This is a genomic window from uncultured Allobosea sp. (assembly GCF_945957345.1).
In the GTDB taxonomy this organism is placed as follows: domain Bacteria; phylum Pseudomonadota; class Alphaproteobacteria; order Rhizobiales; family Beijerinckiaceae; genus Allobosea.
Genome location: NZ_CAMFKW010000023.1, coordinates 1 through 53,906 on the forward strand (window position 1 = coordinate 1; position 53,906 = coordinate 53,906).

Below are 53,906 nucleotides of genomic sequence, written 5' to 3' on the forward strand. Positions count from 1 at the left end.
TCATCAACGCGATGAAGAAGGGCACGAACCTGAACGTCAGCGTCCAGAACCAGGGCGGCCGCGAGCTGACCTTCACCATTCCGCTGGCCGAGTTCGCCAAGGGCTTCGACGGCGCTGCGATCGATCCGAAGGTGCTCGAGGACCAGCAGAAGCAGCTCCAGGACGAACTCGCCAAGCGTCAGGAAGAGCTGCGCCAGCGCCTTGGCGCCGGCGGCGCTGCTGCCCCGGCCCCCGGCGCCGCGCCGGCCGCACCTGCCGCGCCGGCGACACCGCCGAAGCCCTGAGCGGCGACGCGATAGCCTGAAACGAAAAAGCCGGTCCCTCGCGGGGCCGGCTTTTTCGTGGCTGTTGCTTCGTTGCCGAGGGAGCGTCCGCTGGGAAGGGCAGATCGTTGCCCGGCAGGCGTCAGTTCAGGTCGGCGCGGTCCAGCTTGTAGCGGCCCTTGCGGTCGCGCCGGAAGAATTCCTTGGCGCGCGGATGGCGCACGGGCTCGCCGGAATCGTCGTCGACGAGGTTCTGCTCGGAGACATAGGCGACGTATTCCGCCTCCTCGTTCTCGGCGAAGAGATGGTAGAAGGGCTGGTCCTTCGACGGGCGCATCGCTTCCGGAATCGCCATCCACCACTCCTCGGTATTCGAGAAGACCGGGTCGACGTCGAAGATCACGCCACGGAACGGGTAGATGCGGTGCTTGACCACCTGCCCGATCCTGAACTTGGCCGAACGCGCTTCCATGACAGATCCATCTCGCGCCGGCCAATGCGCCGCCGGCTTAGGTCTTGCCGCCTTGCGCAAGCAATGCGTCGTAAATGCGTCGAAATCAATCGATCGGGACCGGCCGTCCCATCACATTCCGTAGCGCTCCGCCAGGGCGGGGTCGCGCGCCGCGACCTGCACAGCGAGATCGACGATGACCTTCGCCTGTTTCCAGGTGGCGTCGTCCTGCATCTTGCCGTCGATCATCACGGCGCCGGAGCCGTCCGGCATCGCCTCCAGGATGCGCTTGGCGAAAGCGACCTCCGCCGGATCGGGACTGAAGACGCGCTTGGCGATGGCGATCTGCGAGGGGTGCAGCGTCCAGGCGCCGGCGCAGCCGAGCAGGAAGGCGTTGCGGAACTGCGCTTCGCAGGCCGCTTCGTCGGCGAAATCGCCGAAGGGGCCGTAGAACGGCTTGATCCCGGCCGAGGCGCAGGCATCGACCATCTTGGCGAGCGTGTAATGCCAGAGATCCTGCTGTGCCACGGCGCGCGATCCGCCATCGGGGGAGAGGTCGGCGATCACCTTGTATTCGGGATGCCCGCCGCCCACGCGAGTGGTCTTCATCGCGCGCGAGGCGGCAAGGTCGGCCGGGCCGAGGCTCATGCCATGCATGCGCGGCGAGGCGGTGGCGATCGCCTCGACATTCTTGACGCCTTCCGCCGTCTCCAGGATGGCGTGGATCAGGATCGGCTTGCGTAGCTGATGCCGCGCCTCGAACTGCGCCAGCAACTGGTCGACATAATGGATGTCCCAGGGGCCTTCGACCTTCGGCACCATCACGACGTCGAGCTTGCCGCCGATCTCGCCCATGATCGCGGTGATGTCGTCGAGGAACCACGGCGAGTTCAGCGCATTGACGCGTGTCCACAGGCCGGTCTTGCCGAAATCGACAGCCTTGCCCATGGTGATGAAGCCGTCGCGCGCCGCCTGCTTGGCCTCGACCGGGATCGCATCCTCAAGATTGCCGAGGACGATATCGACCTGACCGGCGAGCTCGCCGACCTTGGCCCGGACCTTCTCCAGATGCGGCGGCACGAAATGGATCATCCGCTCGAGCCGCAGCGGCAATTCGCGGAAGGGCTCCGGCGCGCCGATCGCAAGCGGGCGGAAGAACTGGCGCGGCGTCCTGGTCGTCATCGGCGGCTCCATGCTGCAATGCAGCGACTGTGGCGGAGACGCCGGGCGCCGTCCATGGTTCTTTCGGCGGCGGATGGGGCAATAAGCCTAGGTTGTTAATCCTATGGTGAAGCATGGGTAATTTATCACATTTATATACTTGACAAAGCAGCCCTTAGGCCTATGATCCTAAGCCATAGGAGCAAGGCAATGTCTGGCGCACTCGACAACCCGATTTTCACCGACGCCGACAAGGCTCGCGAGCATCTGGAAGCCCAGCGTTGGCCGAACGGCGCGGTCTGTCCGCATTGCGGCAATGCCGATCCTTCCCGCATCGCGGCGTTGAAGGGCAAGGCTCATCGTCCAGGCCTCTATCAGTGCGCCGAATGCCGCGAGCAGTTCACCGTGACGGTCGGCACCGTCTTCGAGCGCTCCAAGATCCCGCTCAACAAGTGGCTCCTGGCCGTGCATCTGATGTGCGCCAGCAAGAAGGGCATGAGCGCACACCAGCTCCACCGCATGCTTGGCGTCACCTACAAGACCGCTTGGTTCATGGCTCACCGCATCCGCGAGGCCATGCGTGACGAGAACCCGGAACCGATGGGCGGCGAGGGCCAGATCATCGAAGCCGACGAAACCTATTTCGGTGACAAGGAAACCATCACCAAGCGCACGAAGCGCGGCAAGTCTGGCCTCGCCAGCAAGCGCGCAGTTGTCGCCCTAGTTGAGCGCGGCGGCTCGGTTCGTTCCTTCCACGTCGATAGGGCCGATGTGACCTCGATCCGCGAGATCGTCGTCACCAACGTTCGCCGCTCGTCATCGCTCCATACCGACGAAAGCAAGCTCTATACGAAGACCGGCACGGAGTTCGCCGCCCATGAGACGGTGAAGCATTCGGCTGGCGAGTACGTTCGCGGCGCGATCCATACCAATACGATAGAAGGCTTCTTCTCTGTCTTCAAGCGCGGCATGAAGGGCGTCTATCAGCACTGCGCCGAGAAGCACCTGTTCCGTTATCTCGCGGAATTCGATTTCCGCTACAACAACCGCACCAAGCTCGGTGTCAGCGACGTTGAGCGCCGCGACAATGCCTTGAAGGGCATTGACGGCAAGCGCCTGACCTATCGGCGGATTAACGGCACCGCGTTCGCTTAAGCAGAAAGCGAGGCGTCTCTTACGGAAGAGACGCGCGAAATCAAAATAGGTGCGGACAACCCGCCGTGGTCAACTTGCGCGAGCAGACCGAATCGCTCCAGCCTCCCCAGTTGATCGCCGGAAATGGAAACGCCACCGGGGTTAGGAGCCCGGTGGCGCGGAAATTTCTGGACCGCTTAACCCCTAGCCGGGCTGCGGGACAGGCTGTGAAGCGGTTCGGAGTTGACTCCCGAATCGTGCCTTTGGTCAAGCCCGGCTTGAGCACCAAAGGTATGCAAAATGGCCGAACAATTTCAGGTGACTTGCCACAAGCCCGATGACGGAGACCGTGATCGCCGCATCGAAGGCCTTGGGGGCCCCAGCGGCGGCGGTTGGTATCGCGATATCGACCAGCTTATCGCTTGGATCGAAAACGGGACCTACCAGTTCTGGACCGTCGACACCGCCGGCAATTCCGTGTGGATCGAGGTCAAGGAACGTAACCGCCGGAAGTACCTCAAGACGACTTCGGACGGGGTTGAGCCGAATAACCTCCTGGCACTCCCTCACTGTCCTTAAGCCCGTTTGGGGCTACTGGCTGGCCGGCTTTCTGTCGGCCAGCTTCATGCGGCTTCGGCGGCGTCGACAGCATCCGCTTTAGCACCTCGTCTCGGCGCTTATCGCCCTCTGTCTTTGAGGCCCCCATGTCTGACGATCCTTCACAAATAAACTTGCCGCCCGAGCCGGCGGAGCTTGGTCGCTTTTGGTGGCCTTCGTTAGAGCATCACGCAACGGCGCTTGGCTATCTGTGTATGTGTCACGCCAATCTGGAATATGACGTAAATAGCCTGCTAGAGGTGCTTCTGGGCTGCTCCTTTGACGAGCGCCGCGCAATAATCGATGCGACCGGCGCTTCTCTACAGACCCGCTGCGACCTCGCCCTCAAATTGGCCATCATCAAACAGCCGTACGATAGGTGGTTAGCCGCTTTGGAAGACACTCTAAAGTACATAAAAGCCGAGCTGTGCCCGAAGCGTAATCGCCTAGTTCATGACAGCTGGGCTCAAACGCAATCAACCCCTGTTCAATTTGACGTTCGCGCGAATATTCAACAATCGCAATCCAGGATGCCGAAGCAAATCTCCCCCATGAAAATGGCGGAAAGAGATCTGCAATCGATATGGAACTTGAATAACGATTTTAACCGAGCGGCAGGCGCCCTCATGAACTTGCGGTTTTGCTATTTGGAATGGCGTGACAAAGGGCTTGAACTAGACATTCACGGGCTATCAATTCCGGCGAGTAAGCCGCCTCGTCAAGCGCCTCCCCAAGGTGGGCGCGCAAAGCGCAAACAGCCGCCTCGATCATCTGAGGCGTGATATCGATATCGCGTAGCTCTGTGCCGGCCTGTCCCGGGTCACGCTGATTCGTCATGTCTGCTTTGTCAAGTATATAATTGCGTAATTTATCCTAGGTATCCTGTCTCTTTATTGCATTGGGTGAGGGCGAGCACGCTCCAAAAGCCCTTGCCGCCTTCGAGTCATGCGCTAGATGCAGATGTCCGCCGGGTTTGGTCGAAAGCGGGCGCCTTCTCCGCAGGACGAAAACGCCGCCGATGGCCGACCTCCTCAGCATCTTCAATCTGGTCGCGCCGTTCTTCGGGCTGATCCTGCTCGGCTTCGCCATCGGCCGCTACAAGCAGTTGCCGGAGGAGGGGCTGGCCTGGCTGCAGTTCTTCCTGATCTATGTCGCGCTGCCGCCCCTGTTCTACCGGCTGATCGCCGACAAGCCCTTGAGCGAGCTCGCCAACTGGAAATTCATCGCGGGCACCACGACGGCGACCTTCTGCGCCTTCAGCCTGTCGCTCGTGATCGGACTCAGAGCTGCCAAGGGCGACCTGCCGCAAGCGGTGATGCAGGGTGTGGCCGGGGCCTATTCCAATATCGGCTATATGGGCCCGCCTTTGATCCTGGCGGCGCTGGGGCCGGAGGCGAGCGCGCCGGTCGTGCTGATCTTCGTCTTCGACAGCGTCCTGCTGTTCTCGCTCGTGCCGCTGCTGATGGCCGTCGCTGGCGTCGAGAAGAAAAGCCTGCTCGCGACGGCAGGCGAGGTGGTCTGGCGCGTGCTGACCCACCCGTTCAACGTTGCGACGCTGGCGGGCGTGCTGGCGAGCTATCTCAAGTTCGAATTGCCGGTAGCGCTCGACCGGATCGTGCTGTGGCTGTCGCAGGCTGCGGCGCCCTGCGCGCTCTTCCTGCTCGGCGTCACCGTAGCACTGAGGCCGATGAAGCGGATGCCGGCCGGCGTCCCGGCTCTGGTCTTCATCAAGCTGCTGCTGCATCCGCTCCTGGTCTGGGTGCTGCTCTCGGCCATCGGCGGCATCCCGATCAACTGGATCTATGCCGCGATCATCATGGCGGCGCTGCCGCCAGCGCTGAACATCTTCGTCATCTCGACGCAGTACAAGGTCGGGATCGAGCGTGCCTCGGCCTGCATCCTCGTCGGCACCATCGTCTCGACGGTCACGCTCTCGGGCTTCCTGTGGCTGGTGAAGACAGGCAGGATAGCGGCCGATCTGTTTCACTGAAGCATTGTCGAGCGAAGTGGACGCCGGTTAGCGTGAAGAAAATGCGTTGAAGCAAAGAATCTGAGGGTGCCGATGCTGCCGCTGGACGACCTGCTGGTCCTCGATTTCTCGACGCTCCTGCCCGGGCCGCTGGCGAGCCTGTTCCTCTCGGAGGCGGGCGCACGCGTCATCAAGGTCGAGCGGCCGGGCGGCGAGGACATGCGCGGCTTCCCGCCGCGCTTCGGCGAGACTGCAGCGCCTTTCGCGGTGCTCAACCGGGGCAAGGATTCGGTCGAGCTTGATCTCAAGGCGCCGGACGCGCTGGCGCGGCTGACCCCGCTGATCGCGAAGGCCGATATCCTGATCGAGCAGTTCCGGCCAGGCGTGATGGAGCGACTCGGCTTCGGCCATGAGGCGCTGAAGGCGATCAACCCGCGCCTGATCTATTGCTCGATCAGTGGCTACGGCCAGCACGGTCCGCGCGCGCAGGAGGCCGGGCACGACATCAACTATCAGGCGCTCGGCGGCCTGCTTGGCCAGTCGTTGAAACGCGGCGAGGCGCCGCCTCTGCCACCGCCGCTCGTCGCCGACATCGCCGGTGGCACGATGCCGGCCGTGCTCAACATCCTGCTGGCCTTGCGCCAGCGCGACCGCACCGGGCAGGGCTGCCATCTCGACATCGCCATGGCCGACGCAATGCCGACCTTCGCCTGGTACGGGCTCGCGCAGGGGCAGGTGACCGGTTCCTTCCCCGATGGCGGCGAGGGCCTGCTGACCGGTGCGAGCCCGCGCTACGGGCTCTATGCCACCGCCGATGGCTGGTTTCTGGCGGTCGGCGCGATCGAGCCCAAGTTCTGGCTGGGCTTCTGCGAGGGGATCGGGCTCGACGAGAGGCTGCGCGACGACCGCCGCGACCCGCAGGCGACGCGGGCCGGAATCGCCGCCATCATCGCCAGTGAAAGTTCTGCCTATTGGCGCGCGCTCATCGAGCCGCTCGACTGCTGCTGCACGGTGGTGCGGACGCTGGAGGAGGCGGTCTCCGATCCGCAGATGAGCGCCCGCGGTCTGCTTGACGCGCAGGTCGAGGAACCCGGCGGCCGTCGCCTCGTCTCGACGCCGTTGCCGCTGGCACCAGTCTTCCGCGAGCAGGCGGCCGGGTTGCGGAAGGTCGTGGCGAGCGGGGCTGATACAGGCAAGCTTCTCGGCGAATAGCGACGCGCTCAGGCGCGCGCGCCGCCGGCCAGCCCTTGCCGCATCACGAGGCGTCGCAGCGGCCCGATCCGCGACAGCGCCAGCAGGCCGGCACCGCGCATCAGGTCGGCGGGCAGCAGATCGGTCAATAGCGTGCGGTTGAGCATATCGACCGCGCCGGTACGCAGACGGACATCTGTCCGCCGAGCCCCGTCATAATCGGCGATGACGCTCGGCGCGCCGGCATCCGTGGCGCCCGCCAGCGCCTCGCTCAGCGCCGTGACATCGCGCAGGCCAAGATTGAGCCCCTGCGCGCCGATCGGCGGGAAGACATGCGCGGCCTCGCCGATCAGCGCCACGCGCCCGGCACCGAAGCGCTCGACCGAGAGCCCCCCCATCGGCACCTTGCCGCGTGGGCCCGACACCGTCATTGCCCCGAGCAGAGACTGCACCTGCCGCTCGACTCGCAGGGCGAAGGCCGCATCATCGAGCGCGGTGAGGGCCGGAGCCTCCTCCGGATCGACGAGCCAGACCAGCGAGGAGCGCCGGCCGGGCAGGGGCACGATCGTGCACGGCCCCTTGCGCGTATGGAATTCCGTCGAGGTTTCCTGATGGTCGCGGCGGTGATCGAAGATCGCGGTTAGCGCGATCTGCGGATAGCGCCAGTCGCGGCTTTCGATGCCGGCGGCCGCGCGCACCTGCGAATTGCGCCCGTCGGCGCCGACGACGAGCCGGGCCTTCAGCGCTGCGAAGCCTTCACCGGATAGGCGCACGCCGTCCGCTTCCGGCTCGACGGACCGGACGAATCCGGGGATCATGCGTAGTCCTGACAGCGCACCGGCCTTCTCGGCGAGTATCGCCGTCAGGTCGGCATTCTCGATATTCCAGCCGAAAGCCTCCAGCCCGATCTCGGAGGCACGGAATTCGACTGGCGGCTGGCGGAACAGGCTGCCGCTGTCATCGACGAGCCGCATCACCGCGAGCGGCGCGGCCTTCTCAAGCAAGGCATCCTGCACGCCGAGCTCGGCCAGCATCCGCCAGGAGCCGTCGAGCAGCGCGACGGTGCGCCCGTCGCGCGGCGTCGCAACCGGGCCGAGCAGGGCGACGCTGCGCCCCTCGCGGCTCAGCGCCAGCGCGGCTGCCAGCCCGACGGCACCGGCGCCCACGATGGCGATATCGACCTGATCGGCAATGTCCGTGCTCATCGCTCCTGGCTAGCCGATGCGCCGCGTCTTGGCCACGGGCCGCAAAGTCGCAAGGTGCGTTCTGCGTCGGGCACGGATGCCTTTCCCGCCCGATGAATTATGGTCGGGCATCCATCCGTAGGAGATGCCTTTCATGGTCAAAGCCATTCGCGCCCATAAGACCGGCGGCCCCGAGGTCCTGCAGTTCGAGGACATCACGCTGCCGCAGCCCGGCCCCGGCGAAATCCTGATCCGCAACCGGGCAATCGGCCTGAATTTCATCGACACCTATTTCCGCTCCGGCCTCTACCCGGCGCCGCAGATGCCGTTCACGCTCGGCAACGAGAGCGCCGGTGACGTGCTCGCCGTCGGTCCGAATGTCACCGAGTTCAAGCCGGGTGACCGCGTCGCCGTGGTCGCAGGGCTCGGCGCCTATGCCGAGGAGCGCATCGTGCCGGCAGCTTCCGTCGTCGCGCTGCCGGAGGGCATCTCCTACGAGGCCGCCGCCAGCATGCTGCTGAAGGGGCTGACGGCCGAATATCTGTTGCACCGGACCTACAAGGTGAAGCCGGGCGACACGATCCTGGTCCATGCCGCGGCCGGCGCCACCGGCCTGATCCTCTGCCAATGGGGCAAGGCTTTGGGCGCGACCGTGATTGGCACCGTCGGCTCGAAGGAGAAGGCGGAGCTCGCCAAGGCGCATGGCGCCGATCACGTCATCAACTACCGCGAGGAGGATTTCGCAGCGCGGGTGAAGGAGATCACCGGCGGGGCGCTCTGCGACGTGGTCTATGACGGCGTCGGCAAGGACACCTTCATGAAGTCGCTGGACACGCTGAAGCCTTTCGGCCTGATGGCGAGCTTCGGCAATGCCTCGGGCGCGGTCGAATCCTTCAATCTCGGCATTCTTGCCGCCAAGGGCTCGCTCTATGTGACGCGCCCGACGCTCAACACCCACACGGCCAAGCGCGAAACCATGATCGCGATGGCGAAGAACCTGTTCGACGCCGTGCTGAGCGGCAAGGTCAAGGTGCCGGTCAACGCGACCTTCCCGCTGAAGGACGCAGCGGATGCGCATCGGGCGCTCGAGTCGCGTGGGACCACGGGCTCGACCGTCCTCATTCCCTGAGATTGTTTGACGTGAATGCGATGCGCCCGGTCGTCCGGGCGCATTTTTCATGGGGTTATGAACCCGGACCTGAAGTGCCGCGACGAATCGGGGTCAGCGCATGCTGGCGACCATTCAGGACCTCGACGCTCATGTCGTCCAAATTTCAGACCGCCGCTTTCCTCGTCGCCGTCATCGCCCTCTCGGGCGTCGCGCTGGCCCAGCAGGCCAAGGGAATCGGTGGAGCGCCCACCCCGACCGAAGCGATCCTGCAAGGCGCCGAGAAGGGACGCATGCGCGTGCCCGGCCCGGTGCGCCTGCGCTATGCGCAGACCGGGTGCACCAGCGGCATCTGCAGCGAGCCACCCCGAGAGGTGGAGCAGGCCGAGACCGTGGCGGCGAGCGACGCTTGCAGCAGCCTCGGCACGGCGCGTGACCGCAACGGCCGCGCCATCCGCCGGCTCTGCACCTTCAACTGAGGGTGTGACCGCTCAGACTGCGATCCCGTGGAGATCGTAGGCGTCGGCGCGCTCGATCTTCACGGTGACGATGTCGCCGGCCCGCAAGGGCCGGCGGCTCGCGACATAGACATTGCCGTCGATCTCCGGCGCGTCCCATTTCGAGCGGCCCTTGGCCACTGTCGGGCCGGCTTCGTCGATGATCACCGGGATGCGCTTGCCGACGCGGCCCTTGACAATGCGGGCGGAAATCTCGGCCTGCGCCTTCATGAAGCGATGCCAGCGGGCTTCCTTGACCTCCTCGGGAATGAGGGCGAGGCCAAGATCGTTGGCGGGTGCCCCCTTGACCGGCTCGTATTTGAAGGCGCCGACGCGCTCCAGCTTCGCTTCCTTCAGCCAGTCGACGAGGATGTCCATGTCCTCCTCGGTCTCGCCGGGGAAACCGACGATGAAGGTCGAGCGGATGGCGAGGTCCGGGCAGATGTCGCGCCACTTCCGGATGCGGTCGAGCGTGCGGTCCTGATGGGCCGGGCGTTTCATCGCCTTGAGGACATTCGGCGAGGCGTGCTGGAACGGGATGTCGAGATAGGGCAGCACGAGCCCTTCCTGCATCAGCGGGATGACCTCGTCGACATGCGGGTAGGGATAGACATAGTGCAGGCGCACCCACATCCCCATCTGGCCGAGCTCCCGGGCGAGCTCGAAGAAGCGGGTGCGGATCTCGCGATCCTTGAACATCGAGGGCGCATACTTGATGTCGAGCCCATAGGCGCTGGTGTCCTGCGAGATCACCAGCAGTTCCTTGACGCCGGCCTTGGCCAGCTTCTCGGCTTCGCGCAGCACATCGCCGATCGGCCGCGAGACGAGGTCGCCGCGCAGCTTCGGGATGATGCAGAAGGTGCAGCGATTGTTGCAGCCCTCTGAAATCTTGAGATAGGCGTAGTGCCGCGGCGTCAGCTTCACGCCCTGATCGGGTACGAGATCGACGAAGGGGTCGTGCTTCGGCGGCACGGCCTGGTGCACGGCCGAGACGACGCTCTCATAGGCCTGCGGGCCGGTGATCGCGAGCACGTTCGGGAAGACGTCGCGGATCTGCTCGGGCTCGGCGCCCATGCAGCCGGTGACGATCACCTTGCCGTTCTCGGCCATGGCCGAGCCGATCGCTTCCAGCGATTCCGCCTTGGCGGAGTCGAGGAAGCCGCAGGTGTTGACGATGACGAGGTCGGCCCCGGCATGGCTCTTCGAGAGCTCGTAGCCCTCGGAGCGCAGCGAGGTGATGATCCGTTCGGAATCGACGAGCGCCTTGGGGCAGCCCAGCGAAACGAAGGAGATTTTCGGCGCGACGGCGTTCATCGGCTGATGGCTCGATTCAGAATGTCAGGAAGCGGCGCAGCTCAAGCGCGCGCTGCTCTTTGAAGCCTTTTTCGGCTTTTTGCAAATTAAGACTGGAGGCTCTGCCGTCATGCTCGCCCTTGTGGCGAGCATCCATGTCTTGAACACCGCCCTCAATGGGCGAAGACGTGGATGGTCGGGACAAGCCCGACCATGACGGAAAGGGAGCGTCAGGCCGCCTTGCCGGTCGCGACCGGGCGGTCCGGATCCTGCGTCCAGTCGGTCATCGAGCCGTCGTAGAGCGCGACCTCGTCGCGGCCCAGAACCTCCGACAGCACGAACCAGTTCGCCGCCGCCGAATGGCCGGTATTGCAGTAGGAAATCACCGGTCCCTGCGGCACGGCCGAGAAGAGTTGCTCCAGCTCGCGGGTGGCTTTCAGCTTGCCGCTGCCAGGCTCGAAGGCACCGGCATAGTCGCGCTGGATTGCACCGGGAATATGCCCGGCCCGCGCCGCTTCCGCCGATTTCTCGCGGCCTTCGAAATAGCTGGCACCGCGCGCATCGACGAGGCTCGCCTGCTTGCTTCTGGAGGCGACGAGGGTCGAATCTGCGGTGCTACGCAGGGCCTGCTGCGCCACCACCGGGTAAGCGGCCGCGCTCTTCGGCTTGGAGGCACCAGTCTCCACCGGGCGCTTCGGATCGGCCCCCCAGGCCTTGAAGCCGCCGTCGAGGATGGCCTGCTGGCCGTGGCCGATGAATTTCAGCGTCCAGTAGACCCGCGCTGCCGCGGCGAAATCGGTCGCGGCGGTCCCGGCGGGCACGATGACGACATCATCATGCGGCTTGATGCCGAGCCGGCCCGCGAGCGCGGCGAGATGGTCGAGCGGCGGCAGCATGCCCGGCGCATTGCCGATCTTGGACCGCCAGCCATCTGCGGCGTAGTCGGAATGGACCGCGCCGGGGATATGACCGGCCTCGAAGGCCGCCTTCGCGCCGTCGGCCGCGGTGCGGATATCGATGATGACGAGGTTTTCGTCGCCAAGCCGCGCGGCGAGCGCGTCCGGCGTGATCAATCCGGCGAATTCAGCCCGGCTCATTCAGCAGCCTCCTTGTGCAATTCGTCGATCACTTCGAGGCTGTAGCTCATCTCGGCGGTCGCCCCGAGCATGATCGAAGCCGAACAGTATTTTTCCTTCGACAATGTGACGGCCCGCTCCGCCTTGGCCTGGGACAGGCCCTTGCCGGTGATGCGATAGGCGAGGTGGATCTTGGTGAAGACCTTGGGATCGGTCGTGGCGCGCTCGGCCTCCACATCGACCTCGCAGCCGGTGATGTTCTCGCGGCCCTTCTTGATCATCCCGACAACATCGAAAGCGGTGCAGCCGGCGAGCCCGATCAGCAGCATCTCCATCGGCCGGATGCCGAGATTGCGCCCGCCATATTCCGGCGCACCGTCCATGATCATGGCGTGCCCGCTGCCGGATTCGCCCATGAAGGCCATGCCATCAACCCATTTCGCGCGTGCTTTCATCGCGATCTCCCATGCAAATCACTGGCAGCAGGGATAAGCCCTCGGATCGCCCATGGCGATAGCTGCTCTCGACGCACCTTCCGTCATGGTCGGGCTTGTCCCGACCATCCACGTCTTCGCTGGTCGAATGCCGTGTTCAAGACGTGGATGCTCGCCACAAGGGCGAGCAGGACGGCTTATCTGCCCGGAGTCGTTGGGATCACGCCGCCGCAAACAGGTTGCCATGCGTGATCCGCAGCCGAATGCGCTCGCCGATCGCCGGGGCGACCTGACTGGCGAGATCGACCTCGAGGCGCTTCTTCAGCCCTTCGACCGCCACCTCCGCCCGGCGCAAGGGCCCGTTGCGGCGCAGGTGCTCGACCGTGCCGGGCAGCGCCAGCGGCGTCTCGTCGACGATGCGCAGATGCTGTGGCCGGACATAGAGCGAGGCCGGGCCGCCCTGGTTCTGCGACAATCCGCCAAGCACCGGCCGGTCGCCGAAGAAGGCCTGGCTGCCGACGACCTTGACCGGAAGCTTGTTCACCTCGCCCAGAAACTCGCAGATGAAGGGCGTCGCCGGATGGTCGTAGACATCGTCGGCCGAGCCGACCTGCTCGATGCGGCCCTCGTTGAGGATGGCGACGCGGTCGGCCAGCTCCAGCGCTTCTTCCTGATCGTGCGTGACGAAGACGGTGGTGTGGCCGGTGCGGCCATGCAGTTCGCGCAGCCATGCCCGCAGGTCCTTGCGGACCTTGGCATCAAGCGCGCCGAACGGCTCGTCGAGCAGCAGGACGCGCGGCTCGATGGCCAGTGCACGAGCGAGCGCGACGCGCTGGCGCTGGCCGCCGGAGAGCTGGCTGGGATAGCGCTTCTCCAGTCCCGGCAACTGAACGAGGTCGAGCAAATCACGGACGCGCTTGCGGATTTCGTCGTTGCTCGGGCGCTCATGCCGCGGCCGGGATTTCAGCCCGAAGGCAATGTTTTCGGCGACGTTCATGGTCTTGAACAGCGCGTATTGCTGGAAGACGAAGCCGATGCGGCGGTCGCGCAGCGAGAGTTCGCGCGTATCGGTCTCGCCGAACAGCACGCGGCCGCGATCGGCCTCTTCCAGCCCGGCGATCAGGCGCAGCAGCGTGGTCTTGCCCGAACCCGAGGGACCGAGCAGCGCGACCAGCTCTCCCGGCTGGATATCGAGCGAGACGCCCCGCAGCGCCGGGAAGTTCTCGAAGCGCTTTTCGATGGTCTCGATGGTGACGGCGACCGACATGGCGAGAAATCCTTCGTCTGTGGGTCAGTGATGGCGGCTGGCGGAGATCACATCGCCGTAATGCCATTCCAGCAGGGTCTTGAGCACGAGGGTGACGAGCGCGAGCCCTGCCAGCAGCGAGGCCACCGCGAAGGCGGCCGCGCCCATGTACTCATTGTAGAGGATCTCGATATGCAGCGGCATCGTGTTGGTCAGGCCGCGAATCTTGCCCGAGACGACCGCCACCGCGCCGAATTCGCCCATCGCACGGGCATTGCAGAGCAGCACGCCGTAGAACAGGCTCCATTTCACGTTCGGCAGCGTGACGCGGAAGAACACGCGCCAGGGCGACGCGCCGAGCGTCAGCGCAGCTTCTTCGTCGGATGATCCCAGCGACTGCATATGCGGGATCAGTTCGCGCGCCACGAAGGGGAAGGTGACGAAGACCGTGGCGAGGATCAGCCCCGGCAGCGCGAAGACGATCTTGATGTCGTTGGCTTGCAGCCACGGCCCGAAATAGCCCTGCGCGCCGAAGAGCAGCACGAAGACCAGGCCTGAGATTACCGGCGAGACCGAGAAGGGCAGGTCGATCAGGCTGATCAGCAAATCCTTGCCGCGAAATTCGAACTTGGCGATCGCCCAGGCGGCGGCGATGCCGACGATGACGTTGAAAGGCACCGCAATGGCGGCGACCAGCAATGTCAGCTGGATCGCCGCCTGCGCATCCGGCTCGGTGATCGCGGCGCGATAGGCCTCCCATCCCTTGGCGGCGGCCTCGACGAAGACCGTGACCAGCGGCAGCAGCAGGAAGAGCAGCAGGAATACGAGCGAGACCGCGATCAGGATGACCTGCACGACGGGGCTTTCTCCGCGCGCCCGGCTGGCGCTGCGACGGGGCTCCTGGGCGCTGGCGGAAGGCAGGGTCGCATCAGACATCGCCGAACCTCCGGCGGGCGCGGGCCTGGATCAGGTTGCCGGTCAGGATGAGCGCAAAGGAGATCAGCAGCATCATCGTGGCGACCACCGCCGCGCCGGCATAGTCGAACTGCTCGAGCCGGATCACGATCAGGAGCGGTGCGATCTCCGAGACCATCGGCACATTGCCCGCGATGAAGATCACCGAGCCGTATTCGCCGACCGCCCGCGCGAAGGCCAGGATCGAGCCGGTCATCAACGCCGGCAGGATCTGGGGCAGCACCACCCGGAAGATCGTCCGCGAGCGGCTGGCGCCGAGCAGCGCGGCGGCCTCCTCGACATCGCTCTGCAGCTCCTCCAGCACGGGCTGGACGGTGCGCACCACGAAGGGCAGGCCGATGAAGATCAGCGCCACCATCACGCCGAGCGGTGTATAGGCGACCTTGCCGTCGAAGCCGAGGGAGAGGCCGGTGAAGGGGATGGTCAGCTTGAAGGCGAGCGGCGCCAGCAGCGAGCCGACCCAGCCGTTGGGCGCATAGATCGCCGCGAGCGAGATGCCGGCGACCGCTGTCGGCAGGGCGAAGGGCAGGTCGACGGCCGCATCGATCAGGCGGCGGCCGGGAAAGTCATAGCGCACCAGCACCCATGCCAGGATCAGGCCGAAAACCGCGTTGACCAGCGCTGCGAACAGCGCTGCGCTGAAGGAGAGCTTCAGCGCAGCGAGCGTACGCGGGGAAGTTGCCACCGCCCAGATATCGGCGGGGCCGGCGCTGGCGGCCTTAAGGAACAGCGCCGCCAGCGGGATCAATACGATCAGCGACAACGCCGTCACGGTGATGCCGAGCGCCAGCCCGAAGCCGGGCAGGATGCTCGGCTCGCGCCAGCGGAAGGTCGTCGTCGCCGCCGTCATGCAGAAACCCTCAGCGCGCAGGCTTGTAGAGCTGGTCGAAGGTGCCGCCATCGCCGAAATGGGTCGGCTGCGCCTTCTTCCAGCCGCCGAAGACGTCGTCGATCGTCACGAGCTCGACTTTCGGGAAATTGGCGATGTCCTTGGCGTCCGCCGCTTCCGGGTTGCGCGGCCGGTAGAAGTTGCGGGCGATGATCGCCTGCCCCTTCGGCGAGTACAGGAATTCGAGATAGGCCTGCGCCTGCTCGCGGGTCTTCTTCGCGTCGACATTGGCATCCACCAGCGCGACCGGCGGCTCGGCCAGGATCGAGAGGCTCGGCACGACGATGTCGAACTTGTCGGCGCCGAACTCCTTCAGGGCGAGGAAGGCCTCGTTCTCCCAGGACAGGAAGACGTCGCCGATGCCGCGCTGGGTGAAGGTCGTGGTTGCGCCGCGCGCGCCGGTGTCGAGCACCGGGACATTGGCGAGCAGCTTGCCGATATAGTCGCGCACCTTCGCCTCGTCCTTGTTGAAGGCCTTCTCGGCATAGGCCCAGGCGGCGAGGTAGTTCCAGCGCGCGCCGCCCGAGGTCTTCGGGTTCGGCGTGATGATCTGCACGCCCGGCTTCACGAGGTCGCCCCAGTCCTTGATCGCCTTCGGATTGCCCTTGCGGACGAGGAAGACGATCGTCGAGGTATAGGGCGAGGAATTATGCGGCAGGCGCTTCTGCCAGTCGAGCGGCAGCTTCTTGGAGCGCTCGGCCACGGCATCGATGTCGCCGGCCAGCGCCAGCGTCACGACATCGGCATTGAGCCCATCGATCACGGTGCGGGCCTGCGCGCCAGAGCCGCCATGCGACTGGCGGATCGTCGAGATTTTCTTGTCAGGGTGCTTCGCGTTCCATTCAGCGAGGAAGGCGGCGTTGATGTCGCGATAGAGTTCGCGGGTCGGGTCGTAGGAAACGTTGAGGAGCTCGGTCTGGGCGCGGGCTCCGGCGACGACGCCGAAGCAGAGCGTGAAGGCTCCCAGAACAAGGCCGGCCCGGAGAAGGCGGGGAAACACGGGTCGTGTCATGTCAGGGCTCCGTTGCGTTCACGGCGAGGCTCGAAGCGTCGAGCCGTTCTGAAAAACAAACGAAACGTACTGAATTGTCGGCCTTGTCTCAAGAACCCGCAGCAATGGGCGCCTTCTAAACTTGGACGCTGGAGGAGAAAACGCATCTCCGGCGCTGTCGTTCCGGCCGGATCAGGCTCGGCGGCGATCCTCGGCCGGCTTCGCTTCGGCGAGGGCTGGGCCGAAGGCATGGCCGAGCAGGACGAGAACAGGACCATTCGCCGGCAATTCGCCGAGCCGTTCCGGCAGCTCCGCGATGGTCGCGGCAACACGCTTCTCGTCAGGGCGCGTAGCAGCGAGCACGGCGACGGCCGGCGTCTGCGGGTCGAGGCCGGCGGCAATGGCGCGCTCGCGGAAGCCGGGCAGGGTGGCGCGAGCCATGTAAATCACGGTCGAGGCGGCAGGATCCGCCATCGCGCGCCAGTCGAGATCGTCGGGCAGCTCGCCCTTGCGCGAATGGCCGGTGACGAATTGCAGGCGACGCGCATGGTCGCGATGGGTCAGCGACAGGCCGAGCGAGGCCGCCGCGCCCTGCGCCGCCGAGATGCCCGGCACGATTGCTACGGGCACGCCGGCCGCCTGGCAGGCCTCGATCTCCTCGCCGGCGCGGCCGAAGATGCCGGGATCGCCGCCCTTCAGCCGCACGACATGCTTGCCCTGCAAGGCCAGCGAAACGATCAGCGCGTTGATGTCGCCCTGCTTCACAGAGGGGCCGTAGCCGGTCTTGCCGACCAGCATGCGCCTGGCCTCGCGCCGGGCGAGTTCCAGCACGCCCGGCGAGACGAGGTCGTCATAGAGGATGATGTCGGCGCTCTGCAGGGCGCGGATCGCCTTCAGGGTCAGCAGTTCCGGGTCGCCAGGCCCGGCCCCGACCAGCGTGACGCGACCCTTGCCGTCATGGGCGGCTTCGATCCGGGAGAGCTTCGCGAAAAGCTCGGCCTCGTCATCGAGATTCGGCGTGCGCTCCGGCTCGGCCATGGCCTTGCCGGCGAATAGTTCCCAGAAGCTTCGGCGCAGCGCGAAGGGCAGTTCGCGGGCCTGGACAGCGGGGCGCCAATCGGCGGCGGCCTGTGCCCAGTTCTTCAATCCCGCTGGCAGCAGTGCTTCGATCTTGGTGCGGATCGCCTGGCCGAAGACCGGCGCCGCGCCATCGGTCGAGACCGCGACGATCAGCGGCGAACGGTTGACCAGCGCGCCGAAGGCGAAATCGCAATGCTCGGGCTTGTCGACGATATTGACCGGCACGCCTGCCTGCCGCGCCGCCGCGACAAAAGCGTGGACCGCATTGGCATCGTCCAGGTCGGCGACCGCGATCGCGGCATCGGTGAGATCGTTGGCCAGCCAGGCGCGCTCATGGATATGGACCCGGCCGCCGATTTCGCCCTGCACCAGTCCTGCGAACAGCGCCTGCTCGCCATCGGCGAAGACATGAAGCTGCGCTCCCGTCGCCGCGAGCAGCTCTGCCTTCCAAAGCGCGCCTTCGGTTCCGCCGGCGAGCACGACCTTGCGCCCGTCCAGCTTGTGGAAGAGCGGCAGCGTCGCCAGCGGCTCGATGCGGGCCGCGGTGGATTCGGGCTGTCTGTCGGTCATCGGGTCGTCGCTACGGCCTTTTCGTCAGCCGCACGGTGCCCGCCGCCTGCCGGCGGCATCAGCAGCCACAGCGCGGCCAGTGCCAGGATGATAAGGCGAAAGCCGAGATCGAACCAGCGCCCGCGAGCCTCGCTTGCAGATGGGTGCGGCGACAACGTTTCAAACGCGATGTCCGATCCGTCCCCGTCGATGGGCGTGGCGATGATGTGGACACGCTTGATGGAACCGTGGGTCGCGGTCGAGATCGTCATGCTCACTCCGCTGCGATGAGGGCCGAGGCCCGCGCCACCCGGCGCTGGTCGAGGACGTTGCGGCCGCTCTCGCCGTAGCCGCGCTGATAGGTCGCGCTGAACGAGTCTTTGGCATGCAGCCATTGCGGCACCGGCTGGCGGGCGGCGTTCGGCTCCGGCAATTCGATCGTGTCGAAGCCGCAGGACAGCGCATAGGCGAACTGGTCGGCGATCAGCGGGCCGCTGGCGCGAACCTCACCCGCGAAACCCGCGCGTCGTATTTGGCGTGCCAGGCTGAAGCCGCGCCCGTCCGAATAAGCCGGAAAGGCAATGGCGACGAGCGCCAGCCGCGGCAGGAAAGGCGCGAGTTCGGCGAAGGGCACGTTGTTGGGGATCAGCACGCCGATCACCTGTTCGGGCTCCTGCGCGTCGAGCGCCTCGACGAGCACCTCCCAGGGCACCAGCGCGGCCGGGATATTGCCGATCGCCGCGCCCTCGCTGCGGGTCCAGCGGTCCTCGGCGTTTCCGTTCCGGTCAAGCAGCGGCACGGGCGGTCTCCTAGAAGGCGGCCTTGAACGGCCCGAGGCCGATGCGGCGGATAGTGTCGATGAAGCTTTCGCCCTCGCTACGCGCCGCGAGATAGACGCCGACGATCCGTTCGATCGCGTCCGGCACCTCTTCAGCGGCGAGGCCCGGCCCGAGGATTTCGCCGATCGCGGCCTTCTCGGTGGCGTCGCCGCCGAGCGTGATCTGGTAGGATTCGATGCCACGCTTCTCCAGGCCGAGAATGCCGATATGGCCGACATGGTGGTGGCCGCAGGCATTGATGCAGCCGGAGATCTTGATGCCCAACGGCCCGATCTCGCGCTGGCGGGCTTCATCCGCGAAACGCTGCTGGATCGCCTGCGCGATCGGGATCGAGCGGGCCGTCGCCAGCGCGCAATAGTCGAGGCCGGGGCAGGAGATGATGTCGGTGACGAGTCCGACATTGGCCGTGGCGAGACCGGCCTCGCCGAGCTCCTGCCAGATCGCGTGGAGGTCGCGCTGGCGCACATGCGGCAGCACGAGGTTCTGCGCATGGGTGACGCGCAATTCGTCGAAGGAATAGCGCTCGGCCAGATCGGCGACGCGGCGCATCTGCTCGCTGGTCGCGTCGCCCGGCGCCTGGCCGACAGGCTTCAGCGAGATCGTCAGCGCCGTGTAGCCCGGCGCCTTGTGCGGGACGGTGTTGACCTCGACCCAGCGGGCAAAGGCCGGGTTCGCCGCCTTGGCCGCTTCCAGCGTGTTGCTGACGGCCGGCAGCACCTCGTAGCGCGGCGGCGCGAAATAGGCGGCGATCCGCGCGACCTCTTCCGGATCGGCATTGATCGAGGGGCCGTCGAGCTGGGCGAATTCCGCCTCGACCCGGCGAGTGAATTCCTCGGCGCCGATCTCGTGGACCAGAATCTTGACGCGCGCCTTGTACTTGTTGTCGCGCCGCCCCTCGAGATTGTAGACCCGCATGATCACCTCGAGATAGGCGAGCAGGTCCTTCTTCGGCAGGTAGTCGCGCACCACCTTGCCGATCATCGGCGTGCGGCCGAGGCCCCCGCCGACGCTGATCTCGTAGCAGGTCTCATGCGTGTCGGGATGGCGGCGCAGGCGCAGGCCGATATCGTGCGCCTTGATCACCGCCCGGTCTGCTTCGGCACCCGTCACCGCGATCTTGAACTTGCGCGGCAGGTAGCTGAATTCGGGATGGGCCGAGGACCATTGCCGGATCAGTTCGGCCGTCGGGCGCGGATCCTCGATCTCGTCCTGCGCGACGCCGGCGAAATGATCGGCCGTGACGTTGCGGATGCAGTTGCCGGAGGTCTGGATGCAATGCATCTCGACATCGGCGAGCAGGCCGAGGATTTCAGGCACGTCGCGCAGCTTCGGCCAATTGAACTGCAGGTTCTGGCGCGTGGTGAAATGGCCGTAGCCGCGGTCGTAGCGCTCGCCGATCAGCGCGAGCTGGCGCAATTGCCGCGAGTTCAGCGTGCCATAGGGCACGGCGATCCGCAGCATATAGGCGTGGAGCTGGAGATAGACGCCGTTCTTGAGCCGAAGCGGCTTGAACTCGTCCTCGGTCAGCGAGCCGTCGAGCCGGCGTGCGACCTGATCGGTGAACTGGGCCACCCGCTCCCGGACGAAACGCTCGTCGAATTCGTCGTAACGATACATGGTTAGCCCTTCGGCGCGGAGGCGATGCCGTCTCCGGCCTGCTTGCCGAGATCGGGACGATTGCTGGGGCCGAGCGTCTTGAAGCGCTCGCGGAAATGGCGCGGCACCGGGCTGCCGCTCTCGATGGCGACATCGACGAGATAGGCATCGACGACCTTGTTGTCGCGCAGCTCGGCGGCCGCGAAGGCTTCGAGCTTTTCGGCCGCTGTATCGTCAGCCGCGACCAGCGCGAGCGCGGGATCGCGCGTCCAGGCCAGCGGGCCGGCGCCGTCAATGAAGGCGAAGACGACATCGCCGTCGAGCAGGTCGTTGGCGAGGAGGATCGCCGGCAGGGGAACGCGTTTCGCTTGGGCGGCCATCACGCGGCCTCCGCGAGCGTCAGCGTCAACCCGTCGAGATCATCGGCCCAGATGATCTGGCAGGAGAGGCGCGAGGTCGCTTCGATCAAGGGCAGTTCGTCGAGCGCGTCGATCTCCTCGTCGCGCGGCTCGGGCAGCTTCCCGGCCCATTCCTGCGCGACGATGACATGGCAGGTGCCGCAATCGCAGGAGCCGCCGCAGACGCCCTCGATGCCGACCTTGTAGTCGCGCAGGATCTCCATGACCCGCCAGCCTTCGACGGCTTCGAGTTCATGGCTCCGGCCCTGTCGATCGATGACGTTCAGAACTGCCACGATAACGCCCACCCCCGTTCGGTCTTTCGAACAGAGGTTTTACGCTACGGACGGGGTAGGGCTCAATTCACATCAGGTAGTCGGTTTTTTCGAATTATCTCGGCGGTAGAGTAGAATTATCCCAAGAAGCGGTTTTCCAGCCGATCTGCCGCAAAATTGTGCCATTCGGGCAGCGCCTCGCGCCTCGCTTGGTAGGCTGCCCGGATGCAGGCCGCGCCTCAGGCACTTTTCAGGATCGTCTCGACGATGTCCTGCACATCGAACGCTTCACGCAAGGTCGCGAGATGATGCGGCTCGCCGCGTGTCAGCTTCGCCACGCCTTCGAGCTGGCGACGCAGCGCCAGCGGGCGTGCCTCGTTCTGGGAGAGCGCTTCCGGATCGGGCTGCCAGCTTCCATCGGCGAGGCGGCGCTCGGCGCGCGACCAGTCGCAGAGCCGGACCGCACCCTTATCCCCCTCCAGCGTCCAGACGTTATGGTCGTCCTTCGTGGTCGTGCCGACGCTGCCGGTCAGGGTAACGGGGAGGGCGCCTGCGGTCAGCGTCGCCTCGATCCGGCGCTCGCTCTTGCCGGCTTCGGGATACGAGGCCTTGGCGGCAAGCCCAGCGAACGGTCCGGCGATGCGGCGGGTCAGGAACAGGAAATGCGAGATGACCTCGCGGGTGAAGCCGCCCTGCGCCGTGCGGTCGAGCCAGCCGGCGGCATCGACCTGCCAGGAGCGCGGCCAGTTCGCGAAAGCGACTTCGATCGCGACGCGCTGCGGCGTCCCGACCGCTCCGGAATCGATCCACTCGCGCAAGCGCTCCACCGCCGGCGACGAGGCGAAGGGGAAGTTCACAGCGCCGCGTTCGCCGGCCTCGGCAACGAAAGTGCGGGCATCCTCGACATCGACGGCCAGCGGCTTCTCGCAGAACACGGCCTTGCCCGCTGCAAGCGCCGCGCGCGCATGACTGAGATGGGACGACGGCGGCGAGGCGATATAGACGCAGTCGCTCGCTGCAATCAGGGCCGCGGCGTCTGGCTGCTGCGCCACCGACGGCAGGGCGGCGCCGATCCGCGCCATCGCCTCGGCGGACGGATCCCAGATGCCCGCAACGCGCAGCGCCGTTTGCGGTTGGTCGAGCGCGGCGCGCAGCATGCGCTCGCCCATGATGCCGGCGCCGACGAGGCCAAGGGAAATCGGGGTATCGGTCATGGATGTCTCGCTTGCCGGATCTTCGGGCCGGCTGCTGTTTCTCTGGAGAAGGCTCGCTTGTCCAGTGACTCGGCCCCGGCAGCGGGATCGACGTCCGGTTCGCATGAGCGCAGGGCAGGGGCCCACCGCCACGCCGCGCGGTTGACGCTTCTCCCCGTGCTGCCCCATGACACCGGCCTCGACCGAAGGAGGCCCGCCCCATGAAAGCCGTTGTCTACAAAGCCTTCGGGCAGGCCCCCGAACTGCGCATCCTGCCGGACCCGACGCCGGAGCCGCACAGTGTCATCATCAAGGTCGAGGCGACGGGCCTGTGCCGCAGCGACTGGCATGGCTGGGTCGGCCACGATCCCGATATCCGCCTGCCGCATGTGCCGGGCCATGAGCTGGCCGGCGTCATCGCCGCGGTCGGCCGCAGCGTCGTGCGCTTCCGCGAGGGCGACCGCGTCACCGTGCCCTTCGTCTCGGGCTGCGGCTCCTGCCCGCAATGCCATTCCGGCAACCAGCAGGTCTGCGACGACCAGTTCCAGCCCGGCTTCACCCATTGGGGCTCGTTCGCGGAATATGTCCGGATCGACCGGGCCGATTTCAACCTCGTGCGCCTGCCCGACGAGATCGACTTCGCCACCGCCGCCAGCCTCGGCTGCCGCTTCGTGACCTCGTTCCGCGCCGTGGTCGACCAGGGCAAGGTCACGGGCGGGCAATGGGTCGCCGTCCATGGCTGCGGCGGCGTCGGCCTCTCCGCGATCATGATCGCCAATGCGCTCGGCGCGAATGTCGTCGCGGTCGATATCTCCGACGACAAACTAAAGCTCGCCCGCGCGGTCGGCGCCGCGGTGACGATCAACGCGAAGTCCCAGCCCGATGTCGTCGCCGCCGTGCGCGACGCCACCGGCGGCGGCGCCCATGTCTCGCTCGATGCGCTCGGCCACCCGCAGACCTGCTTCAACTCGGTGGCGAACCTGCGCAAGCGCGGCAAGCATATCCAGGTCGGGCTCCTGCTGGCGGAGCAGGCGACGCCGCCGATTCCGATGGCGCAGGTCATCGCCCACGAGCTCGAAATCCTCGGCAGCCACGGCATGCAGGCGCATCGCTACGGCGCGATGCTCGACATGATCAGCGCCGGCAAGCTCACCCCGCAGCAGCTCGTCGGCCGCCGCATCGACCTCGCCGAATCGATCCCCGCCCTGATGGCGATGGACCGCTTCGAGGGCACGGGCGTGACGATCATCGACCGGTTCTGAGCCGCACTCATACCGATCCGCGCCCGGCGGGAGCCGCCGGGCGTTGGCGATGACGGGGCTGGCGGAGCGCCGCGAGGCGCGTTGGTGGTGACCGCATCCGTTGAGCCGGGATGCGGGCGAAGGGATTGAGCCACCCTTCGCACGCCCCGTGGCGCTCCGCCTTCGGCGTTCTTGCAGACTTCAGGCCGCGCTTCCGTTGGGCGGCTCGAAACGATCGTGGACGGCGCCACGAGCCAGTTCCCCTCATCGGGTCGTCGCTCTTCCGCCGGCAGCAACCGCCGCGCCACCTCTCCTAGCGAGGCTCCTCGCGCAGGGACCGTAGTATCCCCAGGGCGGTGCCCCGAAGCCTCCCGGGAGCGGGGCGTAACCCCCGCCCGCAGGCGCCGACCCTCACCCAACCTCCAGCATACCTCCGGACGGCCGCCCCGTTTGGGTGATGGGCGAGGGCAGGATAGGGCGGGTGAGGAGGGGCGGGGATAAGTTTGGGGGTAGGAGCGCCCCTTAAACGCGCCAGACTACGAACGTGACGGCAGATATGTCCTCAGATAATGCGAGACTGGTTTATAGCGTGCGATTCGAGGTTTGGTGACCTCGAGCAATAAGGGGACGTCGGCGGCTAATGGCAAAAATCAGCGAGACCGAAACGGTCATCAAAAAGATTCTGCCTTATCTGGAGCGCCGCGGATACGATGTCAGTGGCGATATTACATTTGAATACCCGACCGCGAGCTCCGCGCGCGCCTCTCTTCAATTCGTCGATATTCTAGTAAAACACGCAGGTAAGATAGCTTTTCTTATCGAGGCTAAGCGGATAGCTAAGACGCTTTCTCCGAAAGATAGAGAACAAGCGATAGAATATGGTAATTCATGTAAGGTTCCATTTGTGGTTGTGACAAATGGCGCTCAATTTGAGAGCTATAATTCTACATCAGGTAAGAGAATTCGGTGGAATGGAAGATTAAGTGATAAGATACCAGGTCGATCCGAGCTATCCGCGGCTTTGACAGCGCTGCGGAAGGACTCGGCATTGCACGATGTTCCGCTGAAGGGGGACAGTTCTTTGCCATTTAGGCCGGGACTTCCACTCAAGCAATTGAATGCCCTTTTTGCTCGATGCCACAATACCATACGTAAGAACGAAAAGAACGAGGATCACGCGTTTTCTGATTTTGCGAAGCTGCTTTTCCTAAAATTACTCGAAGAGAAATCTGACAGCGAAGATACTATTCTACCGTATAGCTATCGTTTCCATGAGCTGGCGGAAAAGCCTGAGGCTGAGGCAGATCAGGTTCAAACTGCCATAAATGCTATGCTTAAGGCGGTAAAGACTTCAACGCCGTATGGTGATGTTCTCACTGAGAAACTCCACCTCACCAAGGCGCAGACATTCCGAAAGCTCGTGATTGAGCTGTCCCAAGTCTCATTCCGCGATAGCAGAATGGATTCTAAGGGCGCGGCGTTTGAGTACTTCGTTCGCGCCACCTTAAAAGGGAAAAAGCTAGGTCAATATTTTACACCAAGGCCGCTCGTCGAGCTTATGCATGCTATGATTGGCCGTGAAAAGATCGTAAATTCTCTCCTGTTGGAGGGAAAATTTCGTGTAGTTGATCCAGCTTGTGGTACCGGTGGATTTCTAGTGTACTTGATGCAGACAGCTATTGAGCGTACTCAAGATCTTGCTCGGGCCGGAAAAATATCGGTCTCATCGAAAGATAGCCTGATTTCTAAGATCAGGACGAATGTATTCTTCGGTGGCGATGCACATGAGGGCGTAGCATCCTCCGCTAAGATGAACATGATTATCGCCGGCGACGGACATTCCAACATTCAAGCTGGCGATTCCTTGGCGGCTTCTTCGACGCTCTGGAGTACCACGGAACCTTGTATCGACCTGATTATAACCAATCCGCCGTTTGGTACATCTGAGTCAGAGACGCTTGAGGCTGACGATCTGGTTCAATTTCCAGTTGGTGGCGCTCGAGGCCAGATCCTGTTTCTACAAAAAATGATTCAGGCTGTTCGAGCGGGCGGCGAGATTTGCACTGTGATTGATGAGGGCTTGCTTAATACCGAGCAGGCGGCCGCCCTGCGTGGCTATATTATGGAGCATACCATCGTGCGGGGGATCGTTCGTTTGCCGGACGTAACCTTTAAACCCAATAAGATAAATGTGAAGAGTTCTCTCCTCCATTTGGAAAAGCGCGCTGCACCGGTTCCTGATTTGGATGACGATTACCCGTTTTTGTTCATCGATGCTGAAACGCTGGGTTATGATGGAACAGGGGAGCCCTTACGTGGCGTGGATTTCAGCAAGATCGTTAGTGCGGTCGAGAGCGAGTATCACGGCGCAGCGCGAGGCGTGGCGGGCGCTTCCGGGGCTGGCGATAAATGGCGGTGGTTCACTCGGTCAAGTCTTGCAATTGCAAAAGACCTAACCAAACGTTTTGATTTAAAGTACTGGGAGCCTGACATCACTGCCCGTTTGGATGCGATGACTGGAGCGGGCGCGACCTCTATTCGTGACATCAATCTAGTTAAGACGCGTCGCGGCAAAAGCCCTCCGTCATCTTTATATGTGGATGAAGATGATGGGCATGCAATTGTGATAAAGGCTGGAACAAATATTAGCCGATTTGGAACTATTGTACGAGAGGGCGATTACATTGAGAAGAATCTGTATGATGAAATGAGTGCTGTTTATGTCCAAGATGGAGATATATTAGTCTCTTCGACCGGCGATGGCACTCTGGGAAAATGCGCAGTCTATCGCGGCGTCGCACCGGCTATCTTTGACGGGCACGTAGCCCTAATTCGTGTTAACCCGTTAAAGGTTCACCCTGAGTATTTGTGCGATTATCTACGCGCTGGCTTCGGCGCTCAGCAGATTGCTCGGCTGTTCACAGGCTCGACAGGCCTTATAGAGCTGCCGGCTGAAGCCTTGGATAGAGTAATTGTGAATTTGCCGAAACTATCGCTCCAGAGGAAACGATCAGAATCTTTACGTGCAGCAGAAAAGACATTTACTGGAAAATTGGAGGAAGCTCGCTCAGGACTGGCTTCTGCCCAAAAGAGCTTCGCGAATGATTAGGCAAAAAACAGCTTAGGGAGCTTAGTATTTCGCGGCGCCGATTAGGATGGCTTCAACGATCGGCGCCGCGCTGTCTTGTCCTCACTCCGCCGCCTGCCGCTGCACCTTGCCCTTCTTGATCGGCCGGCGGTCGAGCACCTCCTTGAGGAAGCGCGCGGTGTGGCCTTTGCCGATGCGGACGATGTCCTCCGGCGTGCCCTCGGCCACAACCTGGCCGCCGCCGTCGCCGCCTTCGGGGCCCATGTCGATCACCCAGTCGGCGGTCTTCACCACCTCGAGATTGTGCTCGATCACCACCACCGAATTGCCCTGGTCGACCAGCTCGTGCAGCACCTCCATGAGCTTGGCGACGTCGTGGAAATGCAGTCCGGTCGTCGGCTCGTCGAGGATGTAGAGCGTGCGGCCAGTGGCGCGCTTCGACAGTTCCTTGGAGAGCTTGACGCGCTGCGCCTCGCCGCCCGAGAGCGTCGTCGCCTGCTGGCCGACCTTGACATAGTCCAGCCCGACGCGGTGCAGCGTCTCCATCTTGTCGCGGATCGAGGGCACGGCCTTGAACAGGATCTTGGCCTCCTCGACCGACATGTCGAGCACGTCGGCGATCGATTTGTCGCGATACTTCACTTCGAGCGTCTCGCGGTCGTAGCGCTTGCCCTTGCAGACGTCGCAGGTGACGTAGACATCCGGCAGGAAGTGCATCTCGATCTTGATGACGCCGTCGCCCTGGCAGGCCTCGCAGCGGCCACCCTTGACGTTGAAGGAGAAGCGCCCGGCCTGATAGCCGCGCGCCTTCGCCTCCGGCAGGCCGGCGAACCATTCGCGGATCGGCGTGAAGGCGCCGGTATAGGTCGCCGGGTTCGAGCGCGGCGTGCGGCCGATCGGCGACTGGTCGATGTCGATGACCTTGTCGAGATGCTCGATGCCCTCGATGCGGTCATGCGGGGCCGGGTGGTCGATCGAGCCGTTCAGCTTGCGCGCCACCGCCTTGTAGAGCGTGTCGATCACCAGCGTCGACTTGCCGCCGCCGGAGACGCCGGTGATGCAGGTAAACATCCCCAAGGGGATCTCGACATCGACATTGCGCAGGTTGTTGCCGCGCGCGCCGACGATCTTGAGGCTGCGGCCCTTCGTGGCCTTGCGGCGCTTGGCCGGCACCGCGACCGACATCTCGCCGGTGAGGTATTTGCCGGTGAGCGAATTCGGATCGTCGAGAATGTCCTGCGGCGTGCCCTTGGCGACGATCTCGCCGCCATGGATGCCGGCGCCGGGGCCGACATCGACGACGTAATCCGCCGTCAGGATCGCGTCCTCGTCATGCTCGACCACGATGACCGTGTTACCGAGGTCCCTTAGCCGGCGCAGCGTTCCGAGCAAGCGCTCGTTGTCGCGCTGGTGCAGGCCGATCGAGGGCTCGTCCAGCACATAGAGCACGCCGGTCAGGCCCGAGCCGATCTGGCTGGCGAGGCGGATGCGCTGGCTCTCGCCGCCCGAGAGCGTGCCGGAGGCGCGGGCGAGCGTCAGGTATTCGAGGCCGACATCGAGCAGGAAGGTCAGCCGGTCGCGGATTTCCTTGAGGATGCGCGGGGCGATCTCGTTCTGCTTCTTCGACAGGCGGGCGGGCAGGGCGGTGACCCAGTCCAGCGCGTCCTTGACCGAGAGCTTCGAGACCTCGCCGATATGGCGGCCGTCGATCTTCACCGCCAGCGCCTCGGGCTTCAGGCGATAGCCCTTGCAAGCGGCGCAGGGCGTCTCGGACATGAAGCGGCCGATCTCCTCGCGCGCCCAGTCCGACTCCGTCTCCTTCCAGCGCCGCTCCATATTGGTGATGACGCCCTCGAAGGGCTTCTTCACCTCGTAGCTGCGCAGGCCGTCGTTATAGGCCATGCGCACCGCTTCCGTGCCGGTGCCGAACAGGATCGCCTTGCGGGCGCTCTCCGGCAATTCGGACCAGGGCTTGGTCATCGAGAAGCCGAAATGCTTGGCGAGCGCTTCCAGCGTCTGGCCGTAATAGGGCGAGGTCGACTTGGCCCACGGGGCGATCGCGCCCTTCTTCAGCGTCAGCGAGTGGTCCGGCACGATCATGTCCGGGTCGATCCGCATCTCGTGGCCGAGGCCGTCGCAGACCGGGCAGGCGCCGAACGGGTTGTTGAACGAGAACAGCCTGGGCTCGATCTCGGGAATGGTGAAGCCGGAGACCGGGCAGGCGAATTTCGAGGAGAAGGTGACGCGCCTGGCCTCGCCGTTATCGAGCTTTTCGTCCGCATACTCGAAAACCGCGATGCCGTCGGTCAGCTCCAGCGCCTGCTCCAGCGAGTCGGCGAGGCGGGCGCCGAGATCGGGTCGGATCACGATGCGGTCCACGACCACGTCGATGTCGTGCTTGAACTTCTTGTCGAGCGGCGGCGCGTCCGGGATCTCGTAGAACTCGCCATTGACCTTGACGCGCTGGAAGCCGCGCTTCAGCCAGTCGGCCATCTCCTTCCTGAACTCGCCCTTGCGGCCGCGCACCACCGGCGCGAGCAGGTAGCCGCGCGTCTTCTCCGGCAGCTCGACCATGCGGTCGACCATCTGCTGGACGGTCTGGCTCTCGATCGGCAGGCCGGTCGCGGGCGAATAGGGGATGCCGGCGCGAGCCCAGAGCAGGCGCATATAGTCGTGGATCTCGGTGACCGTGCCGACGGTCGAGCGCGGGTTCTTCGAGGTCGTCTTCTGCTCGATCGAGATCGCCGGCGAGAGCCCGTCGATCTGGTCGACATCGGGCTTCTGCATCATCTCGAGGAACTGGCGGGCATAGGCCGAGAGCGACTCGACATAGCGGCGCTGGCCTTCGGCATAGATCGTATCGAAGGCGAGCGAGGACTTGCCCGAGCCGGAAAGGCCTGTGAACACCACGAGCTTGTCGCGCGGGATCGCGAGATCGACATTCTTGAGATTGTGCTCGCGCGCGCCGCGCACCGTGATGGCGCGGCTGTTCGGATCGGCCGCGCGATTGCGGTCGAACATGTCTTCCAGCGCTGCGGCCTGGGCAGCGGCGGTATCGGTCTTGCGGGCCATCGGGGCGTCCGGTCGAGGAGGAGCACTACAGATAGGGCAAATGCCGGGCCATTCCAGCCTCGCGACGATCTGCCCGGCATGAATAGCACGCAGCCGGCCCGGCTGCTGCCGTCTTCCTGACAGGAAACGTCAGGATCGGCGAGGGCTCGATATGGGGATTGTCGCATCGATCGCAATCGACACTGCCGCGCGCTCGAATTATCTATAAATCATGACGAAGCCCGCCGAAGACACCATTGCCGTCCGCATCGCCAGGGCTCTAGCCGAGCGGATCATCGCCGGAACGATCGAGCCCGGCACCCGGTTGCGGCAGGACCATGTCGCCGAGGAATTCGAGACCAGCCATGTTCCGGTCCGCGAGGCCTTCCGCCGGCTGGAGGCGCAGGGGCTGGCGATCAGCGAGCCGCGCCGCGGCGTCCGCGTCGCCTCCTTCGACTTGTCGGAGGTGAAGGAGGTCGCGGCGATGCGTGCTGCGCTGGAGGTGCTGGCCTTGCGCCATGCTGCGCCGCATCTCACCGCCGCGATCCTCGACAAGGCAGAGCAGGCCCGGCGCGATTGCGACGCCGCCACCGATGTTCGCGCCTGGGAGGAGGCGAATCGCCGCTTTCACCGCACGTTGGTCGCGCCTTGCGGGATGAAGCGCCTGCTCGCGACGATCGACGATCTCCATGCAGCGAGCGCGCGTTTCCTGTTCTCGGCCTGGCGTTCGGAATGGGAGGCCCGCACCGATCACGACCACCGCGCCATCCTCAACGCCCTGCGCAACGGCGACCTGGAAACCGCGATCGCGACGCTGGCGCGGCATGCCCAGTGGATCGGCGAGCGCCCGGTCCGCACCGCGTCCGGCGCGACGCGCGGCGCTTTCGCCATCGTCGGGTGAGGGGCGCCCAAGTCGGCCTTGGGGGATGCGTACAAAGGGCGCGCTTGCCTTTTCCTGCGAGATATGGGCTCTCTCATAGATCAAAGATCAAAATTATAGATAATTTTGATCGCGACCAAGGAGTGACCATGACCGATCTCGCCCTCAGCCGCCCGTTCAGCCCGCTGCGGCTGGAAAGCCGCTCGCTCGCCTGGCAGGCCGGCGCCGTGATCGTTGGCAGCCTGCTGCTGGCGCTGTCCTCGCAGATCAAGGTGCCGATGTATCCGGTGCCGATGACGATGCAGACCTTCGCGGTCACGCTGATCGGCGCGCTCTATGGCTGGCGCCTGGGTGCGGTCACGGTCATCGCCTGGCTGGCGCAGGGCGCCATGGGCCTGCCCGTCTTTGCCGGTGCCGTCGGTGGCGCGGCCTATTTCGCCGGCCCGACCGGCGGCTATCTGCTGGCCTTCCCCTTCGCCGCGGCGCTGACCGGCTGGCTGGCGCAGCAGGGCTGGAACGGCGGCCGCGTCGGCCTCGCCTTCGCCGCGATGCTCGCCGGCAACGCGCTCTGCCTGGTGATCGGCGTGGCCTGGCTCGGCACTCTGATCGGCCTGCCCAAGGCGATCGCGCTCGGTGCGACGCCCTTCATCCTCGGCGCCATCCTGAAGTCGGCTCTGGCCGCCGCGACGCTGAAGGCTTTCGCGCCGCGCGGCTGAACAGCCGAACGATCCGATATCGACGACCCGGCAGGCTTGGGCCTGCCGGGTTTTTGTTGGGCTCTTGGGGCGGTTGCCGAGTCGCGGCGCTATGACGAACCGCAGGCGCTTAGCGAATGGCGTTGCCAAACAGGTCCGTCTGACGAGCCGGCGCGCCGATCCCGGGCTGCATATAGGCCGGCCCGTCGGCCCTGGCCCGGGGAACGCTGTCCTGCGTGACGCAGCCGACCGGCCCGAGAAGGATAAACATCAAGGTGACGCATCGTTTCAGCACGGCGAACTCCATCGCTGCAGTCCGAAAACGGCACCATGCCGCTTCCTCCGCAAATCCGCTGTTCGGTTATTCTTCGTACATTTCCGAGGTTGGAAAACTGTCGCTTGGGCAGATCGGCGGCTTCCGTCGTGGCCGTGATCGGTAAGCGAATAAGCCCCGCCAGCTCGGGCCGGCGGGGCAATGTCGTTTGGACGGCGGCTCAGGACGTGCGCGGAGCATCCTCGAAATCGGCCGCGGCGATCTCGCCCGGCGTCTTGCGCAGCACCAGCGAGAGCACGACGGCAACGATGATGTTCGCAGCGACCGCGATGATGCCGTTATAGGCGCCGGAACCGAAGATGACCGAGGTCGGCACCCAGGCGGTCGGGCCCCAGGACAGGTAGGTTCCCAGCCCGAAGCCGACAGCCCAGCCGGCCAGGAGCGCCTCGCCGCTGAACCAGCTCGTGTAGAGGCCGAAGATCACCGCAGGGAAGATCTGGATCATCCAGACGCCGCCGAGCAGTTGCAGGTCGAGCGCGAATTTCGTCGGCATGAACACGATCACCGCCAGCGCGCCGACCTTGACGATCAGGGACATCAGCTTGGCCAGCGTCGCCTCGCGGCCGGGCGACATCTCGGGCTCGACGAAGGGGCGCCAGACATTGCGGGTGAAGGTGTTCGCCGCGCCGATCGACATCACCGCCGCCGGCACCAGCGCGCCGATGGCGATGGCCGCGAAGCTGAAGCCGGCGAACCAGTCCGGGAACATCTTCAGGAAGAGCTGCGGCACCGCATCCTGCGGGTTGGCGACCTTGATGCCCGCGGCATGGGCCATGAAGCCCATCAGCGCGATCAGCGCCAGGACCAGCGAATAGGCCGGCAGCGTCATGGCGTTGCGGCGGATCGCCCGCGGACCCGAGGCCGAGAGCACGCCGGTCATCGAATGCGGATACATGAACAGCGCCATGGCCGAACCGATCGCCAGTGTGATGAAGGGCGCGATCTGGGCCGGCGAGAGGGTGAGCCCCTGGTTCGGCTTGCCCTCGTAGACCTTCGCCGCCGCATCGAACACAGCGCCGTAGCCGCCGAGCTTCGCCGGGATGATCACCACCGCCGCGATGACGAAGATGTAGATCATGATGTCCTTGACGAAGGCGATCATGGCCGGGGCTCGCAGGCCGCTCTTGTAGGTGTAGAGCGCGAGGATGACGAAGGCGATCGTCAGCGGCAGGTGGGACGACAGGCCCTCGCCCTGGAAGCCCAGCGCCTGGATGACCTTTTCCATGCCGACGAGCTGCAGCGCGATATAGGGCATGGTCGCCAGGATGCCGGTGAAGGCGACCGCGAGCTCCAGCCATTTGTTGCGATAGCGGCCATAGATGAAGTCCGAGCCGGTGATGTAGCCCTTCTTGTGCGAGACGTTCCACAGCCGCGGCATCGTCAGGAAGATGAAGGGATAGATCAGGATCGTGTAGGGCACGGCGAAGAAGCCGTAGGCGCCGATGGCGTAGACGACAGCCGGCACGGCGATGACCGTATAGGCCGTGTAGAGATCGCCTCCGAGCAGGAACCAGGTGATCCAGGAGCCGAAGCGCCGGCCGCCCAAACCCCATTCGTGCAATTCGTCGAGATTGCCGGACTTCCAGCGCGACGCGACAAAGCCCATCACGGTGACCAGCGCGAAGAACAGGATGAAGACGACCGTCGCCGTCCAGTTGAGGTTGCTGATCATGCGTCGCTTCCTTCGACCTTGGAGGCCAGCCAGATGAACAGCGACGACACCGGGATCAGCACCATCAGGAGCCAGTAGAACAACGGCACCCCCGCAAGTCGCGGTTCGACAGCATTGTAGAGCGGCACCCAGAGGCAGAGGATGCACGGGATCAGCAGGAGCAGGTATTTCATGGGGGAGCGTCCCGAAGGTGAGGCAGCAAGCGTAGCTTCTGCCTCTCGGTGGAGGCATTCAAGATCGCAGAGCGCCGGAACGGCGAATATTTGTCACGCTTTCGTCAATAATCCCCCGCAACAGCCGCTCGCTGCCCGGTGACGGTTCGCCGTCGCGTGCAGACATTCGCTCGACCCAGGCGCGAGGCACCTTCTCGCGGTCGATGGGGCGCCGGATCGAGCCGATCTCCCGTCAGATTCGGTCGACGGCAGCCGAGCGGCGCTTGCCCGCTCAGGGGAGCATCGGTCTCAGGATGTCGTGGAGTCGAAAAGCGGAGATGACGATGAACGCTGCCAGCGCAAGCTCGAGTGTCAAACGGAAACGAACTTGGTTCGTCGGCTCCTTGGCTGCTGCCCGGCTGCGCCGGAATCGATCGCTGTGTTTCATTTCAGCGCGCTCCAGTGGGTGGCCAGCCAGCCGGAACAAGAAGCGCGCCAGATTGTCCCGTTCCCGTTCGGGATCGGTTCCGGTTCAGGCGGTTCCCGAACGACGGTGCTCAGCTTCGGAGGAGCTATGGCGCGGAGGCGGATTCAGTCTGCTCAAGGTCGGAAGCGGGCGTTGACCTGCGGTCAAATCACAGCTGCATGTGCCGCTTATGCGCTTAGTCGTTGCGAATTTTGTCGATCAATAAAATCAATCCGGCGGCGACCAACGTGAAAAGCGCACCGAGAAAAACGATTACCGATATGGCAAACGACTGCTGTTCGTTGCTCCCGAAATGCCTTCCTATCGGATAGCATAAAAATATTAACGCCGAAGACGCCAATCCAATCTTCGATACAATTTCAATGGTCCTTTGTTTCGCCAATCAATCCGATCTGTAAGAGATGCTTGTATCAAAATTTCCTATCGTTAGTAGATACCTCGATTTTAGATTTTTCGGCCAATGCCTGCAACGGGTCGAAAGCAGACATCCATGTCTCTGCTTCATCGTGCTTAGGAGAGGGGCTCTCTCCGGCGACGGCCTGCGGAGGCGCGATGGCGGCACGGCCTTTCGCGGACCTAGAGCAGAAAATGCAGTCCGAAGCCGAGGATGATGAAGCCGGTCCCGACGACGAGCGCGACGAACTGGGGTTGCAGCCGTGTGCGCTGCTCCGCGAACAGGCTCGCTTTCTCTGCCCTCGACATGCGGTCGCGGGCCTTGAACTGCTCGGCGAGAACGGAGGGGTGGACGCCGCTCGGGCCATCCTTTTCCAGGTCCATGCGGACGGTGATGAAGACGATGACGAGGCCGAGAACGCCGAGCCCGAAATAGCCCACGAGGCGGATGGCGCCGTAGAACACCCCGATGCCGAGGGCAGCGAGGAATGGGAACATGATGTAATCCCATTTCGTGAAGCGCATGAGCCATCTTGCGGCGCGCCGGAGCGCCTGTCCAGCCGTCGGCTGTTGCTTCGGGATCGAGCGCAAACGGGCCTTTCACCACGGGGGCAGGGTGGTCGTCGGGGCCGCTCGATCGGCGGCATGAAGGGCAGGGTTGCCCGTTATTGCAAATGCATCTCAATGACAAGTTATTGATTTCATTTGTCTATTGACTTGATTGAAGCGCCTGCCTACACCCCCGGCCATCGGGGAGTAGCGGCGCTCTTGTCGGAGCGCGGTCGCATCAACAGGCTCGCGGCGAGGACCGCGTGGTGCGATCAGCCGGAGTGTTCCGGCCAAGCGAGACCGTGACGGAGAGACCATGCGGGCCTGGTCTCGAATTCCGTCCGGTCCTCAGGCCCGCGCACGAGATCATCATGTCGCCTGTTTCCATCGCCGTGCTCGCCGTGGGCATGTCCGTCGACGCCCTGCTCGCGTCTCTCGGCCGCGGGGCCGCATCCACCCGTCCACGTTTCCTGGAAGCGCTGCGAACCGGCGCGATCTTCGGGATCGTCGAGGCGGTCACGCCCTTGATCGGGTGGGCCGCCGGCTTCGCGGCCAGCCAGTATGTCGCCGCCGTCGATCACTGGATCGCCTTCGTCCTGCTCGGGATCGTCGGCGGCCGCATGGTCTTGCATTCGCTGAAGAGCGCGGCCGAGCGGGCCGAAGCTGTGCAGGCAACTTCGCTCTGGGCGCTCATGGCGACGGCCGTCGGCACCAGCATCGACGCCATGGCGGTCGGCGTCTCGCTGGCGTTCCTCGACGTCAATATCCTGGTCGTCGCGCTGGCCATCGGCTTCGCGACCTTCCTGATGTCGACGGGCGGCATGATGGCCGGCAATCTGATCGGCGCGGCGTTCGGGCGCTGGGCGGAGCGCCTCGGCGGCCTGGCGCTGATCGGGCTGGGCGCCTCGATCCTGTTCAGCCATCTCACGGCGGCCTGACGATCGGCACCGCTCCGGTAAGGCGGGGCCAGAGCAGCGACGCTAGGCTTCCAGCGCTGCGATCATCTCCACCCGCGTCGCATGCCGGCCGCCTTCGAATGCGGCGCCGAGGAAGGCGTCCACGATTGCGAGCGCCAGCCCTTCGCCGACCACGCGCGCGCCGAGCGAGAGCATGTTGGCATCGTTGTGCTCGCGGATCATGCGGGCCGAGAACGTATCGGAGCAGACGCCGCAACGAATGCCCCTGACCTTGTTCGCCGCCATCATGATCCCCTGGCCGGTGCCGCACAGGATGATGCCGAGCCGGCAATCGCCGGAGGCGACGAGCCTTGCGGCGGCCTCGCCATGCTTTGGATAGGGCGTGCTCTCCGGCGTGGTCGGGCCGATATCCACCACGACCCATCCCTGCGCCGCCACATGCTTCGCGATGGCCTGCCGGAGCTGGATGGCGGCATGGTCGCTTGAGAGGACGATGCGGTTATTGGTCATCGCGGAGCAGTCCTTCCGTTTCCCGGAGCGATCTGGGAGCTTGGTCGCCTTGGAGCAGGCGCGCATGATCGCGTCAATCCGAGGATACGACCTGCCGGACGGGGCGATCTCCGAACGATGCGAGCGCCGATGAAAGCGAAGCCGTCATGAATAGGATCCGCATCATCAGCCTGGCGGTTGCGCTGACCCTATCGCCTGTCTGCCAAGCCGCGCCCGACATACAGGTCGGCTTCTCGCCGGAAGGCTCGGCGCGTGCGCTCGTGCTGAAGGTCATCGGCGAGGCACGGCACAGCATTCAGATTCTCGCCTATGCGTTCCAGGCGCAGGACATCATGGATGCACTGATCGAGGCGAGGCGGCGCGGGGTCGAGGTTCGCGTGGTCGTCGACAAGGACCGGAACACGGGCAAGGCCAGTAAGGCCGCCATGGATTTCGTGACGCGCAATGGTGTGGAGCTGCGCACGAACGATCGCTTCCACCTTCATCACGACAAGACGATCATCGTCGACGGCGTCACCGTCCAGACGGGCTCGTTCAATTTCGCGCCTTCGGCGGAGACGAAGAACTCGGAGAATGTCGTCGTCATCCGCGACATGCCGGAGGTCGCGGCGCAGTATCGGGCCCATTGGCAGTCGCGCTGGGATGGCGGCGTGCCTTATCGCGGCCGGTGACGGGCCAGTCCCGGGGGCACAGAGGCCTGCACGGTCCTGACGGGCGCTGACAGGGTCGTGCATCGCCTCGCTGCCCGTCTTGCGCGATGCTGACTCGCAAGAACGAGGCTCGGGCGGATCAATTCGCCGGGTCCTGCGTTTCAGCGCGAACCGCCTGTGCGACCGGCTCCGGCGGCTTTTGTCATGATCAACCGGGGGAGCGACGACAATGAAGGCCCTTTTCGGAGCAGCGACATTCGCTCTTGGCCTCGCCTTGGGCGCCCAGGCCATGGCCTGCGAGCTTGATCGCCCCTTGAAGATCGCCGGGCTCGACTATGATTCCGCCGCCTTCCATACCGCGGTTGCCGGCGCGATCGCCGAGCGCGGCTTCGGCTGCAAGGTCGAGCGCGTTCCGGGCGTGATCGCGCCGCTGGTTAACGGCATGGCGCGTGGCGATGTCGACATCGTCATGGAAATCTGGATGGCCAACCCGGTCGATGCCTGGGTGAAGGCGGCCGAGGCCGGGAAAGTCGAGCCGCTCGGCACGACCTTCCCGGACGCGAGCGAGGGCTGGTTCGTGCCGCGCTATCTGGTCTCGGGGTCGGATGCCAAGGCGCCGGATCTGAAGACGCCGCAGGACCTCAAGCGCTACAAGGCTTTGTTCGCCGATCCAGAGGAGCCGGGGAAGGGGCGCTTCTACAATTGCGTTGCCGGCTGGGTCTGCGAGGGCATCAACACCAAGAAGCTCGCGGTCTACGGCCTCACCGAGGACTTCACCAACACCCGCGGCGGCTCGGGCGAGGCTTTGGTCGCCGCGATCGAGGCTGCACTGAAGCGCAAACGCCCGGTCGTGTTCTATTACTGGGGGCCGAGCTGGCTGCTCGGCGCCTATGATCTCGTCAAGCTGGAGGAAGCGCCCTTCGATCCCGCTATCTGGGCCGAGCTCAAGGCGAGCGACAACCCCAAGCGCGCCACCGCCTATCCGACCAGCAAGGTGGTGATCGGTGCCAATGTCGAGCTGGCGAAGAAGGCGCCGCAGCTCGCCGGCTTCTTCAGGAGCTATGGCACGACCAGCGACGTTACCTCGAAGATGCTGGCCGAGGCCCGCGAGAAGGGCGTGACGCCTGAGCAGCAGGCGCTGGTCTTCCTGAAGACGCAGGGCGACATCTGGAAGAAGTGGCTGCCGGCCGATGTCGCCAGCAAGGTCGCTGCCAGCTTGTGACGACCGTCTTGGTGCCGGATCTCGGCAAGGTGCTTCAGGGCGCCGTCAACCGGGCCGTAGATGCCCTCGTCACCGGCTATGGCGACAAGCTCGACGGCGTTGGTGCGGTGCTGACGGCGCCCGTGCGCCTGGTCGAGATGGCGCTTCAGCATGTTCCTGTCCCGGCCTTCGTGCTGGCCGTTGCTGCCGGCGCTTGGCTCGCGACGCGGCGGATCGGCTTCGCTCTGGCCATGGCGGTCCTGCCGCTGGCGCTCGCGGGCTTAGGTGTCTGGGGCGAGGCGATGCAGTCGCTTGCGCTGGTCGCGGTCGCCGTGCTGCTGGTCGTACTGCTGGGCCTGCCGCTTGGCGTCGCGGCGGCGCGCCTGCCGCGGTTGGGGAGGGCGCTCGCGCCGCTCTATGACCTCATGCAGACGATCCCGAGCTTCGTCTACCTGATCCCGGTCGCGATGCTGCTCGGGCTCGGGCGGGCGCCGGCCCTTGTCGCGACGCTGGTCTATGCATTGCCGCCCTTCGCGCGCTTGACGGAGCTCGGCCTGCGCGGCGTCGATGCCGGGCTGGTCGAGGCCTCGCGGGCGCTGGGCCTGCAGCCGCGTCAGGCCTTCTGGCTGATCGAGTTGCCGCTCGCCCGGCCGGTGATCCTGCAAGGGCTGAATCAGGCGATCATGATGGCGCTGGCCATGGTCGTGGTCGCCTCGATGATCGGTGCCAAGGGTCTCGGGGAGATCGTGCTGCTCGGGCTGCAGCGCGCCGATCCCGGCCTCGGCTTCGTCGGCGGACTGGCGATCGTCATCGTGGCGATCCTGCTCGATCGCATGGCGCAGGCGCTGCTCGGGCAGCGGCGCTCGGTCGACTGAGCGCCGCGGGCGTCCCGCTCAGGCCGCGAGGCTGCCGGAAGAGCCGCTGCTGCCGCGCAGCAGGTTGCGCAGCCTGTAGGCCATCGCCACCGGCGCGGGGAAGCGCTTGCGGCAGAAGGCGATCTTGCGGACGTAAGTGTCGACCCGCCAGGTTGCCCAGGTGCCACCGGCGAAGGTGCCGATATCGCCGGCGCGCAGCAGCCGCTCGGAGCCGTCCTGCGCAGTGACATGGACCGCGCCTTCGAGGATGACCACGGTCTCGTCCCAGTCGAAATACCAGCGGAATGCCCCGGCGGTGCAATCCCAGATCGCGGTGCTCGCGGCATCGTCGCCGCTACGCGAATGCAACGCCACGCGCGCTTCAGGCTGTCCGGCGATGATCCATGACGGCTCGATAGGAGCGGGCTCCATCTCCATCTCGAGATCGTCGACCCGGTGGGCCACCAGTGGCGCCGGCGTGACCGGTGCCACCACCGCGATCTGCCGCATCATCGTCGCCGCAGCCGCGGCCATCATGAACTTGAGCGCCATGGTTCCTCCATCTCGGCTGGAACCCCTATAGGACCCGGCGGTAAAGTCCGGCTTCCCGCAATCCCTTGCATTTGATCGATCGGCTGAATGCGCTCGACGCGGCACCTTTGGGCGTGGCCGACAAAACCGGGGACAACCCTCCTGAAATCACTTGAACAAAACAGGAACATGATTGATAGTGGCAGCTCGGACGCGTAGGGTCCGGCTCCGGTCGAGCGGCCGGTTTGTGTGAAGTGCGCAGGAAATGGAGCCTGTCATGGCTGGTAGCGTCAACAAGGTCATTCTGGTCGGCAATCTCGGGCGCGATCCCGAGGTGCGTCGCCTCGGCAGCGGCGAGCCTGTCGTCAATCTGCGTATCGCCACCTCCGAGACCTGGCGCGACAAGCAGAGCGGCGAGCGCAAGGAGCGCACCGAGTGGCACTCGGTCGTGATCTTCAACGAGAACCTGGCGAAGGTGGCCGAGCAGTACCTGAAGAAGGGCTCCAAGGTTTACATCGAGGGCCAGCTTCAGACCCGGAAATGGCAGGACCAGTCCGGCGTCGAGAAATACACCACCGAGATCGTGCTGCAGCGCTTCCGCGGCGAGCTCACCATTCTCGACAGTCGCCAGGGTGGCGGCGACGAGTATGGCGAGGGCGGCGGCAGCAGCGGCGGCTACATGGACGACCGCTCGGGCGGCGGCGGCTCGTTCGGCCGTTCGGGTGCGATGGGTGGTGGTGGCGGCGCTTCGCGCCAGCCGGCCATGTCGGGCGGCGGTGGCGGACGCTCCTCCTCCAGCCACCTCGACGACGACATTCCATTCTAAAAAGCGATACTTGCGAATTTGTAAGCTGTGCCTGTAACAGTCTGGCCTGATTGATGAAAATCGGCCGATCTGTTTATGGAAATGCAACCGATCCCTTGTTGCAATACGCGGGCTCTTGGTTTTGTAAACTGAGAGCCTCTAAGGGGTTGAATGTATCAGGAAATTGCGCCTTTTTCTGTAAAGCGAGGCCGCTTTCCGTCCGGTGAACGCTTTCCGCGCGCTCTCGATGGCGCGGGCATAGTTGCGTTTGATCCAACGATCTACGCGATCCACGTCCTACGAAGCCGAGAGGGCTCGGCCGGGACCATGGATGCCCATCCCCGTGCTATCGCGGTGTTGATGAACTGGGCTTTCGAGCGCGGCATAGATCTGCGTGCTCGGTTCGAAACGCTGGAATTGATCTCGCCCTCGGAGATCATCGATCTTCGAGACACTCTGCGGAAGCGCGTAAAGCCAAAAAAAATCGGCCGAGGCAATCCACTCTGAGCGGCTATTCTCCACCCCCCAGACCACCCCCACGCGCGATGGTTGCCGCTGGACCGCAATCTCTGAGCGGCTATTCTCGATCTGCTCCTATCCCCTTGGAAACAAGGGCGATATGGGCGATATGTGCGATCGGGGATAGTTGTTTTCGCATAGGTCCCTTCAAAACAGCGCCAGCTGGTCCGGATTTTTGCGGCGCTGCCGGCGGCGCTGGCCGGAGAACCGGATGATATTTTCATATTGCCGGCCAGTGAATGTCAGGATGTGCACGTCGCCGCGCTGCGGCAGGTTCGCCTCGATCCGGCGCATATAGCTGCAGGACGTCATCCGCCGAAAAATCTAAGGCCTGGTCGCAAGCGTGAGCTTGTCGGCGCGATCTGCGGCGAGTGCAGGTGTCGGCCCGGCGGGCCTGTGCGGTCCTGGAGTTCGACACGGCGAGCTATCGCTACAAATCGTGCCGGCCCGACCTAGCCCCCTTGGCAGCCCAGATCAAGGCGATCTGCGAAACCCGCGTTCGCTACGGCTATCGCCGTGTCGACGTGCTGCTGCGGCGCGAGGGCTGGCATGTCAATCAGAAGCGGATTCGAAGGATCTACAATGAGTTAGGCTTGCAGCTCAGGAACAAGACGCCCAAGCGACGGGTCAAGGCGAAGCTGCGCGAGGACCGCGCGCCGGCGACGCGGCCGAACGATGTCTGGGCGATGGACTTCGTCCATGATCAGCTCGCCACAGGTCGCAAAATCCGGATTCTGACGGTGGTCGACACCTTCTCGCGCTTCTCGCCGGCGGTCGATCCGCGCTTCTCGGATCAAGCCAGGCCAGTCTTGCCTCCAACCGTCAATCGGCAGAGCATTGGTCGCGGCCGTATTGCGACGTATCGCGGCAGGAGCAGGATCGATCCGCGCACGTCGTGTTTCCCGCTTCATCAGAAATGCTGGCAGGACGATATGCGCGAGAGCATGGAAGTGGAGCTCAAGCTCACATGCGACGCGGCGGCATTGGCAGCTCTGTCGGAGATGCCCCGCCTGGAGACCGCGTCGGCGAAAGTCACGGACGATCTGCAATCGGTGTACTTCGATACGACGGGCCGCGCCTTGCAGAAGGCGGGCTTCGTGCTCCGGGTGCGGAAGACACGCGATGGCTACATCCAGGCCGCCAAAGCCAGTGGCGACGGGCTGATCGAACGCAACGAGTGGGAGCAGGCTGCCAATGGACCGAGCCCCGATATCACGGCGCTCATGAAGACCCCCTTGGCTGCTGTTCTCGGCAAAAAGCCAAGACTCAAGCCCTTGTTCACCGTCCTCGTCGAGCGTTCGACGTTTTCGATCGAATACGGGTCATCCGAGATCGAGCTGGCCCTCGATCGCGGTCGTGTGATGAAGCGCGGAGCGAACGAGGACTTCGTTCCCGAACCGATTTGCGAAATCGAACTTGAGCTGAAGCGCGGCTCACCCGTCCACGTCTTCATGCTCGCCCGTGAGATCGCCGGTTTCGTGCCTGTCCGCATCGGCGTCGAGAGTAAGGCCGAGCGCGGTTTCAAACTGGACGGCCTGCATACCGGCCCACGGAAAGCCGGGGTAGTCAGGTTGTCTGCGAACATGAGCGCTGCTGAAGCCTTCCGTTCCGTCGCCCATGCTTGTCTCCGGCATATGCGCTTGAACGAGGACCTTCTCCTGGAAAGCCCCGATCCCGAGGCGCTCCATCAAATGCGGGGGGCGATCCGCCGGCTGCGTTCGGCCTTCTCGCTCTTCGATATCCTTCTCCGCGACGATCCGCAGTTCGAGACGATCAAATCCGACCTCAGGCGGTTATCGGCGCCACTTGGAAAGGCCCGGAACCTCGATGTGTTTTTGACGCGAACGCTTCCGAACGAGGTCGAACGCCATCACGAGCAGAACGAACTCCTCAACATCGAGAAGCAGCTTGATATCGAACGGACGCTCGCCTACGCGGCCGTGGGCGAGCAGCTTCGATCCAACGAGTGGCGGATGTTCTGCCTCGATCTCGTGGAATGGATCAATGTGGGCAAGTGGCTCGACACCTCCGATCGGGACACACGCGACAGTTCGGTGACCTCCGTCGCATCGCGGCTTCTCGACAAGCGCAGGCGACAGGTGAAGAAGCGGGGCCGGAAGCTTGCGGATCTCGACGCCGCAGAGCGGCATCAGCTCCGGATCGCGGCCAAAAAGCTTCGTGACGGCACGGAGTTCTTCACCGCTCTCTACTCCCACAAGAAAGCGAAACGATTTCGCGAGTTCGCATCAGCGCTAGCCGCGATTCAGGACGCTCTTGGCAGTCTGAATGACATCGCTACCGGTCACGACCTGTTGGAGAGCCTCGCGGATTCGAAGGTAGATCGGAACGTCGTGTTTGCAGCCGGCCTCATGGCGGCCGAGGTAGATGATACCGCCGCCGGCTTCTTGTCGGACGCCATCAAAGCCTACGATACGCTGATCGACGCTCGACCATTCTGGCGATGATGGGGGGAGTTCACCGCTTGGAACAGGTAATAGGTTCTCATGAGCTCCTCCCTTGACCGAATTGAGAGCCCCCGGATCGCCTGTCACTGACCAGCGACGAAGAACGCCAGCCGGGTGAAGTGCGTGTAGTTGGACTCGAAAACCATGATCGCGACGAAGACGATGAGCGCCAGCGGAGGGGTCAGGATCGCATAGGTCAGCGCGAGCCGCTCCCAGGCCATATGCATGAAGACCGCGACGATCAGGCCTGCTTTCAACATCATGAAGAGCAGGATCAGGGACCAGCGCAGGTAGCCGACCAGGCCGAAATAGTCGACCAGATAGGAGCAGGTGCTGAGGATGAACAGCCAGACCCAGACCACGAGATAGAGCTTGATCGGGTGCTGCTTGGCGTCGTTATGAGCTGCTGGCTGTGCCATGTTGCCACCTCACCAGAGATAGAACAGCGCGAAGATGAAAACCCAGACGAGATCGACGAAGTGCCAGTAGAGGCCGGTGATCTCGACGATCTCGTAGCGCCCCTTCCGGCTCGTGAAGAAGCCGCGCCGGCCATGGTCGAAATCCCCGCGCCAGACCTTGCGGGCGATGATGGCGAGGAAGATCACGCCGATCGTGACATGGGTGCCGTGGAAGCCGGTGATCATGAAGAAGCTGGAGCCGAACTGGTCGGCGCCCCAGGGATTGCCCCATGGGCGGACGCCTTCCCGGATCAGCTTGGTCCACTCGAAGGCCTGCATGCTGACGAAGGTCACGCCGAGCAGGGCGGTGGCGAGCATCAGGATCGCCGTCTTCCTGCGCTCGCGGCGATAGCCGAAATTGACCGCCATCGCCATCGTGCCGCTGCTGCTGATCAGGACGAAGGTCATGATCGCGATCAGGAGCAGGGGAAGCTGGCGACCGCCGATTTCGAGCGCGAAGACCTCGCTCGGATTGGGCCAGGGCACCACCGTCGAGGCTCGGACCGTCATGTAGGAAATCAGGAAGGTGCCGAAGATGAAGGTGTCGCTGAGCAGGAAGATCCACATCATGGCCTTCCCCCAGGAAACGGTCTTGAAGGCCCGCTGATCGGATGACCAGTCGGCCACGATGCCGCGCCAACCAGAGGCGTGTCCGGCTTTTGCGTTCAGGGTGGTTGGCGCAATCTCATTCATCCGCCCCTCCTCATCAGGAGCTTCAGGTCAGCAATCCGCGGCAGATCTCGATGAAATCGTCCGTCCAGCGCATCAGCAGGCTGAACAGGACGAGCCAGACCAGCAGCAGGAAATGCCAGTAGATGGCGCAGAGCTCGACGCTGAGGGTGAGCTCGCGCGGGATCGTCGGCACGAGATTCTTGGGTGTTGCGAAGGCTTTGACGGAGGTTCGGCAAAGCGCAGCGAGCCCACCCAGCACATGGGCGCCGTGAATGGCGGTGACCAGATAGAAGAAGGCGCTGGCGGGGTTGGACGCGGTGAAATGGCCGGAGTTGGCCAACTCGCGCCATGCCAACGCCTGGGTGGAGAGGAAGGCGAGCGAGCAGACGCCCGCGGCCAGAAGGCTGGAGCGGAGCGGGCCGGGCTCGTCGCTACGGGCGGCGATCACCGCCATGTGCAGGGCGATGCTCGCCAGGATCAGCAGTCCGGTGCTGAACCAGAGCACGGTCGGCATCCGCAGCGCGCGCCAATCCGCCACGCTCATGCGCATCGCATAGGCGCTGACGAGAAGCGCGAAGAGCGAGCTGGCGACGACGAGGAAGGTGCCGAGGCCGAGCTTCGCCGTCATGGGCGAGGCTGGCTCGGGAGCGTCGCCGATCACGCCGACTTCGAGCCAGGGCTTCGCCGTCAGGCGCTGGCGCGAGAGCCACCAGCCGGAGAAGGCTGCCACGATGACGATGAATATGAGGGCCACGCCCATGGCGGCATCTCCTCATCCTGTCCGCGGAACCGGCGGCTGGTTCTGCGGCAGGAAGTCCTCCGCGGCGCCGGGCACGCTGTAGTCATAGGGCCAGCGATAGACCACGGGCAGGGTCTCGCCCCAGTTGCCATGGGCAGGCGGCGTGTGCGGCGTCTGCCATTCCAGTGTGGTCGCGCGCCAGGGGTTGCCGCCCGCGGGTTGGCCGTGCCCGAGGCTCCAGACGAGGTTGAACAGGAAGACGAGCTGAGCGGTGCCAACGATCAGGGCGGCGACCGTGATGAATTCGTTCAACGTTGCCGCCGACGGCGGAACGAGGGCGATGCCGCCGATCTCGTGATAGCGCCGCGGCACGCCCATCAGCCCGATATAATGCATCGGGAAGAAGATCGCGTAGGCGCCCAGGAACGTCACCCAGAAGTGCAGCTTGCCGAGCCCGTCATGGAGCATGCGCCCGGTGACCTTCGGATACCAATGGTAGATCGCCCCGAAGATCACGAGGATCGGCGCAACGCCCATCACCATGTGGAAATGGGCGACGACGAACATCGTGTCGGAAAGCGGTACGTCGACGACGACATTGCCGAGGAACAGGCCGGTGAGCCCGCCATTCACGAAGGTGACGATGAAGCCGAGCGCGAACAGCATCGGCACCGTGAGGTGGATGTCGCCCTGCCAGAGGGTCAGCACCCAGTTGTAGACCTTGATCGCGGTGGGGATCGCGATGATCAGCGTCGTGGTGGCGAAGAAGAACCCGAAGGCGGGGTACATGCCGCTGACATACATATGGTGCGCCCAGACGACGAAGCTGAGCGCGCCGATCGCGATCAACGCCCATACCATCATGCGGTAGCCGAAGATGTTCTTGCGCGCATGGGTGCTGATCAGATCGGAGACGATACCGAAGGCCGGCAGCGCCACGATGTAGACCTCGGGGTGCCCGAAGAACCAGAACAGGTGCTGGAACAGGATCGGGCTGCCGCCCTTGTAGGCCAGCGGCTCGCCCATCGCGATGATGGCCGGCATGAAGAAGCTCGTGCCGAGCAGCCGGTCGAGCAGCATCATCACGGCGGCGACGAAGAGCGCGGGAAAGGCGAGCAGCGCCATCACGGTCGCGGTGAAGATGCCCCAGATCGTCAACGGCATGCGCATCAGTGTCATGCCCCGGGCGCGGCCTTGCAGCACGGTCACGACGTAGTTCAGCCCGCCCATGGTGAAGCCGATGATGAACAGGATCAGCGAGACCAGGAGCACGATGATGCCCCATTGCTGACCCGGCGTGTTGGCGAGGATCGCTTGCGGCGGGTAGAGCGTCCAGCCGGCCCCGGCCGCCCCGCCCGGCACCAAGAAGCCGGAGACCAGGACCAGCACGGCGAGCAGATAGATCCAGTAGCTCAGCATGTTGACATAGGGGAACACCATGTCGCGGGCGCCGAGCATCAGCGGGATCAGGTAGTTGCCGAAGCCTCCGAGGAAGAGCGCTGTCAGCAGGTAGATCACCATGATCATGCCGTGCATGGTGATGAGCTGGTAATAGCGTTCGGGGTCGATGAAGGAGACCAGGCCCGGGAAGCCGAGCTGCAGCCGCATCAGCCAGGACAGCACGAGCGCGACCAGGCCGATCGCCAGGGCGGTGAGCGAATACTGGATGGCGATGACCTTCGCATCCTGGGAGAACACGTATTTCGTGATCCAGCTATGCGGATGATAGAGTTCGACATCTTCGGTCTCGGCCGCCGGTCGCGGTTCGGGAACGCCGTGCATCACGTCGACCATCGGCTCGCCTCCCACTCCATCTCGGACGAAATCCCCGTTCGGGAGTTCGTCCGCTGTCTCACTCCTGGTTCTTCGCCTGCGTCCTCGCCGGGCTCTGGAGTTGGGCGAAGGTTTTCTGCTGCTGCAGCCAGTCGCGGTATTGGCTCTCGGGCTCGACCACGACGCCGCCGCGCATGAAGGTGTGGCCGGTGCTGCACAGCTCGGAGCACAGCGCTTCGAAGGTGCCCGCCCGCGTCGGCGTGAGCCAGTAATAGGTGACGGTGCCCGGGATCATGTCCATCTTGGCCCGGAATTCCGGGACGTAGAAATCATGGACCACGTCGAGCGAGCGCAGCAGCAGCTTGACCGGCTTGCCGAGCTGCAGATGAAGCTGGTCGCCCTGAATCACGATGTCGTCCTGCCCGCGCGGGTCTTTCGGATCGATGCCGAGCGGGTTGTCCGCCGTGACCAGGGCGATATCGGTGGCGCCGATGTGGCCGTCCGCACCCGGCAGCCGGTAGGCCCATTGCCATTGCTGGCCGACGATCTCGGCGACGGTCGCATCCTTCGGCACCGTGACGAACCGGTGCCAGACGACGAGCCCGGGTGCGAGCATGGCGGCGACGCCGATTCCCGTGCCGATCGCAAGCCACCATTCGAGCCGCTTGTTTTCCGGTTCGTAGGCGGCGCGGCGGCCCTCGCGATGGCGGAAGCGGAAGACGCAATAGGCCATGAACAGTACGACCGCCGTGAAGACGGCGCCGGTGATCCAGAACGTGATGATCATGGTGTCGTCGATATAGCCCCAGTTGGAGGCGATCGGCGTCCACCACCAGGGACTCAGGAAGTGGAAGACCACCGAGCCGATCACGACCAGAGCCAGGACGATTGCGACACCCATCCCTTTTCATCCTTGCCGAGGGCGGCGATGAACAGGAGCAAGGCAACGCTGCGACGCAGGCTGGCGCGCCACAGCGCTAGGCAAACAAACTCATCGTCGACATCAGAGCGACGTTGCGGCGCGGGGCCAAACAGGTTCTCCGCTTGCAACGAACCAGGCTGATAAGCTCGGTGGTAGAGCAAGGCAGGCGCCGGGCACGAACTCCGCCGAGCGGATCGGGAGGCCGAATCTCTTGCTTCCTGCTCGTCATCGCCGAACCCTTGGCTCGCCTGGACGACCATGCGCCGCTATCGGCGCATCAATTCAGACCGGGCCGCGGGACATCCATGTCATCGGCCAAAGTCATCTCAATGTTGTCGTCCCGCTCACGGGAGTTGTCAATCGCGTCCGCGTCGCAAAACGGCTTAAGCACGGTCGAAATCGGGAGACAATCCCGCTACTTTTTCTTTCCGTCAGCGTCAAATTGCTTGAGGAACGCGACGACGTCGTCGACTTCCTTGTCGGCTTTGAGGCCAGGGAATGTCATCTTTGTCCCTGGGATCTTGGCCTGCGGCGCCTTGATATAATCCCGGAACGTCGGCTCATCCCATACGATGCCGGAGTTCTTGTTGGCCGGCGAGTAGGTGTAACCCTCGATCGAACCCGCCGGCCGGCCGATAAGACCATTCAGCTTCGGTCCGACTGCATTTCTGGCAGTCTCCCCGATCTGGTGGCAGGCACGGCATCTCTGGAAAATCTTCTCACCCGCAGCCGGGTCGCCTGCCGCCTTGGCTGAATGGGAAAGAACCGCGAGCATCAGGAAAGCTACCAGAACCCGGCGCCGCATCGAAGGTTCTCCTTCGAATTCGACCTTTCCGCCGGACAGGCGGCTAGGCCGCACAATCTCTCGCAGCAACTTACACCCATATCCGCCTCGCTCCAATCCGGGGGCAATAAGCGTTGCGCCAGTCCGGCGGCGGCAGCTCAAGGGCGAGAATGTCAGGCCCTCACCATTAAAGACGTGGCCGGGCAATCTTTAGAATTTGCGAGAACTGAATTTAGTAATCCACCATGGACTGACAGACAGTGGACAAAATATACCGCATAAAACCTTTCCAGGGCTTGCGGCGGGCTTCAGGTCGGAATGGCCATCGATGTCTTCAGAAGGGCCGGTTCTCGCAAAGGGAGCCGGTCCTTTCGTTTTCGGCTCAGGGTCGCGCGATTACGAGGCGCAGCGAACCATCGAAGCTCGGCTGATTGCGCAGGAAGCCGTAGCAGTCGTCCCAGGCGCCGCATTCCAGGTCCCGTCGCAGCTTCTCGATCGAGGCAGCGCTCTCGGCCTCGCTGACGAAGCTCCAGGCCGAGCAGGCCGAGCGCGCGCCCGGATCGAGGAAGAGTTCGGGGCGGCCGTAATAGGCCTCGTTGAAGCCGTCGCGGCATGCGAGCGGGATCGGCACCGCGACGATCTCGACATCGCCACCGAGCACTGTGCCGATATGGCCGAGGGAGGGATAGCGCCGCGCCTCGGTCGCCAGCACCTCCGGCGCGTAATGATCGAGCCAGAAGGCCTGCACCAGCTCGGGATCGCAGGACAGGATCACGACCGGGCCGCGCGTCACGCGGCGCATCTCGCGCAGGCCGGCATCGAGATTCTGCCATTGATGCACGGTGAAGGTCGCCATGCTCGCGTCGAAATGCCCGTCGGGAAAGGGCAGGGCCTCCGCCGTGGCATCGATCGCCGCGACGATATCGGCCGGGCGCTGCGCCCGCATCGAAGCGGAGGGCTCGACCGCCGTCATGTCGCGGCCGCGCGGCTCGTAGGAGCCGGCTCCGGCGCCGACATTGAGCACCTTGCGCGCCGGGCCGAGCGCTGTCTCGATCAGCGCGGCTATGGCCGGCTCAGGCTGACGATAGGAGGCGTAGCCCTGGCCGATACGGCCGTAATCGGCGTCGCCAGCGCTGCCATCGGCCCGGCGTGGGCGTGAAGTTACGTCATTCATCGGGATGTCTCCGTCAGCATGGACAGCCAGAGCGGCAGGGCGTGGTCGCGCGTCAGTGGGGCGAGGGGAAGCGCTGTTGCCGCGTCGGGTTCGAGCCACGCGATCTCGGCGATCTCAGCGGCCGGTCTGGCTTCGCCGTCGAGAGGCAGGGCGAAGAGTTCGGCCTCGACGGTGAACCCGGGCTCGTTGGCAGCCGGGGCGGCGAATCGCCCGCAATGGCGCGCGGCCTCGCGCGAGGCGGTCAGCCCCAACTCCTCGCGGAGTTCGCGGGCGAGCGCATCGAAAGGCTCCTCGCCCGGCTCGATCTTGCCGCCCGGCTGCATGAACCAGAAGGTGCCGGACTTGCGGACGAGCAGCAGGCGTCCGCGTGCGTCGGTCAGCAGCGCGGCTGCAATGCGGATTGGCCGGGCATCCTCGTTCAAGACCGTTTCCCCCTCGGGCGGGCGCGGGCGAGGATTGCCACGATCCGCATGGCGCGGGGAAGGGGGAGCCTCTTCGATGGCGCGGCCGGGGCTATGATGGTAGGACCGGCGCTGGATTTCGAGAGCGCATGCAAGCGAGGCGTCAGGATCATGTTCGAGGCACGCAGCATCGACAGCGGCAACAAGCCGGACTTCTACCGCGAGCTCGCGGCGCAGCTCGAAGCCCTGCTGGCCGGCGAGAGCGACGCCATCGCCAATGCCGCCAACACCTCCGCGCTGCTGTACCAGATGATGCCGGACCTGAACTGGGCCGGGTTCTACATCATGCGATCAGGCGAGCTGGTGCTGGGCCCGTTCCAGGGCAAGCCGGCCTGCGTCCGCATCCCCGTCGGCAAGGGCGTCTGCGGCGCGGCCGTGGCGCAAGCGCGCACGATGCTCGTCGAGGATGTCCATGCTTTCCCCGGCCATATCGCCTGCGATGCGGCCTCGCGCTCCGAACTGGTCGTGCCGCTCGTCGGTCGCAACGGCGTCATCGGCGTGATCGATCTCGATAGTCCGTCGCCGGCGCGTTTCGATGCCGATGATCAGGCCGGCATCGAGCGCATCGCGGCGATCTGGCTCGAGGCCTGCGGCGAGGGCGTCGAAACGACCTTGGCCAAAGCCTCCTGAGGCGGCGATGGCCTCGCTGAGTCTCAGGATCCAGCTCGATCCGGAGGGCAGGATCGGCCCCGGCAAGATCGCGCTGCTTGAGAATATCGCGACGCATGGCTCGATCTCGGCTGCCGGCCGGGCGATGGAGATGTCCTACCGGCGCGCCTGGGAACTGGTCGAGGAGCTGAACGTGCTCTTTGGCAAGCCGGTGGTCGAGCGCCAGGTCGGCGGGCGCAATGGCGGCGGCGCGCAACTGACCGCTCTGGGCGAAGCCCTGATCCTGCGCTTCCGCGCCGTCGAACAGGCGGCGACCAAAGCTGCGGCCGAGCATCTCTCAGCCTTGCAGGCCGAGATCGACCGGCCCGAGCGCGATTGACGCAGTACCGCTTCCGCGCGAGCGCCCTGCATTCATCGAATAGCGGATATGTGAGGGCCGTCCCGGAGCGCGGGCAGGGCTGATTTGCCGTGGTCGAGGCCGATCCGGGGCCTGGCCGGCGAGCCGCTTTTCCTTGACAGGACCGCCCGATTCGAACAGGCGTATCGCATGTGCAGCAACGCCGCTGCAAGTCTTTTTTTGTAATGATTCCAATGAGGAAGCTGCTGGTGCTCCCGCGCCTGACGGCAATGCTGCGGAGCTGGCGAAAGGCCGCCGCAGCACTCCTCCAGAGAAGGCTGGATTTGTGATGATGCGTGCGTTTCGACTGGCTCTCGTGGTCGCAGGCCTGTCGGTGATGACGGCCCAGGCTCAGGTCTCCGGGCAGCCCGCTCCGGCGCCGTCCGAGACGGCCCCGCCCGCGGCTCAGGCCCAGCCGACGACGCCGACCAATCCGCTGCCGCCCGCTCTGCCGCAACTTGGCATCAACCCGCCGAGCACCGCTCATCCGCCCCTGGCCCTCGGCAATCCGGCGACGCCCGTGACGGCTCCGGCGATGACGGCGACGCTGCCGCATGACCTGTCGCCCTGGGGCATGTTCATGGCGGCCGATATCGTCGTGAAGGGCGTCATGCTCGGGCTCGCCTTCGCCTCGCTCGTGACCTGGACGATCTGGCTCGCCAAGGCGATGGAGCTCGCGACGGCCAAGCGATCGGCGGGCGTGGCGCTCCGCCGCATCGAGGCTGCCGAGAACCTGAGCGAGGCCGCGGGGGCCGCTGCCGGCAAGAGCGGCAAGCTGCGCGGCGCCGTCGGTCAGTTGCTGAACGCCGCCTTGTCCGAGACGCGCCGCTCGGCCGATCTCGGCGAGGACGGCATCAAGGAGCGCGCCGCTATCGCGCTGTCGCGGATCGAGGCGCGCGCCGGCCGCTCGATGGCGCGCGGCACCGGCCTGCTGGCCACGATCGGCTCGACCGCGCCCTTCGTCGGCCTGTTCGGCACGGTCTGGGGCATCATGAATTCCTTCATCGGCATCAGCCAGGCCAAGACGACCAATCTCGCCGTCGTCGCGCCGGGCATCGCCGAGGCGCTGCTGGCGACCGCGATCGGCCTCGTCGCCGCCATTCCCGCCGTCATCATCTACAATGTCTTCGCCCGCGCGATCACCGGCTACCGCGCCACGCTCTCCGATGCCTCGGGCGAGATCCTGCGCCATCTCTCGCGCGATCTGGAGCGCCGCCAGCGCGCCGTCGCGCCGGCTCCGCGTGCGGCTGCAACCTCCTCGGCTTCTGCCGCCGCAGCGGCCTCCGCACCGCTCGTTCCGGCGGAGTGAGTCATGGGCGTCTCCCTCAAGGACCCGCAGGACGGCGATCTCGGCGAGGTCAGCGACATCAACGTGACGCCGTTCATCGACGTCATCCTCGTCCTGCTGATCATCTTCATGGTCGCCGCGCCGCTCTCGACCGTGGATGTCGCCGTCGACCTGCCGGTTTCGAACGCACAGCCGCAGCCCCGGCCGGACACGCCGATGTTCCTGACCGTGAAGGGCGATCTCTCGCTCGCTCTCGGCAATGACGCCGTGCCGCGGGAGGCCCTGCAGGCGGCGCTCGACCAGAAGACGAATCGCGACCGCGAGCAACGCGTGTTCCTGCGAGCGGATGGCAGCGTCGCCTATAGCGAGCTGATGAACGTGATGAACCTGCTGCGCAATGCCGGCTATCTCAAGATCGCGCTGGTCGGTCTGGAGGATACCGGGCAGGGCACCGCCGCGGGGCCGAAGCCATGAGCCTCGAACGCCCCTCGCTCTCCCGCTTCGCGCCGACGGCCTTGCGCTGGAGCTTGGCAGCCCTCGTGGTCGCGAGCGCCCATGGCACGGCTGGCTGGGTGATCGCCAACTGGCAGCGCGCCGAGGCCGCGATGGGTTCGCCGCCGGCCGCGGTCATGATCGAACTTGCGCCGTTGGCCGTCGCGCCTGAAGCACCGCCCCAGGAGGTCGCGCCCGGCCCCGAGATGGCGGAGGCGCAGCCCGAGCCGGAGCCGCCGCCGCCCGAGCCGGTCGAGCAGCCGAAGGAAGTCGAGCCACCTCCGCCGGAACCGGAGCCCGTCGCGATTCCCGAGCCCGAGATCAAGATCCCCGAATTGCCGCCGTCGCCGGATGCCGCCGCGTTCCTGACGCCGCCGCCGAAGGAAGTGCCGAAGCCGCCGCCGCCGGAGGTAAAGCCCAAGCCTAAACCGAAACCCAAGATCGTCGAGAAGAAGAAGCCGATCCGGCCTGACAAGCCGAAAGCCGAGCAGACGACAGCGCCGGTAGCGCAGGATCAGGCCGCTCCGCGCGCAGCCGCCCCGAATTCCGGCGCATCTTCGCCGTCGCCGGCCGCAACGGCGAGCTGGCGCGGCTCGCTGATGGCACATCTCAACCGCTACAAGCGCTTCCCGGGCAATGCCAGCCCAGGCACGGTCCAGGTCGCGTTCAGCATCGACCGGGGCGGGCGCGTGCTCTCGGCCCGGCTCGTGCGCGGCTCGGGCGATGCGGCGCTTGACGAGGAGGCGGTCTCGAT

Annotated in this window: 57 protein-coding genes, 2 pseudogenes and 1 riboswitch (1 of these 60 running past the window's edge); of the genes and pseudogenes, 25 read left to right on the forward strand and 34 right to left on the reverse strand. The window is 64.7% G+C overall.

The features are described 5' to 3' along the window. Nucleotides 1–284, forward strand: a pseudogene (locus Q0Q36_RS12920) (invasion associated locus B family protein); the annotation flags it as partial. A gap of 121 nt (nucleotides 285–405) precedes the next feature. Here Q0Q36_RS12920 and hspQ read toward each other — a convergent pair. Both hspQ and Q0Q36_RS12930 read right to left on the reverse strand, forming a co-directional pair. Then, a complete protein-coding gene (hspQ, locus tag Q0Q36_RS12925) occupies nucleotides 406–735 on the reverse strand; it encodes a heat shock protein HspQ (protein ID WP_047578680.1) in 330 nt (109 codons plus the stop codon). Between the two features lie 111 nt (nucleotides 736–846). Then, complete coding sequence (locus tag Q0Q36_RS12930; protein ID WP_293798578.1) at nucleotides 847–1,896, reverse strand: CoA ester lyase; 1,050 nt, start codon at nucleotides 1,894–1,896, stop codon at nucleotides 847–849. Between the two features lie 189 nt (nucleotides 1,897–2,085). Here Q0Q36_RS12930 and Q0Q36_RS12935 point away from each other — a divergent pair, with 189 nt between their 5' ends. The 5 genes from Q0Q36_RS12935 (at nucleotide 2,086) to Q0Q36_RS12955 (ending at nucleotide 6,787) form a co-directional block, all read left to right on the forward strand. Beyond that, nucleotides 2,086–3,030, forward strand: coding sequence for an IS1595 family transposase (locus Q0Q36_RS12935; protein WP_293798579.1), 945 nt, complete (start codon nucleotides 2,086–2,088; stop codon nucleotides 3,028–3,030). Between the two features lie 279 nt (nucleotides 3,031–3,309). Then, nucleotides 3,310–3,588 (forward strand): DUF3892 domain-containing protein, encoded by a 279-nt coding sequence (locus Q0Q36_RS12940; RefSeq protein ID WP_293798580.1) that lies wholly within the window; start codon nucleotides 3,310–3,312, stop codon nucleotides 3,586–3,588. Between the two features lie 125 nt (nucleotides 3,589–3,713). Then, nucleotides 3,714–4,388: a hypothetical protein gene (locus tag Q0Q36_RS12945; protein WP_293798581.1), complete on the forward strand. Its 675-nt coding sequence runs from the start codon at nucleotides 3,714–3,716 to the stop codon at nucleotides 4,386–4,388. 236 nt (nucleotides 4,389–4,624) lie between these two features. Beyond that, nucleotides 4,625–5,596: an AEC family transporter gene (locus Q0Q36_RS12950; RefSeq protein ID WP_293798582.1), complete on the forward strand. Its 972-nt coding sequence runs from the start codon at nucleotides 4,625–4,627 to the stop codon at nucleotides 5,594–5,596. Nucleotides 5,597–5,668: 72 nt separating this feature from the next. Next, nucleotides 5,669–6,787 carry a CaiB/BaiF CoA-transferase family protein gene (locus Q0Q36_RS12955; protein ID WP_293798583.1) on the forward strand — a complete coding sequence of 373 codons (1,119 nt, stop codon included), beginning with the start codon at nucleotides 5,669–5,671 and terminating at the stop codon, nucleotides 6,785–6,787. An 8-nt stretch (nucleotides 6,788–6,795) separates the two neighbouring features. Here the strand turns inward: Q0Q36_RS12955 and Q0Q36_RS12960 are convergent, their stop codons facing one another. Further along, nucleotides 6,796–7,971: a UbiH/UbiF family hydroxylase gene (locus Q0Q36_RS12960; RefSeq protein WP_293798584.1), complete on the reverse strand. Its 1,176-nt coding sequence runs from the start codon at nucleotides 7,969–7,971 to the stop codon at nucleotides 6,796–6,798. 133 nt (nucleotides 7,972–8,104) lie between these two features. Here Q0Q36_RS12960 and Q0Q36_RS12965 point away from each other — a divergent pair, with 133 nt between their 5' ends. Beyond that, the gene (locus Q0Q36_RS12965) at nucleotides 8,105–9,079 is read left to right on the forward strand and encodes a quinone oxidoreductase (protein ID WP_293798585.1); all 975 of its coding nucleotides are present in this window, start codon (nucleotides 8,105–8,107) and stop codon (nucleotides 9,077–9,079) included. Nucleotides 9,080–9,210: 131 nt separating this feature from the next. Further along, a complete protein-coding gene (locus Q0Q36_RS12970) occupies nucleotides 9,211–9,537 on the forward strand; it encodes a hypothetical protein (protein ID WP_293798586.1) in 327 nt (108 codons plus the stop codon). A gap of 12 nt (nucleotides 9,538–9,549) precedes the next feature. Here Q0Q36_RS12970 and rimO read toward each other — a convergent pair whose 3' ends face one another. The 14 genes from rimO to Q0Q36_RS13040 form a co-directional block, all read right to left on the reverse strand. Next, nucleotides 9,550–10,869, reverse strand: a complete 1,320-nt coding sequence (gene rimO, locus Q0Q36_RS12975; protein WP_293798587.1) for a 30S ribosomal protein S12 methylthiotransferase RimO — start codon at nucleotides 10,867–10,869, stop codon at nucleotides 9,550–9,552. A gap of 209 nt (nucleotides 10,870–11,078) precedes the next feature. Further along, nucleotides 11,079–11,945, reverse strand: coding sequence for a sulfurtransferase (locus Q0Q36_RS12980; protein ID WP_293798588.1), 867 nt, complete (start codon nucleotides 11,943–11,945; stop codon nucleotides 11,079–11,081). After that, nucleotides 11,942–12,379, reverse strand: coding sequence for an OsmC family protein (locus Q0Q36_RS12985; protein ID WP_061968013.1), 438 nt, complete (start codon nucleotides 12,377–12,379; stop codon nucleotides 11,942–11,944). Before Q0Q36_RS12985 ends, Q0Q36_RS12980 begins: the two co-directional genes overlap by 4 nt. Nucleotides 12,380–12,578: 199 nt before the next feature. Beyond that, on the reverse strand, nucleotides 12,579–13,625 hold the full coding sequence (locus Q0Q36_RS12990; protein ID WP_293798589.1) for a sulfate/molybdate ABC transporter ATP-binding protein: 1,047 nt from the start codon (nucleotides 13,623–13,625) through the stop codon (nucleotides 12,579–12,581). Nucleotides 13,626–13,649: 24 nt separating this feature from the next. After that, on the reverse strand, nucleotides 13,650–14,540 hold the full coding sequence (cysW, locus tag Q0Q36_RS12995; RefSeq protein WP_293798590.1) for a sulfate ABC transporter permease subunit CysW: 891 nt from the start codon (nucleotides 14,538–14,540) through the stop codon (nucleotides 13,650–13,652). Further along, nucleotides 14,533–15,429, reverse strand: a complete 897-nt coding sequence (gene cysT, locus Q0Q36_RS13000; protein WP_293798591.1) for a sulfate ABC transporter permease subunit CysT — start codon at nucleotides 15,427–15,429, stop codon at nucleotides 14,533–14,535. The genes cysW and cysT overlap by 8 nt, the downstream gene beginning before the upstream one ends. Before the next feature lie 10 nt (nucleotides 15,430–15,439). Beyond that, entirely contained in the window at nucleotides 15,440–16,480 is a 1,041-nt protein-coding gene (locus tag Q0Q36_RS13005; protein ID WP_293798592.1) for a sulfate ABC transporter substrate-binding protein, read from the reverse strand. Between the two features lie 171 nt (nucleotides 16,481–16,651). After that, nucleotides 16,652–18,109: a siroheme synthase CysG gene (gene cysG / locus Q0Q36_RS13010; protein ID WP_293798593.1), complete on the reverse strand. Its 1,458-nt coding sequence runs from the start codon at nucleotides 18,107–18,109 to the stop codon at nucleotides 16,652–16,654. Continuing rightward, nucleotides 18,106–18,360, reverse strand: a complete 255-nt coding sequence (locus tag Q0Q36_RS13015; RefSeq protein WP_293798594.1) for a hypothetical protein — start codon at nucleotides 18,358–18,360, stop codon at nucleotides 18,106–18,108. Before Q0Q36_RS13015 ends, cysG begins: the two co-directional genes overlap by 4 nt. A gap of 2 nt (nucleotides 18,361–18,362) precedes the next feature. After that, nucleotides 18,363–18,887 carry a DUF934 domain-containing protein gene (locus Q0Q36_RS13020; RefSeq protein WP_293798595.1) on the reverse strand — a complete coding sequence of 175 codons (525 nt, stop codon included), beginning with the start codon at nucleotides 18,885–18,887 and terminating at the stop codon, nucleotides 18,363–18,365. A gap of 10 nt (nucleotides 18,888–18,897) precedes the next feature. Then, nucleotides 18,898–20,544 (reverse strand): nitrite/sulfite reductase, encoded by a 1,647-nt coding sequence (locus tag Q0Q36_RS13025; RefSeq protein WP_293798596.1) that lies wholly within the window; start codon nucleotides 20,542–20,544, stop codon nucleotides 18,898–18,900. 2 nt (nucleotides 20,545–20,546) lie between these two features. After that, a complete protein-coding gene (locus tag Q0Q36_RS13030; protein ID WP_293798597.1) occupies nucleotides 20,547–20,903 on the reverse strand; it encodes a DUF2849 domain-containing protein in 357 nt (118 codons plus the stop codon). Further along, nucleotides 20,903–21,217, reverse strand: a complete 315-nt coding sequence (locus tag Q0Q36_RS13035) for a 2Fe-2S iron-sulfur cluster-binding protein (RefSeq protein ID WP_257732935.1) — start codon at nucleotides 21,215–21,217, stop codon at nucleotides 20,903–20,905. Before Q0Q36_RS13035 ends, Q0Q36_RS13030 begins: the two co-directional genes overlap by 1 nt. Nucleotides 21,218–21,435: 218 nt before the next feature. Next, nucleotides 21,436–22,410, reverse strand: a complete 975-nt coding sequence (locus Q0Q36_RS13040) for a Gfo/Idh/MocA family oxidoreductase (protein WP_293798598.1) — start codon at nucleotides 22,408–22,410, stop codon at nucleotides 21,436–21,438. A 200-nt stretch (nucleotides 22,411–22,610) separates the two neighbouring features. On the opposite strand from Q0Q36_RS13040, the gene Q0Q36_RS13045 reads away from it, so the two are divergent. Together Q0Q36_RS13045 and Q0Q36_RS13050 are read left to right on the forward strand one after the other, a co-directional pair. Beyond that, on the forward strand, nucleotides 22,611–23,651 hold the full coding sequence (locus tag Q0Q36_RS13045) for a zinc-dependent alcohol dehydrogenase family protein (protein ID WP_293798599.1): 1,041 nt from the start codon (nucleotides 22,611–22,613) through the stop codon (nucleotides 23,649–23,651). A gap of 619 nt (nucleotides 23,652–24,270) precedes the next feature. Then, nucleotides 24,271–26,739, forward strand: coding sequence for an N-6 DNA methylase (locus tag Q0Q36_RS13050; RefSeq protein WP_293798600.1), 2,469 nt, complete (start codon nucleotides 24,271–24,273; stop codon nucleotides 26,737–26,739). Nucleotides 26,740–26,820: 81 nt separating this feature from the next. On the opposite strand, the gene uvrA is transcribed toward Q0Q36_RS13050, so the two are convergent. Beyond that, nucleotides 26,821–29,739, reverse strand: a complete 2,919-nt coding sequence (gene uvrA, locus Q0Q36_RS13055; RefSeq protein WP_293798651.1) for an excinuclease ABC subunit UvrA — start codon at nucleotides 29,737–29,739, stop codon at nucleotides 26,821–26,823. 262 nt (nucleotides 29,740–30,001) lie between these two features. Between uvrA and Q0Q36_RS13060 the strand changes: the two genes are divergently transcribed. After that, nucleotides 30,002–30,670 carry a GntR family transcriptional regulator gene (locus Q0Q36_RS13060; RefSeq protein WP_293798601.1) on the forward strand — a complete coding sequence of 223 codons (669 nt, stop codon included), beginning with the start codon at nucleotides 30,002–30,004 and terminating at the stop codon, nucleotides 30,668–30,670. Between the two features lie 128 nt (nucleotides 30,671–30,798). Continuing rightward, the gene (locus Q0Q36_RS13065) at nucleotides 30,799–31,365 is read left to right on the forward strand and encodes a biotin transporter BioY (protein WP_293798602.1); all 567 of its coding nucleotides are present in this window, start codon (nucleotides 30,799–30,801) and stop codon (nucleotides 31,363–31,365) included. 109 nt (nucleotides 31,366–31,474) lie between these two features. Here the strand turns inward: Q0Q36_RS13065 and Q0Q36_RS13070 are convergent, their stop codons facing one another. The 4 genes from Q0Q36_RS13070 to Q0Q36_RS13085 form a co-directional block, all read right to left on the reverse strand. Continuing rightward, nucleotides 31,475–31,651, reverse strand: coding sequence for a hypothetical protein (locus tag Q0Q36_RS13070; protein WP_293798603.1), 177 nt, complete (start codon nucleotides 31,649–31,651; stop codon nucleotides 31,475–31,477). A 187-nt stretch (nucleotides 31,652–31,838) separates the two neighbouring features. Beyond that, entirely contained in the window at nucleotides 31,839–33,350 is a 1,512-nt protein-coding gene (mctP, locus tag Q0Q36_RS13075) for a monocarboxylate uptake permease MctP (RefSeq protein WP_293798604.1), read from the reverse strand. Beyond that, nucleotides 33,347–33,523: a DUF3311 domain-containing protein gene (locus Q0Q36_RS13080; RefSeq protein ID WP_265059315.1), complete on the reverse strand. Its 177-nt coding sequence runs from the start codon at nucleotides 33,521–33,523 to the stop codon at nucleotides 33,347–33,349. The genes mctP and Q0Q36_RS13080 overlap by 4 nt, the downstream gene beginning before the upstream one ends. A gap of 1,042 nt (nucleotides 33,524–34,565) precedes the next feature. After that, complete coding sequence (locus tag Q0Q36_RS13085; protein WP_293798605.1) at nucleotides 34,566–34,880, reverse strand: hypothetical protein; 315 nt, start codon at nucleotides 34,878–34,880, stop codon at nucleotides 34,566–34,568. Nucleotides 34,881–35,121: 241 nt separating this feature from the next. Further along, nucleotides 35,122–35,223: riboswitch (yybP-ykoY riboswitch) on the forward strand. A 79-nt stretch (nucleotides 35,224–35,302) separates the two neighbouring features. On the opposite strand from Q0Q36_RS13085, the gene Q0Q36_RS13090 reads away from it, so the two are divergent. Further along, nucleotides 35,303–35,869: a manganese efflux pump MntP family protein gene (locus tag Q0Q36_RS13090; RefSeq protein ID WP_293798606.1), complete on the forward strand. Its 567-nt coding sequence runs from the start codon at nucleotides 35,303–35,305 to the stop codon at nucleotides 35,867–35,869. Nucleotides 35,870–35,911: 42 nt separating this feature from the next. On the opposite strand, the gene rpiB is transcribed toward Q0Q36_RS13090, so the two are convergent. Continuing rightward, nucleotides 35,912–36,358, reverse strand: a complete 447-nt coding sequence (gene rpiB / locus Q0Q36_RS13095; protein ID WP_293798607.1) for a ribose 5-phosphate isomerase B — start codon at nucleotides 36,356–36,358, stop codon at nucleotides 35,912–35,914. Between the two features lie 146 nt (nucleotides 36,359–36,504). Here rpiB and Q0Q36_RS13100 point away from each other — a divergent pair, with 146 nt between their 5' ends. The 3 genes from Q0Q36_RS13100 to Q0Q36_RS13110 all read left to right on the forward strand — a co-directional run bounded on the left by Q0Q36_RS13100 (nucleotide 36,505) and on the right by Q0Q36_RS13110 (nucleotide 39,084). Next, nucleotides 36,505–37,029, forward strand: a complete 525-nt coding sequence (locus tag Q0Q36_RS13100) for a phospholipase D family protein (protein ID WP_293798608.1) — start codon at nucleotides 36,505–36,507, stop codon at nucleotides 37,027–37,029. Nucleotides 37,030–37,237: 208 nt separating this feature from the next. Next, a complete protein-coding gene (locus Q0Q36_RS13105) occupies nucleotides 37,238–38,230 on the forward strand; it encodes an ABC transporter substrate-binding protein (protein WP_293798609.1) in 993 nt (330 codons plus the stop codon). Continuing rightward, on the forward strand, nucleotides 38,227–39,084 hold the full coding sequence (locus tag Q0Q36_RS13110; protein WP_293798610.1) for a proline/glycine betaine ABC transporter permease: 858 nt from the start codon (nucleotides 38,227–38,229) through the stop codon (nucleotides 39,082–39,084). The genes Q0Q36_RS13105 and Q0Q36_RS13110 overlap by 4 nt, the downstream gene beginning before the upstream one ends. Before the next feature lie 18 nt (nucleotides 39,085–39,102). Here Q0Q36_RS13110 and Q0Q36_RS13115 read toward each other — a convergent pair whose 3' ends face one another. Then, a complete protein-coding gene (locus Q0Q36_RS13115; protein ID WP_293798611.1) occupies nucleotides 39,103–39,615 on the reverse strand; it encodes a cupin domain-containing protein in 513 nt (170 codons plus the stop codon). A gap of 256 nt (nucleotides 39,616–39,871) precedes the next feature. Between Q0Q36_RS13115 and ssb the strand changes: the two genes are divergently transcribed. Further along, nucleotides 39,872–40,420: a single-stranded DNA-binding protein gene (ssb, locus tag Q0Q36_RS13120; protein ID WP_293798612.1), complete on the forward strand. Its 549-nt coding sequence runs from the start codon at nucleotides 39,872–39,874 to the stop codon at nucleotides 40,418–40,420. 150 nt (nucleotides 40,421–40,570) lie between these two features. After that, nucleotides 40,571–40,906 (forward strand): hypothetical protein, encoded by a 336-nt coding sequence (locus Q0Q36_RS13125; RefSeq protein WP_293798613.1) that lies wholly within the window; start codon nucleotides 40,571–40,573, stop codon nucleotides 40,904–40,906. A gap of 159 nt (nucleotides 40,907–41,065) precedes the next feature. On the opposite strand, the gene Q0Q36_RS13130 is transcribed toward Q0Q36_RS13125, so the two are convergent. Next, nucleotides 41,066–41,230 carry a hypothetical protein gene (locus Q0Q36_RS13130; protein WP_293798655.1) on the reverse strand — a complete coding sequence of 55 codons (165 nt, stop codon included), beginning with the start codon at nucleotides 41,228–41,230 and terminating at the stop codon, nucleotides 41,066–41,068. On the opposite strand from Q0Q36_RS13130, the pseudogene Q0Q36_RS13135 reads away from it, so the two are divergent. After that, nucleotides 41,199–41,709, forward strand: a pseudogene (locus Q0Q36_RS13135) (IS3 family transposase); the annotation flags it as partial. The gene Q0Q36_RS13130 and the pseudogene Q0Q36_RS13135 overlap by 32 nt on opposite strands. Before the next feature lie 153 nt (nucleotides 41,710–41,862). Further along, on the forward strand, nucleotides 41,863–43,383 hold the full coding sequence (locus Q0Q36_RS13140) for a CYTH and CHAD domain-containing protein (RefSeq protein ID WP_293798652.1): 1,521 nt from the start codon (nucleotides 41,863–41,865) through the stop codon (nucleotides 43,381–43,383). Nucleotides 43,384–43,466: 83 nt separating this feature from the next. On the opposite strand, the gene Q0Q36_RS13145 is transcribed toward Q0Q36_RS13140, so the two are convergent. The 9 genes from Q0Q36_RS13145 to Q0Q36_RS13185 all read right to left on the reverse strand — a co-directional run bounded on the left by Q0Q36_RS13145 (nucleotide 43,467) and on the right by Q0Q36_RS13185 (nucleotide 50,327). Then, complete coding sequence (locus Q0Q36_RS13145) at nucleotides 43,467–43,802, reverse strand: cytochrome C oxidase subunit IV family protein (RefSeq protein ID WP_293798614.1); 336 nt, start codon at nucleotides 43,800–43,802, stop codon at nucleotides 43,467–43,469. Between the two features lie 9 nt (nucleotides 43,803–43,811). Further along, on the reverse strand, nucleotides 43,812–44,534 hold the full coding sequence (locus tag Q0Q36_RS13150; protein WP_293798615.1) for a heme-copper oxidase subunit III family protein: 723 nt from the start codon (nucleotides 44,532–44,534) through the stop codon (nucleotides 43,812–43,814). A gap of 22 nt (nucleotides 44,535–44,556) precedes the next feature. Further along, the gene (locus Q0Q36_RS13155) at nucleotides 44,557–45,273 is read right to left on the reverse strand and encodes a cytochrome c oxidase subunit 3 (protein ID WP_293798616.1); all 717 of its coding nucleotides are present in this window, start codon (nucleotides 45,271–45,273) and stop codon (nucleotides 44,557–44,559) included. A 12-nt stretch (nucleotides 45,274–45,285) separates the two neighbouring features. Then, nucleotides 45,286–47,046 (reverse strand): cbb3-type cytochrome c oxidase subunit I, encoded by a 1,761-nt coding sequence (locus Q0Q36_RS13160; RefSeq protein ID WP_293798617.1) that lies wholly within the window; start codon nucleotides 47,044–47,046, stop codon nucleotides 45,286–45,288. Nucleotides 47,047–47,104: 58 nt separating this feature from the next. Continuing rightward, nucleotides 47,105–47,926 carry a cytochrome c oxidase subunit II gene (locus Q0Q36_RS13165; protein ID WP_293798618.1) on the reverse strand — a complete coding sequence of 274 codons (822 nt, stop codon included), beginning with the start codon at nucleotides 47,924–47,926 and terminating at the stop codon, nucleotides 47,105–47,107. Continuing rightward, nucleotides 47,893–48,207: a hypothetical protein gene (locus tag Q0Q36_RS13170; RefSeq protein ID WP_293798619.1), complete on the reverse strand. Its 315-nt coding sequence runs from the start codon at nucleotides 48,205–48,207 to the stop codon at nucleotides 47,893–47,895. Before Q0Q36_RS13170 ends, Q0Q36_RS13165 begins: the two co-directional genes overlap by 34 nt. 155 nt (nucleotides 48,208–48,362) lie before the next feature. After that, nucleotides 48,363–48,752 carry a cytochrome c family protein gene (locus Q0Q36_RS13175; RefSeq protein WP_293798620.1) on the reverse strand — a complete coding sequence of 130 codons (390 nt, stop codon included), beginning with the start codon at nucleotides 48,750–48,752 and terminating at the stop codon, nucleotides 48,363–48,365. A 361-nt stretch (nucleotides 48,753–49,113) separates the two neighbouring features. Next, entirely contained in the window at nucleotides 49,114–49,905 is a 792-nt protein-coding gene (locus Q0Q36_RS13180) for a class I SAM-dependent methyltransferase (protein WP_293798621.1), read from the reverse strand. After that, entirely contained in the window at nucleotides 49,902–50,327 is a 426-nt protein-coding gene (locus Q0Q36_RS13185; protein WP_293798622.1) for an NUDIX domain-containing protein, read from the reverse strand. The genes Q0Q36_RS13180 and Q0Q36_RS13185 overlap by 4 nt, the downstream gene beginning before the upstream one ends. Nucleotides 50,328–50,477: 150 nt before the next feature. Here Q0Q36_RS13185 and Q0Q36_RS13190 point away from each other — a divergent pair, with 150 nt between their 5' ends. From Q0Q36_RS13190 to Q0Q36_RS13210, 5 genes are all read left to right on the forward strand, one after another. After that, the gene (locus Q0Q36_RS13190) at nucleotides 50,478–50,996 is read left to right on the forward strand and encodes a GAF domain-containing protein (RefSeq protein WP_293798623.1); all 519 of its coding nucleotides are present in this window, start codon (nucleotides 50,478–50,480) and stop codon (nucleotides 50,994–50,996) included. Nucleotides 50,997–51,003: 7 nt separating this feature from the next. Beyond that, nucleotides 51,004–51,354: a winged helix-turn-helix domain-containing protein gene (locus tag Q0Q36_RS13195; protein ID WP_293798624.1), complete on the forward strand. Its 351-nt coding sequence runs from the start codon at nucleotides 51,004–51,006 to the stop codon at nucleotides 51,352–51,354. A gap of 307 nt (nucleotides 51,355–51,661) precedes the next feature. After that, nucleotides 51,662–52,681, forward strand: a complete 1,020-nt coding sequence (gene exbB, locus Q0Q36_RS13200) for a tonB-system energizer ExbB (protein WP_293798625.1) — start codon at nucleotides 51,662–51,664, stop codon at nucleotides 52,679–52,681. Nucleotides 52,682–52,684: 3 nt separating this feature from the next. Further along, nucleotides 52,685–53,134: a TonB system transport protein ExbD gene (exbD, locus tag Q0Q36_RS13205; protein ID WP_265059364.1), complete on the forward strand. Its 450-nt coding sequence runs from the start codon at nucleotides 52,685–52,687 to the stop codon at nucleotides 53,132–53,134. Next, a protein-coding gene (locus Q0Q36_RS13210; protein WP_293798626.1) for an energy transducer TonB crosses the window boundary here: on the forward strand, nucleotides 53,131–53,906 show its 5' portion. It continues 91 nt past the right edge of the window; the window shows 776 of its 867 coding nt (coding positions 1–776); it begins with the start codon at nucleotides 53,131–53,133; its stop codon lies beyond the right edge, outside the window. Before exbD ends, Q0Q36_RS13210 begins: the two co-directional genes overlap by 4 nt.

Coding starts and splice junctions, on each gene's coding strand:
- Q0Q36_RS12940 (WP_293798580.1), top strand. CDS start 3,310: ATGGCCGAACAATTTCAGGTGACTTGCCACAAGCCCGATGACGGAGAC.
- Q0Q36_RS13085 (WP_293798605.1), bottom strand. CDS start 34,880: ATGTTCCCATTCCTCGCTGCCCTCGGCATCGGGGTGTTCTACGGCGCC.
- Q0Q36_RS13115 (WP_293798611.1), bottom strand. CDS start 39,615: ATGGCGCTCAAGTTCATGATGGCCGCGGCTGCGGCGACGATGATGCGG.
- Q0Q36_RS13050 (WP_293798600.1), top strand. CDS start 24,271: ATGGCAAAAATCAGCGAGACCGAAACGGTCATCAAAAAGATTCTGCCT.
- Q0Q36_RS12945 (WP_293798581.1), top strand. CDS start 3,714: ATGTCTGACGATCCTTCACAAATAAACTTGCCGCCCGAGCCGGCGGAG.
- Q0Q36_RS12980 (WP_293798588.1), bottom strand. CDS start 11,945: ATGAGCCGGGCTGAATTCGCCGGATTGATCACGCCGGACGCGCTCGCC.
- Q0Q36_RS13005 (WP_293798592.1), bottom strand. CDS start 16,480: ATGACACGACCCGTGTTTCCCCGCCTTCTCCGGGCCGGCCTTGTTCTG.
- exbD (WP_265059364.1), top strand. CDS start 52,685: ATGGGCGTCTCCCTCAAGGACCCGCAGGACGGCGATCTCGGCGAGGTC.
- mctP (WP_293798604.1), bottom strand. CDS start 33,350: ATGATCAGCAACCTCAACTGGACGGCGACGGTCGTCTTCATCCTGTTC.
- Q0Q36_RS12955 (WP_293798583.1), top strand. CDS start 5,669: ATGCTGCCGCTGGACGACCTGCTGGTCCTCGATTTCTCGACGCTCCTG.
- Q0Q36_RS12985 (WP_061968013.1), bottom strand. CDS start 12,379: ATGAAAGCACGCGCGAAATGGGTTGATGGCATGGCCTTCATGGGCGAA.
- Q0Q36_RS13180 (WP_293798621.1), bottom strand. CDS start 49,905: ATGAATGACGTAACTTCACGCCCACGCCGGGCCGATGGCAGCGCTGGC.
- Q0Q36_RS13125 (WP_293798613.1), top strand. CDS start 40,571: ATGTATCAGGAAATTGCGCCTTTTTCTGTAAAGCGAGGCCGCTTTCCG.
- Q0Q36_RS12950 (WP_293798582.1), top strand. CDS start 4,625: ATGGCCGACCTCCTCAGCATCTTCAATCTGGTCGCGCCGTTCTTCGGG.
- Q0Q36_RS12930 (WP_293798578.1), bottom strand. CDS start 1,896: ATGACGACCAGGACGCCGCGCCAGTTCTTCCGCCCGCTTGCGATCGGC.
- Q0Q36_RS13090 (WP_293798606.1), top strand. CDS start 35,303: ATGTCGCCTGTTTCCATCGCCGTGCTCGCCGTGGGCATGTCCGTCGAC.
- Q0Q36_RS13145 (WP_293798614.1), bottom strand. CDS start 43,802: ATGGCACAGCCAGCAGCTCATAACGACGCCAAGCAGCACCCGATCAAG.
- Q0Q36_RS13025 (WP_293798596.1), bottom strand. CDS start 20,544: ATGTATCGTTACGACGAATTCGACGAGCGTTTCGTCCGGGAGCGGGTG.
- rimO (WP_293798587.1), bottom strand. CDS start 10,869: ATGAACGCCGTCGCGCCGAAAATCTCCTTCGTTTCGCTGGGCTGCCCC.
- Q0Q36_RS13060 (WP_293798601.1), top strand. CDS start 30,002: ATGACGAAGCCCGCCGAAGACACCATTGCCGTCCGCATCGCCAGGGCT.
- Q0Q36_RS13160 (WP_293798617.1), bottom strand. CDS start 47,046: ATGGTCGACGTGATGCACGGCGTTCCCGAACCGCGACCGGCGGCCGAG.
- cysW (WP_293798590.1), bottom strand. CDS start 14,540: ATGTCTGATGCGACCCTGCCTTCCGCCAGCGCCCAGGAGCCCCGTCGC.
- Q0Q36_RS12970 (WP_293798586.1), top strand. CDS start 9,211: ATGTCGTCCAAATTTCAGACCGCCGCTTTCCTCGTCGCCGTCATCGCC.
- Q0Q36_RS13070 (WP_293798603.1), bottom strand. CDS start 31,651: ATGGAGTTCGCCGTGCTGAAACGATGCGTCACCTTGATGTTTATCCTT.
- cysG (WP_293798593.1), bottom strand. CDS start 18,109: ATGACCGACAGACAGCCCGAATCCACCGCGGCCCGCATCGAGCCGCTG.
- Q0Q36_RS12990 (WP_293798589.1), bottom strand. CDS start 13,625: ATGTCGGTCGCCGTCACCATCGAGACCATCGAAAAGCGCTTCGAGAAC.
- Q0Q36_RS12935 (WP_293798579.1), top strand. CDS start 2,086: ATGTCTGGCGCACTCGACAACCCGATTTTCACCGACGCCGACAAGGCT.
- Q0Q36_RS13015 (WP_293798594.1), bottom strand. CDS start 18,360: ATGACGATCTCGACCGCGACCCACGGTTCCATCAAGCGTGTCCACATC.
- Q0Q36_RS13150 (WP_293798615.1), bottom strand. CDS start 44,534: ATGAATGAGATTGCGCCAACCACCCTGAACGCAAAAGCCGGACACGCC.
- Q0Q36_RS13130 (WP_293798655.1), bottom strand. CDS start 41,230: ATGACGTCCTGCAGCTATATGCGCCGGATCGAGGCGAACCTGCCGCAG.
- Q0Q36_RS13105 (WP_293798609.1), top strand. CDS start 37,238: ATGAAGGCCCTTTTCGGAGCAGCGACATTCGCTCTTGGCCTCGCCTTG.
- Q0Q36_RS13040 (WP_293798598.1), bottom strand. CDS start 22,410: ATGACCGATACCCCGATTTCCCTTGGCCTCGTCGGCGCCGGCATCATG.
- exbB (WP_293798625.1), top strand. CDS start 51,662: ATGATGCGTGCGTTTCGACTGGCTCTCGTGGTCGCAGGCCTGTCGGTG.
- Q0Q36_RS13080 (WP_265059315.1), bottom strand. CDS start 33,523: ATGAAATACCTGCTCCTGCTGATCCCGTGCATCCTCTGCCTCTGGGTG.
- uvrA (WP_293798651.1), bottom strand. CDS start 29,739: ATGTTCGACCGCAATCGCGCGGCCGATCCGAACAGCCGCGCCATCACG.
- Q0Q36_RS12965 (WP_293798585.1), top strand. CDS start 8,105: ATGGTCAAAGCCATTCGCGCCCATAAGACCGGCGGCCCCGAGGTCCTG.
- Q0Q36_RS13195 (WP_293798624.1), top strand. CDS start 51,004: ATGGCCTCGCTGAGTCTCAGGATCCAGCTCGATCCGGAGGGCAGGATC.
- Q0Q36_RS13190 (WP_293798623.1), top strand. CDS start 50,478: ATGTTCGAGGCACGCAGCATCGACAGCGGCAACAAGCCGGACTTCTAC.
- Q0Q36_RS13100 (WP_293798608.1), top strand. CDS start 36,505: ATGAATAGGATCCGCATCATCAGCCTGGCGGTTGCGCTGACCCTATCG.
- Q0Q36_RS12960 (WP_293798584.1), bottom strand. CDS start 7,971: ATGAGCACGGACATTGCCGATCAGGTCGATATCGCCATCGTGGGCGCC.
- Q0Q36_RS13170 (WP_293798619.1), bottom strand. CDS start 48,207: ATGGTCGTCCAGGCGAGCCAAGGGTTCGGCGATGACGAGCAGGAAGCA.
- Q0Q36_RS13030 (WP_293798597.1), bottom strand. CDS start 20,903: ATGGCCGCCCAAGCGAAACGCGTTCCCCTGCCGGCGATCCTCCTCGCC.
- Q0Q36_RS13065 (WP_293798602.1), top strand. CDS start 30,799: ATGACCGATCTCGCCCTCAGCCGCCCGTTCAGCCCGCTGCGGCTGGAA.
- Q0Q36_RS13165 (WP_293798618.1), bottom strand. CDS start 47,926: ATGGGTGTCGCAATCGTCCTGGCTCTGGTCGTGATCGGCTCGGTGGTC.
- Q0Q36_RS13155 (WP_293798616.1), bottom strand. CDS start 45,273: ATGGGCGTGGCCCTCATATTCATCGTCATCGTGGCAGCCTTCTCCGGC.
- cysT (WP_293798591.1), bottom strand. CDS start 15,429: ATGACGGCGGCGACGACGACCTTCCGCTGGCGCGAGCCGAGCATCCTG.
- Q0Q36_RS13140 (WP_293798652.1), top strand. CDS start 41,863: ATGGAAGTGGAGCTCAAGCTCACATGCGACGCGGCGGCATTGGCAGCT.
- hspQ (WP_047578680.1), bottom strand. CDS start 735: ATGGAAGCGCGTTCGGCCAAGTTCAGGATCGGGCAGGTGGTCAAGCAC.
- ssb (WP_293798612.1), top strand. CDS start 39,872: ATGGCTGGTAGCGTCAACAAGGTCATTCTGGTCGGCAATCTCGGGCGC.
- Q0Q36_RS13045 (WP_293798599.1), top strand. CDS start 22,611: ATGAAAGCCGTTGTCTACAAAGCCTTCGGGCAGGCCCCCGAACTGCGC.
- Q0Q36_RS13175 (WP_293798620.1), bottom strand. CDS start 48,752: ATGCGGCGCCGGGTTCTGGTAGCTTTCCTGATGCTCGCGGTTCTTTCC.
- rpiB (WP_293798607.1), bottom strand. CDS start 36,358: ATGACCAATAACCGCATCGTCCTCTCAAGCGACCATGCCGCCATCCAG.